Annotated in this window: 48 protein-coding genes (1 of these 48 running past the window's edge); 20 read left to right on the forward strand and 28 right to left on the reverse strand. The window is 73.7% G+C overall.

Annotated features, from left to right (window positions below; genetic code table 11):
- The 15 genes from D7231_RS28475 to D7231_RS28545 form a co-directional block, all read right to left on the reverse strand.
- Positions 1-208: flavodoxin-dependent (E)-4-hydroxy-3-methylbut-2-enyl-diphosphate synthase (locus D7231_RS28475; RefSeq protein ID WP_158673825.1), on the reverse strand; the 208-nt coding region annotated here is incomplete at its 3' end.
- A 26-nt stretch (positions 209-234) separates the two neighbouring features.
- On the reverse strand, positions 235-1,257 hold the full coding sequence (gene hpnH / locus D7231_RS28480) for an adenosyl-hopene transferase HpnH (protein ID WP_030367668.1): 1,023 nt from the start codon (positions 1,255-1,257) through the stop codon (positions 235-237).
- 5 nt (positions 1,258-1,262) lie between these two features.
- The gene (locus tag D7231_RS28485) at positions 1,263-1,913 is read right to left on the reverse strand and encodes a phosphorylase family protein (protein WP_120758437.1); all 651 of its coding nucleotides are present in this window, start codon (positions 1,911-1,913) and stop codon (positions 1,263-1,265) included.
- Positions 1,913-3,949 carry a squalene--hopene cyclase gene (shc, locus tag D7231_RS28490; protein ID WP_120758438.1) on the reverse strand — a complete coding sequence of 679 codons (2,037 nt, stop codon included), beginning with the start codon at positions 3,947-3,949 and terminating at the stop codon, positions 1,913-1,915. The genes D7231_RS28485 and shc overlap by 1 nt, the downstream gene beginning before the upstream one ends.
- Positions 3,950-4,066: 117 nt before the next feature.
- Entirely contained in the window at positions 4,067-5,086 is a 1,020-nt protein-coding gene (locus D7231_RS28495) for a polyprenyl synthetase family protein (protein ID WP_194959550.1), read from the reverse strand.
- A gap of 116 nt (positions 5,087-5,202) precedes the next feature.
- The gene (gene hpnE, locus D7231_RS28500; RefSeq protein ID WP_120758440.1) at positions 5,203-6,672 is read right to left on the reverse strand and encodes a hydroxysqualene dehydroxylase HpnE; all 1,470 of its coding nucleotides are present in this window, start codon (positions 6,670-6,672) and stop codon (positions 5,203-5,205) included.
- Positions 6,673-6,754: 82 nt separating this feature from the next.
- Positions 6,755-7,705 carry a presqualene diphosphate synthase HpnD gene (gene hpnD, locus D7231_RS28505; RefSeq protein ID WP_120758441.1) on the reverse strand — a complete coding sequence of 317 codons (951 nt, stop codon included), beginning with the start codon at positions 7,703-7,705 and terminating at the stop codon, positions 6,755-6,757.
- A complete protein-coding gene (gene hpnC, locus D7231_RS28510; protein ID WP_120758526.1) occupies positions 7,702-8,568 on the reverse strand; it encodes a squalene synthase HpnC in 867 nt (288 codons plus the stop codon). The genes hpnD and hpnC overlap by 4 nt, the downstream gene beginning before the upstream one ends.
- A gap of 484 nt (positions 8,569-9,052) precedes the next feature.
- The gene (locus tag D7231_RS28515; RefSeq protein WP_120758442.1) at positions 9,053-9,847 is read right to left on the reverse strand and encodes an ABC transporter ATP-binding protein; all 795 of its coding nucleotides are present in this window, start codon (positions 9,845-9,847) and stop codon (positions 9,053-9,055) included.
- On the reverse strand, positions 9,840-10,784 hold the full coding sequence (locus tag D7231_RS28520) for an ABC transporter permease (protein WP_120758443.1): 945 nt from the start codon (positions 10,782-10,784) through the stop codon (positions 9,840-9,842). The genes D7231_RS28515 and D7231_RS28520 overlap by 8 nt, the downstream gene beginning before the upstream one ends.
- Positions 10,785-10,862: 78 nt before the next feature.
- On the reverse strand, positions 10,863-11,768 hold the full coding sequence (locus D7231_RS28525) for a glycosyltransferase family 2 protein (protein ID WP_120758444.1): 906 nt from the start codon (positions 11,766-11,768) through the stop codon (positions 10,863-10,865).
- On the reverse strand, positions 11,765-12,550 hold the full coding sequence (locus D7231_RS28530; protein WP_120758445.1) for a CDP-alcohol phosphatidyltransferase family protein: 786 nt from the start codon (positions 12,548-12,550) through the stop codon (positions 11,765-11,767). Before D7231_RS28530 ends, D7231_RS28525 begins: the two co-directional genes overlap by 4 nt.
- Complete coding sequence (locus D7231_RS28535; RefSeq protein ID WP_106674224.1) at positions 12,528-13,589, reverse strand: iron-containing alcohol dehydrogenase family protein; 1,062 nt, start codon at positions 13,587-13,589, stop codon at positions 12,528-12,530. The genes D7231_RS28530 and D7231_RS28535 overlap by 23 nt, the downstream gene beginning before the upstream one ends.
- On the reverse strand, positions 13,577-14,329 hold the full coding sequence (locus tag D7231_RS28540; RefSeq protein WP_120758446.1) for a phosphocholine cytidylyltransferase family protein: 753 nt from the start codon (positions 14,327-14,329) through the stop codon (positions 13,577-13,579). The genes D7231_RS28535 and D7231_RS28540 overlap by 13 nt, the downstream gene beginning before the upstream one ends.
- Positions 14,326-16,110 (reverse strand): DUF5941 domain-containing protein, encoded by a 1,785-nt coding sequence (locus tag D7231_RS28545; RefSeq protein WP_120758447.1) that lies wholly within the window; start codon positions 16,108-16,110, stop codon positions 14,326-14,328. The genes D7231_RS28540 and D7231_RS28545 overlap by 4 nt, the downstream gene beginning before the upstream one ends.
- A gap of 325 nt (positions 16,111-16,435) precedes the next feature.
- On the opposite strand from D7231_RS28545, the gene galE reads away from it, so the two are divergent.
- From galE to idi, 3 genes are all read left to right on the forward strand, one after another.
- Positions 16,436-17,434: a UDP-glucose 4-epimerase GalE gene (galE, locus tag D7231_RS28550; protein WP_120758448.1), complete on the forward strand. Its 999-nt coding sequence runs from the start codon at positions 16,436-16,438 to the stop codon at positions 17,432-17,434.
- A 176-nt stretch (positions 17,435-17,610) separates the two neighbouring features.
- Complete coding sequence (locus D7231_RS28555) at positions 17,611-18,558, forward strand: cation diffusion facilitator family transporter (protein WP_120758449.1); 948 nt, start codon at positions 17,611-17,613, stop codon at positions 18,556-18,558.
- Positions 18,559-18,614: 56 nt separating this feature from the next.
- Positions 18,615-19,226: an isopentenyl-diphosphate Delta-isomerase gene (gene idi, locus D7231_RS28560; RefSeq protein WP_120758450.1), complete on the forward strand. Its 612-nt coding sequence runs from the start codon at positions 18,615-18,617 to the stop codon at positions 19,224-19,226.
- Here the strand turns inward: idi and D7231_RS28565 are convergent.
- Positions 19,201-19,710: an ATP-binding protein gene (locus D7231_RS28565; RefSeq protein ID WP_120758451.1), complete on the reverse strand. Its 510-nt coding sequence runs from the start codon at positions 19,708-19,710 to the stop codon at positions 19,201-19,203. The genes idi and D7231_RS28565 overlap by 26 nt on opposite strands.
- A 230-nt stretch (positions 19,711-19,940) precedes the next feature.
- Here D7231_RS28565 and D7231_RS28570 point away from each other — a divergent pair, with 230 nt between their 5' ends.
- Entirely contained in the window at positions 19,941-20,735 is a 795-nt protein-coding gene (locus tag D7231_RS28570; protein WP_120758452.1) for an enoyl-CoA hydratase/isomerase family protein, read from the forward strand.
- Positions 20,736-20,797: 62 nt separating this feature from the next.
- On the opposite strand, the gene D7231_RS28575 is transcribed toward D7231_RS28570, so the two are convergent.
- Positions 20,798-21,451 carry a DJ-1/PfpI family protein gene (locus tag D7231_RS28575; RefSeq protein ID WP_120758453.1) on the reverse strand — a complete coding sequence of 218 codons (654 nt, stop codon included), beginning with the start codon at positions 21,449-21,451 and terminating at the stop codon, positions 20,798-20,800.
- A 37-nt stretch (positions 21,452-21,488) separates the two neighbouring features.
- Positions 21,489-22,469: a GlxA family transcriptional regulator gene (locus tag D7231_RS28580; protein WP_120758528.1), complete on the reverse strand. Its 981-nt coding sequence runs from the start codon at positions 22,467-22,469 to the stop codon at positions 21,489-21,491.
- A 146-nt stretch (positions 22,470-22,615) separates the two neighbouring features.
- On the opposite strand from D7231_RS28580, the gene D7231_RS28585 reads away from it, so the two are divergent.
- Both D7231_RS28585 and D7231_RS28590 read left to right on the forward strand, forming a co-directional pair.
- On the forward strand, positions 22,616-23,491 hold the full coding sequence (locus D7231_RS28585; protein ID WP_120758454.1) for an SCO6745 family protein: 876 nt from the start codon (positions 22,616-22,618) through the stop codon (positions 23,489-23,491).
- A gap of 120 nt (positions 23,492-23,611) precedes the next feature.
- On the forward strand, positions 23,612-25,999 hold the full coding sequence (locus D7231_RS28590) for a Tex family protein (RefSeq protein WP_241999965.1): 2,388 nt from the start codon (positions 23,612-23,614) through the stop codon (positions 25,997-25,999).
- A 200-nt stretch (positions 26,000-26,199) separates the two neighbouring features.
- Here the strand turns inward: D7231_RS28590 and D7231_RS28595 are convergent, their stop codons facing one another.
- From D7231_RS28595 to D7231_RS28605, 3 genes are all read right to left on the reverse strand, one after another.
- On the reverse strand, positions 26,200-27,600 hold the full coding sequence (locus tag D7231_RS28595) for a M1 family metallopeptidase (protein WP_120758455.1): 1,401 nt from the start codon (positions 27,598-27,600) through the stop codon (positions 26,200-26,202).
- On the reverse strand, positions 27,597-31,529 hold the full coding sequence (locus tag D7231_RS28600; RefSeq protein WP_120758456.1) for a Pls/PosA family non-ribosomal peptide synthetase: 3,933 nt from the start codon (positions 31,527-31,529) through the stop codon (positions 27,597-27,599). Before D7231_RS28600 ends, D7231_RS28595 begins: the two co-directional genes overlap by 4 nt.
- Before the next feature lie 270 nt (positions 31,530-31,799).
- Positions 31,800-33,437 (reverse strand): ABC-F family ATP-binding cassette domain-containing protein, encoded by a 1,638-nt coding sequence (locus tag D7231_RS28605; RefSeq protein WP_120758457.1) that lies wholly within the window; start codon positions 33,435-33,437, stop codon positions 31,800-31,802.
- 136 nt (positions 33,438-33,573) lie between these two features.
- Between D7231_RS28605 and D7231_RS36270 the strand changes: the two genes are divergently transcribed.
- The 8 genes from D7231_RS36270 (at position 33,574) to D7231_RS28645 (ending at position 42,291) form a co-directional block, all read left to right on the forward strand.
- Positions 33,574-33,810: a hypothetical protein gene (locus D7231_RS36270; RefSeq protein WP_147449810.1), complete on the forward strand. Its 237-nt coding sequence runs from the start codon at positions 33,574-33,576 to the stop codon at positions 33,808-33,810.
- Between the two features lie 52 nt (positions 33,811-33,862).
- Positions 33,863-34,672: a class I SAM-dependent methyltransferase gene (locus D7231_RS28615; RefSeq protein WP_120758459.1), complete on the forward strand. Its 810-nt coding sequence runs from the start codon at positions 33,863-33,865 to the stop codon at positions 34,670-34,672.
- A gap of 97 nt (positions 34,673-34,769) precedes the next feature.
- Positions 34,770-35,705, forward strand: a complete 936-nt coding sequence (locus tag D7231_RS28620) for a dihydrodipicolinate synthase family protein (protein WP_120758460.1) — start codon at positions 34,770-34,772, stop codon at positions 35,703-35,705.
- A 117-nt stretch (positions 35,706-35,822) separates the two neighbouring features.
- Positions 35,823-36,200: an MmcQ/YjbR family DNA-binding protein gene (locus D7231_RS28625; protein ID WP_120758461.1), complete on the forward strand. Its 378-nt coding sequence runs from the start codon at positions 35,823-35,825 to the stop codon at positions 36,198-36,200.
- A gap of 204 nt (positions 36,201-36,404) precedes the next feature.
- Positions 36,405-37,547: a CaiB/BaiF CoA transferase family protein gene (locus tag D7231_RS28630; RefSeq protein WP_120758462.1), complete on the forward strand. Its 1,143-nt coding sequence runs from the start codon at positions 36,405-36,407 to the stop codon at positions 37,545-37,547.
- Positions 37,544-38,686, forward strand: a complete 1,143-nt coding sequence (locus D7231_RS28635; RefSeq protein ID WP_120758463.1) for an acyl-CoA dehydrogenase family protein — start codon at positions 37,544-37,546, stop codon at positions 38,684-38,686. The genes D7231_RS28630 and D7231_RS28635 overlap by 4 nt, the downstream gene beginning before the upstream one ends.
- Positions 38,687-38,801: 115 nt before the next feature.
- Positions 38,802-40,016, forward strand: a complete 1,215-nt coding sequence (locus D7231_RS28640) for an acetyl-CoA C-acetyltransferase (RefSeq protein ID WP_120758464.1) — start codon at positions 38,802-38,804, stop codon at positions 40,014-40,016.
- 100 nt (positions 40,017-40,116) lie between these two features.
- A complete protein-coding gene (locus D7231_RS28645; RefSeq protein ID WP_120758531.1) occupies positions 40,117-42,291 on the forward strand; it encodes a 3-hydroxyacyl-CoA dehydrogenase NAD-binding domain-containing protein in 2,175 nt (724 codons plus the stop codon).
- Positions 42,292-42,313: 22 nt separating this feature from the next.
- Here D7231_RS28645 and D7231_RS28650 read toward each other — a convergent pair whose 3' ends face one another.
- Entirely contained in the window at positions 42,314-43,078 is a 765-nt protein-coding gene (locus tag D7231_RS28650; protein ID WP_120758465.1) for a MerR family transcriptional regulator, read from the reverse strand.
- A 123-nt stretch (positions 43,079-43,201) separates the two neighbouring features.
- On the reverse strand, positions 43,202-44,713 hold the full coding sequence (locus D7231_RS28655; RefSeq protein WP_120758466.1) for a M1 family metallopeptidase: 1,512 nt from the start codon (positions 44,711-44,713) through the stop codon (positions 43,202-43,204).
- 187 nt (positions 44,714-44,900) lie between these two features.
- Here D7231_RS28655 and D7231_RS28660 point away from each other — a divergent pair, with 187 nt between their 5' ends.
- A complete protein-coding gene (locus D7231_RS28660; protein ID WP_241999966.1) occupies positions 44,901-46,859 on the forward strand; it encodes a Xaa-Pro dipeptidyl-peptidase in 1,959 nt (652 codons plus the stop codon).
- Positions 46,860-46,935: 76 nt separating this feature from the next.
- Here D7231_RS28660 and D7231_RS28665 read toward each other — a convergent pair whose 3' ends face one another.
- A complete protein-coding gene (locus D7231_RS28665; RefSeq protein ID WP_120758467.1) occupies positions 46,936-47,649 on the reverse strand; it encodes an endonuclease V in 714 nt (237 codons plus the stop codon).
- Between the two features lie 38 nt (positions 47,650-47,687).
- Here D7231_RS28665 and D7231_RS28670 point away from each other — a divergent pair, with 38 nt between their 5' ends.
- Positions 47,688-47,987, forward strand: a complete 300-nt coding sequence (locus tag D7231_RS28670; RefSeq protein WP_120758468.1) for a YciI family protein — start codon at positions 47,688-47,690, stop codon at positions 47,985-47,987.
- A 24-nt stretch (positions 47,988-48,011) separates the two neighbouring features.
- Here the strand turns inward: D7231_RS28670 and D7231_RS28675 are convergent, their stop codons facing one another.
- Complete coding sequence (locus D7231_RS28675; RefSeq protein WP_120758469.1) at positions 48,012-49,094, reverse strand: WD40/YVTN/BNR-like repeat-containing protein; 1,083 nt, start codon at positions 49,092-49,094, stop codon at positions 48,012-48,014.
- A gap of 288 nt (positions 49,095-49,382) precedes the next feature.
- Here D7231_RS28675 and D7231_RS28680 point away from each other — a divergent pair, with 288 nt between their 5' ends.
- Positions 49,383-50,588 carry a sensor histidine kinase gene (locus tag D7231_RS28680; protein ID WP_120758470.1) on the forward strand — a complete coding sequence of 402 codons (1,206 nt, stop codon included), beginning with the start codon at positions 49,383-49,385 and terminating at the stop codon, positions 50,586-50,588.
- Positions 50,589-50,834: 246 nt separating this feature from the next.
- Positions 50,835-51,248 carry a spore wall synthesis regulator SsgD gene (ssgD, locus tag D7231_RS28685; protein WP_120758471.1) on the forward strand — a complete coding sequence of 138 codons (414 nt, stop codon included), beginning with the start codon at positions 50,835-50,837 and terminating at the stop codon, positions 51,246-51,248.
- A gap of 103 nt (positions 51,249-51,351) precedes the next feature.
- Here ssgD and D7231_RS28690 read toward each other — a convergent pair whose 3' ends face one another.
- The 3 genes from D7231_RS28690 to D7231_RS28700 form a co-directional block, all read right to left on the reverse strand.
- Positions 51,352-52,818: a hypothetical protein gene (locus D7231_RS28690; RefSeq protein ID WP_241999967.1), complete on the reverse strand. Its 1,467-nt coding sequence runs from the start codon at positions 52,816-52,818 to the stop codon at positions 51,352-51,354.
- 47 nt (positions 52,819-52,865) lie between these two features.
- A complete protein-coding gene (locus tag D7231_RS28695) occupies positions 52,866-53,357 on the reverse strand; it encodes an inorganic diphosphatase (protein ID WP_194959381.1) in 492 nt (163 codons plus the stop codon).
- A 155-nt stretch (positions 53,358-53,512) separates the two neighbouring features.
- Positions 53,513-54,433 carry a DMT family transporter gene (locus D7231_RS28700; protein ID WP_120758474.1) on the reverse strand — a complete coding sequence of 307 codons (921 nt, stop codon included), beginning with the start codon at positions 54,431-54,433 and terminating at the stop codon, positions 53,513-53,515.
- 303 nt (positions 54,434-54,736) lie between these two features.
- Here D7231_RS28700 and D7231_RS28705 point away from each other — a divergent pair, with 303 nt between their 5' ends.
- A complete protein-coding gene (locus tag D7231_RS28705; RefSeq protein WP_120758475.1) occupies positions 54,737-56,845 on the forward strand; it encodes an MMPL family transporter in 2,109 nt (702 codons plus the stop codon).
- Positions 56,846-56,871: 26 nt separating this feature from the next.
- Positions 56,872-57,164, forward strand: the beginning of a protein-coding gene (locus tag D7231_RS28710; RefSeq protein ID WP_479685689.1) for a sensor histidine kinase. 1,036 nt of this gene lie beyond the right edge of the window; only the first 293 of its 1,329 coding nucleotides appear in the window; the start codon lies at positions 56,872-56,874; its stop codon lies beyond the right edge, outside the window.

Consider the following 57,164-nt stretch of genomic DNA (forward strand, 5'->3'; position numbering starts at 1 on the left):
AGGCCACACGCACGATCTGGCAGCCGGATGCGGTCAGCTCGGCGATCTGCTGGAGCGTCGCGCCGATGTCCGACGTCCTGGTCGTGGTCATCGACTGCACCGAGACGGGCGCGTCGCCGCCCACGGCGACCGGCCCGACCTGGATGCGCCGCGAGGGGCGGCGCACCGCGAGCGGCCGGGCCGGCACGCCGGGGAGCCCGAGGGACACGGGTCCCGCGGAGGTGGCCACGGCCGTCAGCTCCGGTTCCCGGCGACGCTCTCGCGGGCCGCGCGGATCGACTCCTTCAGCGACCCCATGGTGGCGAGGACCGCCGTCGGCTCGTACCCGCAGTGGGCCATGCAGTTGTCACAGCGCGGGTCCTTGCCGCGCCCGTACTTGTCCCAGTCGGTCTCCTCGATGAGCTGGCGGTACGTGGGGACGTAGCCGTCGCTCATCAGATAGCAGGGGCGCTGCCACCCGAAGAGCGAGTAGTTGGGGATCGCCCAGGCGGTGCAGGGGAAGTCGACCTTGCCCTCCAGGAAATCCAGGAAGAGGGGGCTGTGGTTGAGCCGCCAGCGGGCCCGGTTCCCCCCGGAGAACGCCTTCTTGAAGAGCTCCCGGGTCTGCTCGACGCCCAGGAAGTGGTCCTGGTCGGGGGCCTTCTCGTAGGCATAGGCGGGCGAGATCATCATCTCGTCGACCTGGAGGTCGTCATTGAGGAAGTTGAGCACCTCGATGATGGTCTGCGGGGTGTCGGTGTTGAAGAAAGTGGAGTTGGTGGTGACCCGGAAGCCGCGCCGCTTGGCCTCCTTGATCGCCGCCACCGCCTCGTCGAAGACGCCCTCCTTCGCGACGGACTCGTCGTGCCGCTCGCGCAGCCCGTCGATGTGCACCGCGAACGCGAAATAGGGGGACGGCGTGAACTTGTCCATCTTCTTGCGCAGGAGCATCGCGTTGGTGCAGAGGAAGACATACTTCCGCTTGGCTACCAGCTGCCGGACGATCTCATCGATCTGCGGGTGCATCAAGGGCTCGCCGCCCGCGATGGAGACCATCGGCGCCCCGGACTCCAGGACGGCGCCGACGGCCTGGGCCACCGGCATGCGCTGCTTGAGCACTCCTGCCGGATGCTGGATCTTCCCGCAGCCCTCGCACTTGAGATTGCAGGCGAAAAGCGGTTCCAGCTCGACGATCAGCGGGAACTTCTCACGCTTCCTGAGCTTCTGTTCAAAAAGGTACGTTCCCACCCGGATGGACTGGCGGAGTGGCATGGCCATCTGGCTCACCTCCTGGGGAGCAGTAAAGAACGGTGCCATTCGATAAAAGCCGGGAGGACGGTGCGCAGAACCCGGAAAGCCGATATTCCACCGCGCAACGTCCCGATTCGGACGAGTTCATGTTCTGGAGCGTCCACGACCACCCGGACGGCCGCAACGGGGCGCGGCCCCGCGCGCACGGCGCTCCGGAGCGTGGCCGCGGACTCCATGTCGACCGCGAGCGCCCCCGCGGCGTGCAGGGCCGCTCGCTCCGCGCCGCGCACGACGTGGTCCGACCCGACGAGCGGGCCGGTGTGGATGACGCGCCGGGGCACGGCGCGGGCGAGCTCCTTGGCGAGCAGCTCGACGCCCGAGCACTCGGTGCTGCCCACGCGGTCCCGGGTCTCGTCGGCGACGACCAGGTCGCCGGGGTGCATCCCCGGGGCCAGGCCGGCGCAGAAGCCCGTGGCGACGACGGCCGCCTCGCGCATCGCCGGATCGCGCAGGGCCTCGGTGACGGCGTGGTCCGCGGCCTGCGGGCCCATGCCGGTACGCAGAACGGTCACGGGCCCGGCCGCCTCGCCGGGGCCGCCCCCGCGCAGCGCCAGGCGCTCGATGCCGAGCGCGCAGGCGACCAGCAGCGGTGGCGGGCCGGAGCTGCCCGTGCCGTACGACATCACGCCTCCAGGCGGTCGGGGGTGAACAGCTCCCCGTGCACGTAGCGGCCCAGGGCCGTGAGGGGGAAGACCTGGCGGTAGAGGTGGTAGTTGATGGAGAAGTCCCAGGGGAAGCCCGTACCGGTGAAGTGCGGTTCGTCCCAGGAGCCGTCCGCGCGCTGGGTGTCCACCAGCCAGGTCACGCCGCGCTCGACGGCCTTGCCCTCGCGCTCGCCGGCGGCGAGCAGGGCCATCAGCGCCCACGCCGTCTGGGAGGCGGTGGACTCGCCGCGCGCGATCCACTCGGGGTCGCGGTACGAGCGCAGGTCCTCGCCCCAGCCGCCGTCGTCGTTCTGCACGCCCTCCAGCCAGCGCACGGCCCGGCGGACCGCCGGGTGCGAGGCGGGGATGCCTGCCGCGACGAGGGCGGGGACCGCCGAGCCCGTGCCGTAGACGTAGTTGACGCCCCAGCGGCCGAACCAGGCGCCGCTCTCCTCCTGCTCCCCCAGCAGCCACTCGACGCCGCGCTGCGTGCGCGGGTCGTGCCGCTCGCCGAGGAAGGCCAGCATCTCCACGACGTGCGCGGTGACGTCGGCGGACGGCGGGTCGACGACCTCGCCGAAGTCGCAGAACGGCAGCCGGTTGGGCAGCGTGCTGGTGTTGTCGGCGTCGAAGGCGCCCCAGGCGCCGTTCTTCGACTGCATGCCCAGGTTCCACCGGGCGGCCCGCCGGACGGCCGTCTCGACGCGCGCCGGGTCGGGGTGGCGGACCCGCTTGAGGGCCAGCACGACCTCGGCCGTGTCGTCGATGTCGGGGTAGGTGTCGTTGTGGAACTCGAAGGCCCAGCCGCCCGGGGTCAGCCCGGGGCGGCGCACCGCCCAGTCGCCGGTGCGGTCGATCTGCTCGGCCAGCATCCAGTCGGCGGCCTTGACGAGCGCCGGGTGGTCGGGCGCCACGCCGGCGTCCGCGAGGGCGATGGTCGCCAGGCACGTGTCCCACACCGGGGACTGGCACGCCTCGATCATGCGGCTGCCGTCCTCGCGCCACACGGCGAAACGGTCCAGCGACTTCAGGCCCTCGCGCAGCACGGGGTGGTCCAGGTCGTAGCCCAGGAGGTGCAGGGCGATGATCGAGTAGACGGCGGGGGGCTGGATGCCGCCCCAGCAGCCGTCGTTCTCCTGCCGCTCGATGATCCAGCGGGCGGCCGAATCCAGCGCAAGGCGGCGCAGGCGGCGCAGCGGGAACCGGCGGTAGTGGTGCAGGGCCTTGTCGAGGCGCTGGAAGGCGCCGTCCCAGCTGGCGGCCGGGGCGAGCGGGCGCGGCGGGTTCGGCCGGGCCGGGTCGGTGTGCAGCTCGTCGAGGGGGAAGGGCGCGGGGCGCACGGGGCGCTTCGCGGAGACCACGGTGAGCGGCACGATGGTCTGCCGGGCCCACTGGCCGAAGTCGTAGAGGTTCAGGGGGAACCACTTCGGCAGGAACATGATCTCGGGGGGCAGTTCGGGGAGGTCCTCCCACCGCCACCAGCCGAAGAGGGCGAGCCAGATGCGGGTGAAGACCCGGGCGGCGGCGATGCCGCCCTGCTCGCGGATCCACGCCGAGGCGGCGGCCATGTGCGGGGCGTCGGGGGCGTCACCGGCGAGCCGCAGGGCGACGTAGGCCTCGATGGTCGTGGAGAGCTCGCCGGGCCCGCCGAGGAAGGTGGCCCAGGTGCCGTCCGGGCGCTGCTCGGAGCGGATGTACAGGGCGGCGGCGCGGGTGGTCTCCTCGTCCTGCACGCCCAGGAACTGACGGAGCAGCAGGTCCTCGGCGTCCATGGTGACGTTGGTCTCCAGGTCGCCCTTCCACCAGCCCTGCTCGTCCTGGCGGGAGAGAAGGTGTTCGGCCGCGCGGGCCGTGGCGCGCTCGGCGGCGGCGAGGGCGCCGGGCGCCTCGCCCTCCGGGAGCGGGGGCCGTGCCGTGGTGCTCTGTGCGGTGGTGCGCCGTGCTGTGGTGCTGTCGGTGGCCGCGGCAGCGCGGGGCGGCAGGGCCCCGGTGCTTCCGTCGGTCGTCGCTGTCATGGTTTCCCCTTTTTTGCAGTGAGCTTCCTTCTCTGCCTTCCTGGGGGCTCCGTCGGCCGGCGCCGCAACACTGGCGCCGGCCGGCGACCGCGATCCGTTAGATCGGGTGAATGGGAATCATCTCTTTCGTACGACGACGAAGTCGGCGAGCGCCACCAGTTGGGCTCGGACTTCTGCGGGCATGTCAACTCGGTCGAGTGCTTCGATCGCTGTCGCGTGCTGGCGGCGGGCCTCCTGGGAGGTCCACTCCCGGCCGCCCGCCTCTTCGATCAACGCCGCGCGGCTGGCGAATTCTTCCTCGTCGAAGTCGGCGAGCTGGGCGTCGCTGAGCTTCGCGTCGGCCGCGAGGATCGCCGCGAGCCGCTCGGAGGCCTCCCCGCCGGCGGCGAGGGCCGCGACCACCGGCAGCGACTTCTTGCGCTGGCGGAGGTCGCTCCAGGTCTGCTTGCCGGTGGCCTCCGGGTCGCCCCAGATGCCGAGCAGGTCGTCCACCGCCTGGAAGGCGAGGCCGAGGTGGTAGCCGTAGGCCTCCAGGATGTCGGCCGTGCGGTCGTCGGCGCCGCCGAGGACCGCGCCGATGGAGACGGCGCAGGCGAGCAGGGCGCCGGTCTTGTTGCCCTCCATCTCCAGGCACTCCTCGACGGTGACCCGCTCACGGTGCTCGTAGGAGATGTCCTGGGCCTGGCCGTCGATCAGCTTGCGGGTGGCCGTGGTCAGCCGCCGGGTGGCGCGGCCGGCCTCGACGGTGCCGAGCTCCAGCAGGATCTCGTTGGCGAGCGCGAAGAGGGCGTCGCCGACGAGGATGGCCTGCTCCGGCCCGTACACCTTCCACACGGTGTCGCGGTGGCGGCGCTGCTCGTCGCCGTCCATCAGGTCGTCGTGCAGGAGCGAGAAGTTGTGCACGAGCTCGACGGCCACGGCGCCGGGGATCCCCACCTCGGGGGCCCGGCCGGCGGCCTCGGCCGACAGCAGGGCGAGCGCGGGCCGGACGGCCTTGCCGCTGTCGCCGTGCGCCGGCCGCCCCTCGGCGTCGATCCAGCCGAAGTGGTAAGCGGCGACGGTGTCCATGGGCGGCGCGAGCCGTTCCACGGCGGCACGCAGCACCGGCGTGGCAAGCGTCCGTCCCCGCTCCAGCATGGCGTTGACGCCCGCGGTGTCGACAGCTGGGATCGCCGAAGTCACGGTCTCTCCTCTGGTGGTCGTGCTCGTACGCGGCCCGGTCCGGGCACGCGACGCTTCATGGCTCGCCTCGGTCATACCGCCTCCCGCAGGGGGCTCACATGCGGTCGGCCGAGCTCGGAGAGTGCCGCGCCGGCGGCGTGGACACCGCTGCGCACCGCGCCCTCCATGGTCGCGGGCCAGCCGGTGGCGGTCCACGCGCCGGCCAGGTACAGGCCGGGCGTGTTCGTGCGGGCGGTCGGCCGGAGCCGGCCGACGCCCGGGGTGGGGGCGAACGTCGCTGTCCGCTCCCGGGTCACGAAGAAGTCCCGTACGCCGGCGCCGCGGGCGGCGGGCAACAGCCGTTCCAGCTCGGGAAGATAGCGGGCGCGCAGCTCGGCGACGGGCCGCTCGATGTCGTCCTGCGCGGCGGACTGGGAGACGGCCAGGTACTGACAGCCTTCCCAGAGTCCCCCCTTCTCCGCGAGCCCGGACGACTCCGTACGGTCGAAGACCCACTGCACGGGCGAACCCAGCGCGGCGAAGAACGGCTGCCGCAGGACCTTGCGGTCGTAAACGACGTGCAGGTTGAGGATCGGGGCGGTGCCGATCTCCAGCAGCCGGCCCGGCTCGTCGAGGGCGCCGTCGGGCAGCAGGCCGTGGGTCTCGCGCTGCGGCACGGCGAGCACGACCGTCTCGGCCGTGAGCTGCTCGGCGGTGCCGGGGCCGGTCTCGGCGCCGACCTGCCAGGTGCCGTCGGCGGCGCGGGCGATGCCGGTGGCGCGGGTGCGCAGCAGGGTGCGGACGCCGGCCTTGTCGAGGGCGGCGCGGGCGCGCGTGTCGTGCAGCTCGCCGAGGGGGACGTGGGCCCAGCCGATGTCGGCGGCGCCGGGCTCGGTGAGCAGCGCGGTCTTGAAGACCATGGCGGCCAGGCCGAGCGAGGACTCGCCGGCGGTGGCGTTGAGGGTGGCGACGCCGATCAGGTCCCACAGGGCCTCGACCGTGCGGGCGGACTGGCCCTTGCGGCGCAGCCAGCCGCCGAAGTCCGTGCCGTCGAGCGCGGGGTCCTGCGGGTCGAGGCCGCGCAGGGCCAGTGCGGCCCGGCCCACCGCGGCGCGCTCGGCGAGCGAGAGGTGCGGGTACGCGGCGAGGCTCTTGGCCAGGTGCAGCGGGACGGGGAACACAGGGAGGGCAGCGCGGCGCAGCCGGCCCAGGCGGGGCTTGCCCGACGGGTGGCCGACGTCGAGGACGGGCACGTCGAGGCGGTCCTGCAAGGGGGCGAGGTGCAGGGCGTCGATCCGGTCGAGGAAGGAGCTGTAGGCGGTGCAGCAGCGCAGGTAGACGTGCTGGCCGTTGTCGATGGTGAGGTCGCCGCGGCGGAAGGAGAAGGCGAGGCCGCCGAGCCGGGGGCGGCCCTCCAGGAGGGTGACGCGCACGCCGGCGTCGGCGAGCTCCAGCGCGGCCGTGATGCCCGCCAGGCCGCCGCCGACGACGACCGCGCGGGCGGGCGCGGCGCCGTCCCCGTCCGCGGGGCCGCGGCCGGGCCCGGTTGTCGTGGCTGTCATGTGCCCACCCCTTCGGCTGCTGTCAGGGACGTGTCCGCAGGGCGGAGGGTTGCGCGCCGGATGACGGCCCGGAACGGGGAGATCAAGCGCGCCCCCCGGCGGTCCGCCGGTGGACGCTGCGGGCGTCGAGGCCGGACAGGCCGCGCACGGCGACGTAGACCTTCTCCCGGCCGGGCAGGGAGACCCGGCCGCGCAGGACCGCCTCGGGGTCCTCGGCGATCCGGTCGAGCAGCCGACGGTAGATGCCGGCCATGGCGGCGACGCAGGCGCCGCTGCGGCGGTCGAGCATGGGCAGCAGCCGGGTGCCCTCGGCGAACAGGGCGCGGGCGCGCCGGACCTCGAAGTGGACGAGGCCGGTGAAGTCGGCGCCGGCCGGGGGCCGGGCGGAGTGGAAGCCCTCGGCGCAGCCGAACTTCGCGAGGTCGTCGGAGGGCAGGTAGGTGCGGCCGTTGGCGGCGTCCTCGCGGACGTCGCGCAGGATGTTGGTGAGCTGGAGCGCCAGGCCGAGGGTATCGGCGTACTCGGCGGCGCGCGCGGCGTCCCGCGCGCCGGGCACGGTGCCGAACACGCCGAGGGAGAGGCGGCCGATGGCGCCCGCGACGCAGCGGCAGTACATCGCGAGGTCGTCCCACGTCTCGTACGACTGGCCGCGCACGTCCATCTGAACGCCGTCGATGAGTTCGTCCAGCCCGCCGAGCGGGATGGGGAAGCGGCGCGCGGCATGGCTGAGCGCGACGGCCACCGGGTCGGTGTCGTCCTCGGCGATGCGGCCCTCCCTGATGCGGGCGAGCAGCTCGCGCGTCTCCTCCAGGCGGCGGTGCTTGGCGTCGGCCTCCAGCGGCCCGTCGCCGATGTCGTCGACGCGGCGCGAGAAGGCGTAGAGCGCCGACATGGCGCGCCGCTTCGCGGTCGGCAGGAGCCGGATGCCGTAGCTGAAGTTACCGGCCTGCTGGCCGGTGACCGCCTCGCAGTAGCTGTACGCGGCGAGCACCGGTGCGGACGCGTCCGGGGTTCCGTTCACGGTCCTGCTCACCCCTCTCTTCGCAGTGTCGCTCCCACCTCGCGCAGCAGGCTGAGCTTGGTGGGCTTGGGCGGTCCGGGCAGTACGTCGTGTCCTGCGGCGGCGACCGCGCGGAGCGCGGCCCTCCCCCCGCCCACGAACCCCGCGAGCAACAGCTTCAACCTGCCGTGGACGCTACCCACCAGGGGGGTGCCTTCATTCAGCAGTTCCCCGGCGCGTTCCCCTTCGTACGCGACCAGGGCGCGCAACGATGCGCCGCTGACCGGGCGCGCGAGGTCGGACTCGGTGACGCGGAAGCGCTCCATGTCCTCGGCCGGGAGGTAGACGCGGTCGCGGCCGAGGTCCTCGGCGACGTCCTGGAGGTGTTCCACGATCTGCAAGCCGGTGCAGACCGCGTCCGAGCGGCGGATCCGCTCGGGGCTGGTGGTGCCGGTGATGCCCAGGACGAGGCGGCCGACGGGGTTCGCGGACAGCTCGCAGTAGGCGAGCAGATCGTCGTACGTACCGTAGCGGCGGACCCGCTGGTCCTGCCGGTTGGCCTCGATGAGCCCCAGGAAGGGCTCCGGGGTCAGCCCGCAGCGGCGGACGGTGGGGCGCAGGCGGCGCAGCAGCGGGTGGCGCGGGCCGGTGCCGGAGGCGGAGAAGACGCGGTGCAGGTCGGCCTCGAAGGCGTCCAGCATCGTGAGACGGTCGTCACTCTGCGCCGGGTCGAGCCCCAGCAGTTCGGCGTCCCGCCCGCCGGGGGCCAGGTCACCGTCGCCGATGTCGTCGACGAGGCGGGCGTATCCGTAGACGGCCATCAGGTCGTCCCGCCAGGCGCGCGGCACGAAGAAGGGTGCCACGGGGAAGTTCTCGTGCGCGGCCTTGTCGAGCACGGCGCGCTCGTGCGCGTCCGTCCCCGCCGTCACAGCGGGCTGCCCGGACCGGGGACGGCGTGCACGCCTCGGATCCGGAGAGGCCCCGCAGCCAATACAGCCATTGCCGTCACATCTCCCGTTCTACACTGCCGACCCAGAACATCCTATTTCGGACACGCCGCAGGGTAGACACCCCCTTCGGCGCCCCCTGCTCCCCCTTCGGCACCTGCCGCCGGACCACATCCGGCGGCGCCTCCGGGACCTTCCCCGGAGTCGCGGATACACCGGTATCGCACGCTTCGCCGCAATTCAGCACGGTACAGCGTACGCCGCACACCTGTCCGACGCGCGACCGGGTAGGTGCTTGATCCATACAATGCCACGCGGGCAGCGAATCAACCCTGCCAATAAGCCAGTTGATCGTTACGGAACGGTCAAGGCCCCTGCCGGAGCGCACCGGCAGGGGCCCGTGGACGACCGGTCCGCACCGGCCCGCGCGGCGCTAGCGGGCCGTCTCCTTCTCGTACGCCCGGACCACTTCCTCGGTCGGGCCGTCCATCAGCAGCTGCCCGTGCTCCAGCCACAGCACGCGGTCGCAGGTGTCCCGGATCGACCTGTTGTTGTGGCTGACGAGGAAGACCGTGCCCGCCTGCTTGCGCAGCTCGCGGATGCGGGCCTCGGAGCGCTTCTGGAACGAGCGGTCACCGGTGGCCAGCGCCTCGTCGATCATCAGCACGTCGTGGTCCTTGGCCGCGGCGATGGAGAACCGCAGCCGGGCCGCCATGCCGGACGAGTAGGTCCGCATGGGCAGCGTGATGAAGTCGCCCTTCTCGTTGATGCCGGAGAAGTCGACGATGCCCTGGTAGCGCTCGCGGATCTGCTCGCGCGACATACCCATGGCCAGACCGCCGAGCATCACGTTCTTCTCGCCCGTGAGGTCGTTCATCATGGCCGCGTTCACGCCCAGCAGCGAGGGCTGGCCGTCGGTGTAGACCTTGCCGCGCTCGGTGGGCAGCAGCCCGGCGATCGCCTTCAGCAGGGTGGACTTGCCGGAGCCGTTCGAGCCGATCAGGCCGATCGCCTCGCCGCGGTAGGCGGTGAAGCTCACACCCTTGACGGCGTGCACCTCGCGCACGCCGGCTCCCGGCTTGCGCTTGACGATCCGGTTCAGGGCGGCGGTCGCGCTGCCGCGGCCGGTGTTGCCGCCGTAGACGCGGTAGACGATGTGGACGTCCTCCGCGATCACGGTAGGCACGCGGGCGGCGTCCGCCGCGGGGGTCGGGTTCTGTTCAGCCACGGCCGTACTGCTCCTCAGCCTTCCAGAAGTACACGAAACCGCCGACGCCGATCAGCAGCGCCCAGCCGACGGCCAGCGCCCACACGTGCGGCGGCAGGTCGATGTGCTTGTGCGCGGCGTGGCCGCTGATCAGGGAGGAACGCATCAGGTTGATGAAGACGGCCGCCGGGTTCGCGCTCAGCACGTCGATGAGCCACTTCGGGGCGTGCTGCTTCTCCAGCGCCTCGACCAGGTTGTACATCACTCCGGACGCGTACATCCAGGTGCGCAGGATGAACGGCAGCAGCTGGGCCAGGTCAGGCGTCTTGCTGCCCGCGCGGGCCAGGACCATCGCCAGGCCGGTGTTGAAGACGAACTGCAGCGCCAGCGTCGGGACGATCAGCAGCCAGGACAGCTGCGGGGTGTGCCCGAACCCGAGCAGGAAGAGGAAGAGGACCAGCATCGAGAACAGCAGCTGCTGGAGCTGCTGGAGCGCGAAGGAGATGGGCAGCGCCGCCCGGGGGAAGTGCAGGGCCCGCACCAGCCCCAGGTTTCCGGCGATCGACCGGACGCCCGACATGGCCGAGCTCTGGGTGAAGGTGAAGACGAAGATGCCCGTCACCAGGAACGGGATGTACGTCGCGATGCCCATGCCCTTGCTCTGACCCATCAGCACGCCGAAGATCAGGAAGTACACCGTGGCGTTCAGCAGCGGCGTCGCCACCTGCCACACCTGGCCCAGCTTGGCCTGGCTGTACTGAGCGGTCAGCTTGGCGCGGGAGAAGGCGATGATGAAATGCCGCCGCGCCCACAGCTGCCGGGCGTAGTCCGGCAGGCTCGGGCGGGCCCCGCTGACCGCGAGGCCGTACTTCTTGGCCAGCTCGGCGGCGGGCAGGCCGTCGTCGGGTGATGGCGGGGCACTCATGGCGACCGCACTGCCGTGCGTTGTCTCGCTCACAGTTGACACTTTCGTCCTCAAGGTGCGCTGCCGGGGGCTCGCCCCGGCCCGCGCCCGGTGCTCATAGACAAGAGCTTGTCAGATCACGGGAGGCCGACCCAGCCGGGTCAGGCGCCACACGGTACGCCACTTCATGGGGCGCCGTGGACCACAGGGCGTCGTCCAGCCCTCCTTGAAGCCCCCGAACCACGCCCGCAGCGCGGGCAGGGAGGGCCGCCGGGCCAGGGTCAGCAGCAGCCACACCCCGAGGTAGACCGGGACCAGGGGGGCCGGCAGGTTGCGCCGGGCGAGCCAGACCCGGTTGCGGGCGACCATCCGGTGGTAGACCGCGTGCCGGCTCGGGGCCGTCGTCGGGTGGTGCAGCACCATGTCCGCGCGGTAGTCGATCATCCAGCCCGCGTCGAGGGCCCGCCAGGCGAGGTCGGTCTCCTCGTGCGCGTAGAAGAACTCGTCCGGCAGCAGGCCGGCCTCGGCGAAGACCCGGGTGCGGACCGCGTTGGCGCCGCCCAGGAAGGTGGTCACCCGCGAGGAGCGCATCGGGTCGGAGGCGCGCAGCCGCGGCACGTGGCGGCGCTGGGTGACGCCCGTGTCGGGGTCGGCGATCCGGAAGCTGACGATGCCGAGCTTGGGGTCGGCGGCGAACGCCTGCCGGCACAGCTCGGCGGTGTCCTGGCCGGGCAGCAGGCCGTCGTCGTCCAGGAACAGCAGGATGTCGGCCTCGCGCCCGGCGGGCCCGAACGCCTCGATGCCCACGTTGCGCCCGGCGGGGATGCCGACGTTCTCCGACAGCTCGACGGTGCGCACGCTCAGGCCGGGGACGGCGATCGGCGGCAGCGGGGAGCCGTTGCCGACGACCACGACCTCGATCGGGTCGCCGTCCTGCTTGGCGACCGACTCCAGCAGGGCGCGCAGCTCCGCGGGGCGGTTGCCCATGGTGAGGACAACCGCGCCGACCTTGACAGCAGGAGCGGAGGGAGTGTTCATCGGAGCCTGCTCGACGCGAGGATGGACACCAGGTGCAGCACAGTCTGCAACACCGCGACGGCGGCGAGCAGGACCACCGCGACACGAGTGAACAGCAGGTCGCCGTGGACGAAGTCCGCGATGCCGGCCGCCAGGATCACCAGCGACGCCTCGACGCCGCCGACCAGGCGGTGGAACTTCAGCGCGGCCGCGGCCTTGCGGGCCAGGGCCATGCCCGAGGAGCGGGGCGTGGCCGCCGCGTCCTCGGCGGCCGCCATGCCGCTGCGGGCGCGGGCCACGTCGACCAGGTCCGTCTCCGCCTTGATCAGGATCGCGCCGAGCGCCGCCAGCGTGCCGAGGAAGGCCCACTGCCACTGCGTGGCCGCGCCGTCCCGGTGCAGGACGTCCGCCGCCCGGATGCCGAAGCCGACGAGCAGGGCGGCCTCGGAGAGGTAGTGACCCACCCGGTCCAGGTAGACGCCGGTCGTGGAGGTGACCTTGCGCCAGCGCGCGAGCTCGCCGTCCACGCAGTCCAGCAGCAGGTACAGCTGGATGAGGAGCGCGCCCAGGATCGCCCCGGCCAGGCCCGGGATCACCAGGGCCGCGCCCGCGGCGATGCCGGCCAGGATCATCAGGCCCGTGTACTGGTTGGGCGTGAGCCGGGTGTTCAGCAGGACCCGCGTGCAGCGCAGGGAGATCTCGCGCATGTACAGGCGCCCGGCCCAGTGCTCGCCGCTGCGCCGGTCCTTGAGCCCGCCGGGGTGGACGACCGGGCGGAGTTCAGCTAGTGACGGTTTTGGCATAGTCGGCGTAAGCGTCCCTGATCTGGTCGGTGGAGAGGGCGAGGTGCTCCAGGATCGTGTAGCGCCCGGGGCGGGTCTGCGGGGCGTACTCCACCGCCGCGACGAACTCCTCGGCGCTGAAGCCGATCTCCTGCGGCAGCACGGGCAGGCCGTGCCGGCGCAGCACCTCGACCATCAGCGCGGATTCCTCGCGGGCGCCGCGCAGGTACATCGCGAAGGCCGCGCCGAGGCCGCACTGCTCGCCGTGGCTCGCCGCGCGCTTGGGGTAGAGCAGGTCGAAGGCGTGGTTGATCTCGTGGCAGGCGCCGGAGGCGGGGCGGCTGTCGCCGGCCACCGACATGGCGATGCCCGTGAGGACCAGGCCCTCGGCCAGCACCTGGAGGAAGCCGTCGTCGCCGACGCCGCCGGGGTGGCGCAGCACGGCCTCGCCGGCCTGCCGGGCCATGGCGGCGGCCAGGCCGTCGATGGCCTCGCCCGTCTCGCGGTGGGAGAGCTCCCAGTCCGCGACGGAGGAGATGTTGGAGATCGCGTCGCCGATGCCGGAGCGCACGAAGCGGACCGGGGCCTCGCGGATCACGTCGAGGTCGATCACGACGGCGATCGGGTTGGGCACGCCGTACGAGCCGCGGCCCGCGTCGTTGTCGAGCGTCGCGACCGGCGAGCAGAGCCCGTCGTGCGAGAGGTTCGTCGCGACGGCGACGAGCGGCAGGCCGATGCGCGCGGCGGCGAACTTGGCGCAGTCAATGATCTTGCCGCCGCCGAGGCCCACGACCGCGTCGTAGTGCCCCTTCTTCATGGCGTCGGCCAGCTTGATGGCGTCGTCCAGCGTGCCGCCGCCCACCTCGTACCAGGAGGCGCCGGGCAGCGCCGGGGCGAGCCGCTCGCGCAGCACCGCCCCGGAGCCGCCGCTGATGGCGACGGCCAGCTTGCCGGAGCTGGAGATCCGCTGATCGGCGAGGATCTTCGCCAGATCGTCCAGCGCTCCGGCCCGGATGTCGACGACGACCGGCGAGGGGATGAGCCTCGTCAGTACTGGCACGCGATCCCCCGGCCCTTGGCGAGGTCGTCGTGGTTGTCGATCTCGACCCACTGGACATCGCCGATGGGCGCCACGTCGATCTTGAAGCCGCGGTTGACGAGCTCCTGGTAGCCGTCCTCGTAGTAGAGGTCGGGGTCGCGCTCGAAGGTGACCTTCAGCGCGTCCGCCAGGTCGGCGGCGGCCTCGCCCTCGATCAGGGTGACGCCGATGTACTCACCGGTCGCCTCGGCCGGGTCCATGAGCTTGGTGATGCGCTGGACGCCCTTCTCGGGGTCCACGATGACCTTCATCTCCTCGTCGGCGAGCTGCTTCACCGTGTCGAGGGCGAGGATGATCTTCTGGCCGTTGCCGCGGGCGGCGAGCAGGGTCTTCTCGACGGAGACCGGGTGCACGGTGTCGCCGTTGGCGAGGATCACGCCGTCCTTGAGGGCGTCACGGCCGCACCACAGGGAGTAGGCGTTGTTCCACTCCTCGGCCTTGTCGTTGTCGATCAGGGTGAGCTTCAGGCCGTACTTGGCCTCGAGGGCCTCCTTGCGGGCGTACACGGCCTCCTTGCGGTAGCCCACGATGATCGCGACCTCGGTCAGACCGATCTCGGCGAAGTTGGCCAGGGTGAGGTCGAGGATGGTGGTGGCATCCTCCTCGCCCGTGGGGCCTACCGGCACCAGGGCCTTGGGCAGAGTGTCGGTGTAGGGACGCAGACGCCGTCCGGCGCCGGCGGCCAGCACGAGGCCGATCATGCGGGTTCTCCTGTTTCGTCGTGTACTGCGGGTGCCCCGGAGGACACCCAGAAGCGGATGCTCTCGCTGAGCACCACGAGGGCGATGGCGGCCGCGAGGACCGTCAGCGCGATGGTGAAGCCTCGGCCGTGCCACAGGGCGGCCGCGGTGGTGACCGCCAGGACCCGACCCTCGTGTCCGCCGATCGCCCGCACCAGCCAGTGCGGGGGCGCGCCGGTGCCGCCGCGGATGCGGTACACCGTGTCGTAGTGATGGTAGGCGACCGCGGCCACCAGGCCGAAAGCCGCCGGGAGGGCCCCCGGGGCGCCGGACTGCGCCGCCAGCCCCAGGACGATGCCGTACTCCGCGCCGCGGAAGACCGGCGGCACCAGCCAGTCGAGGGGGCCCTTGAGGGGCTGGGCGACGGCGACGCCGGCGAGGATCGCGTAGACGGCCGCCTGGAGGACGGCCCGCCACGTGCCGCCGCTGCCGGCGACCAGCGGTCCGAGGAGCAGGCTGGCGGCGGCGAGGACGGCCCAGAAGGGGGCGCTGTAGGCCCGGCCGGGGACCGTGCTGCCGAGGGTGGCGGCCGCGGCCCGGGCGACCGGCCCGGAGTCGGCGAGGTCCGCCAGCGCCTGCGCGGCGCGGTCCGTCCGCTTCGCCTTACGGGTCAGGGAGCGCAGGACGCGGCCCGCGGTGGTGTAGCAGGCGGCGAAGGCGCAGCCGATCAGCAGCACGTAGAAGACGGTGCGGGGCGTGGTGAGCGCGGTGAGGACCGCGATCAGCGCCCAGCGCTCGCCGATGGGCAGCACGATCATGCGGCGGACCCAGACGGTCCAGCCGACGCTGTCGAGGCGGCCGGAGAGCGCGGCCGTCGGGCTCGTGTTGGCCGTGGCGTCGTGGTTCGCCTCGGTGAAGGCGAAGTCGACGACGTGCCGGCAGGTCATGAGGACCATCGCGCCGAGCGCGAGCGCCCACACGTCGTCGTGGCCGCCGCCGCGGGACGCCCCGAGGGCCAGGCCCGCGTAGAAGGCGTACTCCTTGGCGCGGTCGAAGGTCGCGTCCAGCCAGGCGCCGAGCGTGGAGTACTGGAGCGAGTAGCGGGCGAGCTGGCCGTCGGTGCAGTCGAGCACGAAGGAGAACAGCAGCAGCGCGCCGGCGGCGACGAAGCCGCCCCGGGTGCCGGTCGCCGCCGCGCCCGCCGCGATCAGCGCGGTCAGCAGGGACGCGGTGGTGACCTGGTTGGGGGTGAGGCCCCGGCGGGCGCACCAGCGGGCGAGGTAGCGCGAGTACGGGCTGATGCAGAAGGTGGTGAAGAACCCGTCGCGGGACTTCACGGCGCTGCGCAGCCGTACGGCTTCGTCGTCGACCGCCGCGGTTTCGGCGAGGGTCTTGGCGCGGGCCTCGTCGCCGTCCGGCACGGCCGCGACGAGGACGCCGAGGTCGGGCCGGTGCACGGCCACACCGTCGGCTTCCAGGCGGGCGGCGAGGAGGCCGGGCAGGCTCGCGCCGTCGTCAGCGGCGGCCAGCGCGTGCGTCAGGGACGCGCGCGCCTCCGGCTGGACGGTGAGCGCGCCCTCGGTGGCGCCGGCCGGGAAGCGGGGGTCGGTCAGGGCGAGGCGCAGGGCGTGCACGTGGCCCACGAAGCGGTGGTCCACCACAGCAACCCGCTCCGAGGCCGGGACGGCGGCCAGCGCCCCGGCGGCGTCCGCGCTCACGCGGACGTCGAAGCCGAGGGACCGCAGGTCCTCCTCCAGGGAGGAGCCGGCGGGCGGCGGACCGGTGAGGATGGCGGTCGACAGACGAACTCACTCCTTGCGGCGGGCATGGCCGCCCCTGGGGCCGCGGGACGCGGCGGGCGGCGTTCGCGCCGGAAGCCCCGGGCGGGGGCCGGCACGTCGGCAGAGGCTATCGGATCACCGGAAGACGCCGTTCACCGCCGGTATGCCTCCGGCAGGCCCGCCATGGAGAGGACGCCCGGGCGAAGCGTCCGGTTCCGGGCCGGGGCGGTCCGGCACCGCCGGACCGCGTCATCGTGGCGCCCCGCGGCGAGAGTCCGGCGGAATGCCCGATCACCAGAATCGAACACAGATCGTGACCCGCCGTCCAGGCGCTATCGTGCCGGTCATGACATGGCTGATCACAGGCGGTGCCGGGTACATCGGAGCGCACGTCGCCCGGGCGATGACAGAGGCCGGCGAGCGGGTCGCCGTGCTGGACGACCTGTCCGCGGGCGTGCCCGCGCGGCTGCCCGCGGGCTGCGTGCTGGTGCGGGGCTCGGTGCTGGACCGCGAGCTGCTGGACCGCACGTTCGCGGAGCTGGGCGTGACCGGCGTGGTGCACCTGGCGGCGAAGAAGCAGGTCGGGGAGTCGGTGGAGAAGCCGCTCCTCTACTACCGGGAGAACCTGCACGGGCTGACCGTGCTGCTGGAGGCGGCCGTCGCCGCGGGCGTCCGCAGCTTCGTGTACTCCTCCTCCGCGGCGGTCTACGGCATGCCGGATGTGGACCTCGTCACGGAGGACACCCCGTGCCTGCCGATGAACCCGTACGGCGAGACGAAGCTGGCCGGCGAGTGGCTGGTGCGGGCCACCGGCAAGGCGCACGGCCTGTCGACGGCCTGCCTGCGCTACTTCAACGTGGCGGGCGCGGCGGTGCCGGAGCTCGCGGACACCGGGATCTTCAACATCATCCCGATGATGTTCGACCGGCTCACCCGGGGCGAGGCGCCGCGGATCTTCGGCGACGACTACGCCACCCCGGACGGCACCTGCGTCCGTGACTACATCCACATCGAGGACCTGGCGACCGCGCACCTCGCGGCGGCCCGCCGGCTGGCCGAGCGCACGGAGCCGGGCGACCTCACGCTGAACGTGGGCACGGGGCGGGGCGTCTCCGTACGGGAGATGGCCGACCTGATCGCCGCGGTGACCGGCCGCACGGAGCCCGCACCGCTCGTGGAGCCGCGCCGTCCGGGTGATCCGGCGCGTGTCGTGGCGTCGAACGAGCTGATCGCGAAGGAGCTCGGCTGGAGCCCCGAGCACGACGTGCGCAGCATGGTCACGTCCGCGTGGGAGGGCTGGTGCCTGCACCACCCGGAGGCGCGGCAGGGCCTTCCGCAGGGCTGACGCCACCGCACGCAGGGTGATCGCCGCAGGTCGGGGAGACGCGCATCTTCGCAGGTCAGAGCACATGACAACGGTGTTCAGTGCCGCGTTGCCCGATACCCCCCACCCGTAGTTCACTGGGTCCCGGCCGGCAGCCGCCGGCCGGACGGGCACCCGTTTTCCGAGGGCGGCATCTCATGGGCGCAGGGCACGATCACGGTCACTCTCACGGGGGACCTCCGCCGGGCACGAGCGGCACGGCCGCGGCGGCGTACAAGGGGCGCCTGAGGATCGCGCTGGGCATCACGCTCACCGTGCTCGTGGCCGAGATCGCGGGCAGCGCGCTGACCGGCTCGCTGGCGCTGCTCGCGGACGCCGGGCACATGGCGACGGACGCGGTCGGGGTGGGCATGGCGCTGGTCGCGATCCACTTCGCGAACCGCCCGTCGAGCGGCCGGCGCACCTACGGGTACGCCCGGGCGGAGATCCTGGCGGCGCTGCTGAACTGCCTGCTGCTGCTCGGCGTGGGCGGGTTCATCCTCTACGAGGCCGTGGGGCGCCTGATGGAGCCGGCCGACGTGCCGGGCGGCACGACGGTGATTTTCGGCCTGGTGGGCGTCGTCGCCAATCTGATCTCCCTGGCGCTGCTGATGCGCGGCCAGAAGGAGAGCCTGAACGTGCGCGGGGCGTTCCTGGAGGTCCTCTCGGACGCGCTGGGCTCGTTCGCCGTGGTGGTCTCCGCGGTGGTGATCATGCTGACGGGGTGGACGCAGGCGGACCCGATCGCCTCGCTGCTGATCGGCCTGATGATCGTGCCGCGCACGCTGAAGCTGCTGCGGGAGGCGCTGGACGTCCTCCTGGAGGCCGCGCCGAAGGACGTCGACATGGACGAGATCCGGGCGCACATCACGGCCCTGCCGGGCGTGCAGGACCTGCACGACCTCCATGTGTGGACGATCACATCCGGAATGCCCGTGCTCTCCGCCCACGTGGTGGTCGACCACCTGGCGCTGGACTCGGTCGGGCACGAGAAGATGCTCCACGACCTGCAAGCCTGCCTGGGCGAGCACTTCGACGTGGAGCACTGCACTTTCCAGCTGGAGCCCGGCGGCCATGCGGAGCACGAGGCGAAGCTCTGTCATTGACGCCCCGGCCCGGTACGGCAGACTTGAGGGTCGAAGACCGACAACGAGGATGGTCAATGCCGATCACACCAGCCAATGGCCTCTCCGCCGACACCGCAGCGGTTCCCGCTCCGGACGACTCAGCCGAACCGATCATGCTGGAGCTGGTCGACGAGGACGGCAGAACCATCGGCACGGCGGAGAAGCTCTCCGCCCACATCGCCCCCGGCAGACTGCACCGGGCGTTCTCGGTCTTCCTCTTCGACGACGAGGGCCGGCTGCTGCTCCAGCGGCGCGCGCTGGAGAAGTACCACTCCCCCGGCGTGTGGTCGAACACCTGCTGCGGCCACCCGTATCCGGGTGAGCCCCCGTTCGTGGCCGCGGCGCGCCGCACGGGCGAGGAGCTGGGGATCGCGCCCGCGCTGATGCGCGAGGCCGGGACCGTGCGGTACAACCACCCCGACCCGGACTCGGGCCTGGTGGAGCAGGAGTACAACCACCTCTTCGTGGGAATCGTGCGGGCCGAGCCGCGCCCGGCCCCCGAGGAGATCGCGGAGACCGCGTTCGTGACCCCGGACGAGCTGGACACGCTGCGGGCGCGCTACCCGTTCTCGGCGTGGTTCATGACGGTGCTGGACGCGGCGCGGCCCGCGGTGCGCGAGGTCACCGGGGACGCGGCGGGCTGGTAGGCCCGCCGGCCGGCGCGGGGAGCGGCAGGGCGGCCCAGACCACCTTGCCGCCGCTCGCGGTGTGCTCGACGTCGCACATGCCGCCGGCCTCGGCGGAGATGGCCTGGACGAGCAGCAGCCCGCGGCCGCCGATGCGCTCGTCGTCGGCCTCCAGGGGCTTGGGCCGGTAGGGGTGGTCGTCCTCGACGGCCACCCGCACCCAGTGGCGGCCGATGGAGACCTCCACGGCGACCTCGGGCGAGAGCAGGGCCGCGTGCTGGACGGCGTTGGTGACCAGCTCCGAGACGATCAGCAGGAGCCCCTGGAACAGGTCGTCGCAGAGCGGCACGCGCTGGTGCCGGAGGAGGTCGCGGACGGCGTGCCTGGCCCGGGGGACGGAGGAGTGCAGCGCGGGAGCGGTGAAGCGCCAGGCTCCGTCGAATTCGACCGGGCTCCGGGGTGGGGCCTGCCCGCGGTCGGGCGGGACGCTCCCGAGGATTTCCATGTCCGATACCAACCCCTCACCATGGTCGACCGCACCCATGAGTGTTGGGAAGATGAGGGTCCGTACGGCGGGCTGACCACAAATCATCGGCTATCGACGGAGTTTGACCGGGTGCGTATGCCACGGTCACTCACGCGACTGTTCCTGGCCACCCTGTTCCGCGTTCCCTGAGCGGCATGGAGTCAGGTATTCCGACGGTTCCGCCGGACGGCCCGGATAGCATCCGGCGCATGGAGCCTGCACTTCACCTGGACGTCGCCGGTGGCACCGCCACGGTTCGCATCGCCAACCCCGCCAAGCGGAACGCCATGACCACGGACATGTGGCGGGCCCTGCCCGGGCTGCTGGAGCGGTGCGCCACCGACCCGGCCGTCCGGGTGCTGGTGCTCACCGGCGAAGGCGAAACGTTCTGCGCGGGCGCCGACATCTCCTCGCTGACCGAGGGCGCCGACCGCTCGCGGGACCTCGCGATCGCGGCCGAGGAGGCCCTGGCGGCCTTCCCCAAGCCCACCCTCGCCGCCGTGCGCGGCTTCTGCGTGGGCGGCGGCTGCCAGCTCGCCGCCGCGTGCGACCTGCGGTTCGCCTCCGACGACGCGTCCTTCGGGGTGACCCCGGCGAAGCTCGGCATCGTCTACGGGCCCTCCTCCACCCGCCGGCTGGTCGAGCTGACCGGCCCGGCCACCGCCAAGTACTTGCTCTTCTCCGGCGAGCTGATCGACGCCGGGCGGGCGCTGCGGACGGGGCTCGTGGACGAGGTGTGGCCGCGGGAGGCGCTGGACCGGCGGGTCGCGGAGTTCGCCCGGGTGCTGGCCTCGCGGTCGCAGCTGACGCAGGCCGCGGCGAAGGAGTTCGCCGCGGGGCCCGCCGCCCCCGGGCGGGTCGCGCACTGGGCGGAGCAGGAGCGCGCCGGGGGCGACACCGCGGAGGGCGTCGCCGCGTTCCTGGAGCGGCGGCAGCCGCGGTTCGGGTGGACCGTTGACGGGCGGTCAGCCCCCTGCACCGGCCTTCCTGTCGCCGGCCACTGACCACGGCACCGGTCAGTCGGCTGCGGGCCGTCTGTGGCCGGTCGCGCAGTTCCCCGCGCCCCTTACGGGGCGCGGTGCCCGGCGACCATCTGCGAGAGGTCCGCAGCCCGCCACTCCGCTACGAGGTCGGCCGGGGCCTTCTCCGGGGAGCCCGCGTCGTAGGGCGGCTGCGGGTCGTACTCGATGAGCAGCTGGACGGACTGGGCGGCGCGGTCGCCCGCGATCCGGCCCACGAGCGTGAGGCCCATGTCGATGCCGGAGGAGACACCGGCGGCCGTGACGTACTTGCCGTCGAACACGACGCGTTCGCCGGTGGCCTCGACGCCGTAGGAGGCGAGCTGCTCCAGCATCAGCCAGTGTGACGTGGCGCGACGGCCCGTCAGCAGCCCGGCGGCGGCCAGGATCAGGGAGCCGGAACACACCGACGTCGTCCACGTGGTGGTGCGGTCGACGTGCCGCAGCCATTCGGCGACGGCTCCCGGGCCCAGCTGGCCGCTCGGGTCGGCCCCGCCGGGGACGACGACGATGTCGGGGCTCGTGACCTCGGCGAGGGAGGCGTCGGCGACGAGGCCGAGGTTGCCGGTCTCGTTGCGCACGGGGCCGGGGCGCTCGGCGACGAGGACGACCTCGCTGCCCGGGAGGGGGCTGAGCGTGTCGAACGGGCCGATGGCGTCGAGGGCGGTGAAGCCGGGGTAGAGCAGGACGGCGATCTGCACGGTGGTCCTCGTTTCGTTCGGTGGCGGCCGTGGCCGGTCAGGCCGCGGTCAGCGGGCGGAAGCGGCGCCGGTACTCGGCGGGCGGGGTGCCCAGGGCGCGGATGAAGGCACGGCGCATGGCCTCGGGCGTGCCGTAGCCGCAGGCGCGCGAGACCTCTTCGACGCCGTCGCCGGTGTCCTCCAGCTGCCGGCGCGCGGCCTCCAGACGGACCCGGTCGACGTAGCGGCCCGGCGTCATGCCGGTCTCGCTGTGGAAGGCGCGGGCGAAGTGCCGCGGGGAGAGGTCCGCGCGGGCGGCGAGCGCTTCGACGGACAGGTCGGCCGCGGGGTTCTCGACGATCCAGTGCTGGACGTCGCGCAGCCGCGGGCGGCTCGCCGTCTGGGCCGCGAGCGGGGCGCTGAACTGGGTCTGGTTGCCGGGGCGGCGCAGGAAGACGACGAGGTTGCGGGCGACGGCGAGCGCCGGTTCGCGGCCCAGGTCGTCCTCGACGAGGGCGAGGGCGAGGTCTATGCCCGCGGTGACGCCGGCCGAGGTGACGACGTTCCCGTCGCGTACGTAGATGGGGTCGGGCTCCACGCGGACGGTAGGGAAGCGCGCGGCGAGGGCGGCGCAGAACGCCCAGTGGGTCGTCGCCCGGCGGCCCTCCAGCAGGCCGGCGGCGGCGAGCAGGAACGCCCCCGTGCACACCGACACCACGCGTTCGGCGCGCGGCGCGTGCTCGCGCAGCCAGGCGATGAGGCGCGGGTCGGGGGTGCGCGTGCCTTCGCCGCCCGGCACGAGCAGGGTGTGGGCGGCGGGGGCGTCGTGCAGCGCGGAGTCGGGCGTGACGCGCAGGCCGCTGCCGGTGCGCACGGGGCCGCCGTCGAGAGTGGCGGTGTGCACGCGGTACGTGGCGGGGTCGCCGGTCCACTGGCCCGCTCCCGCGAACACCTCGGCGGGGCCCGTGAAGTCGAGGCTCTGGACCTCGTCGAACAGGACGATCAGCACGGTGCGGCGCTGCGGGCGGTGGCGCGTCATGGTCACCATGCTGGCCACACCGCCATATGTCCGCAATGACGAATACCCCACCTTTCCTGCCACCGCGCGTCTGCCGCGACGACCGCGGGGCGTTCGTGGGGCACCGCCCTTCCCGCCCGTACCGACCAGTCGGTAACGTGCGGGACATGACTTCTCTCACCGGGTCCCTGCCGGAGCACGCCGGACGCCGCTGTTACCAGCCCCTCAACACCCTTCACGCCACTGTGTACTTCTCGCCCGAGATCGTGCGGGAGATGGGCGCCCTGGGGATCGAGGACTTCGCCGCGGTCAACATCGCCGGGCGGACGGCCGCGCTCGGGCGCGTCGGCGCGGGCCCGGTCACGGCCGCGTTCTACAACTACACGCACGAGCGGATCGCCCATCACCTCCCGGGCGTCTGGGACATCGCCGCCCCGCAGGACGTCCTGGCCGCGCGGCTGCGCGCGGCCGACGGCACGCTGCGCCGCCTGCTCGGCGAGGACGCGGTCGCCTCCCCGGAGACGGCCGAGGCGGCGGAGCTCGCCCTGCGCGCCGCCGAGGGCTGCGGCCGCGGCGGCCGCCCCATGTACTCCGCCCACGCCGACCTGCCCGTGCCCGAGGCCCCGCACCTCGCGCTCTGGCACGCCGCCACGCTGCTGCGCGAGCACCGCGGCGACGGTCACGTCATGGCGCTCGTACGGGCGGGCCTCGACCCGGTCGAGGCGCTCCTCAGCCACAGCGCCACCGGCGGCGGCATGAGCGACAAGTGGCTCGTCCGGACGCGCGGCTGGACCGTGGAGGAGCTGGAGGCCGGCCGGGAGCGGCTGCGGGCGCGCGGGCTGCTGGACGGGGCCGGTGAGCTCACGGAGGCGGGCAAGGCGCTGCGCGAGGAGCTGGAGGCGGAGACGGACCGCCTCGACGCCGCGCCGTACGAGCACCTGGGCGCGGCGGGCGTGGCGCGCCTCACCGAGCTGGGCTCGGCGTTCGCCAAGGCCGTGCTGATGGCGGGCGCGTTCCCGGCGGACCTCCTCGGCAACGGCTGAGGCGCGGGCCCGGTCGTCACGGGTGGCGGAACGTGCGGCGCCGCGCGGCTCGGGCGCGGCGCTGTCAGCGGCACCTGCCACAATGCAGTCCGCAGCCCGAAGAGAAAGCGGAGCGTGATCGTGACGGCAATTGGTGCGTCGCCCGGGGCGTCGATCGAAGGCAGGATCGCCGAGGAGCTCGGCGTGCGGGAGCGGCAGGTGAAGGCCGCGGTCGACTTGCTCGACGGCGGTTCGACCGTGCCGTTCATCGCCCGCTACCGCAAGGAAGCCACCGAGATGCTCGACGACGCGCAGCTGCGCACCGTCGAGGAGCGGCTGAGGTACCTGCGCGAGCTGGAGGAGCGCCGCACGGCGGTCCTGGAGTCCGTGCGCTCCCAGGGCAAGCTGGACGAGGCGCTGGAGGCGCGCATCCGCGCCGCCGACTCCAAGGCCCGCCTGGAGGACATCTACCTGCCCTTCAAGCCCAAGCGGCGCACGAAGGCGCAGATCGCGCGGGAGGCCGGCCTGGAGCCGCTGGCGGACGGCCTGCTCGCCGACCCGGGCACCGAGCCGCTCGCCGCGGCCGCCGCGTTCGCCGGTGCGGACAAGGGCGTCGCGGACGCGGCCGCCGCGCTGGAGGGCGCCCGGGCCATCCTCACCGAGCGGTTCGGCGAGGACGCCGACCTCATCGGCGAGCTGCGCGAGCGCATGTGGACGCGCGGGCGCGTCGCCGCGAAGGTCCGCGAGGGCAAGGAGGAGGAGGGCGCGAAGTTCGCCGACTACTTCGACTTCGCGGAGCCCTTCACCGAGCTGCCCTCGCACCGGGTGCTCGCCATGCTGCGCGGCGAGAAGGAAGAGGTCCTCGACCTCACGCTGGACCCGGAGCCGGCGCAGGAGCCGGACCGGGCGGCGGCCGCGGGCCCGAGCGCGTACGAGCAGATGATCGCGCAGCGCTTCGGCATCGCGGACCGGGGCCGGCCCGCCGACAAGTGGCTGGGCGAGACGGTGCGCTGGGCCTGGCGCACGCGCGTCCTCGTCCACCTCGGCATCGACCTGCGGCTGCGGCTGCGGCAGGCCGCCGAGGACGAGGCGGTCCGCGTCTTCGCGGCGAACCTGCGCGACCTGCTGCTCGCCGCCCCGGCCGGCACCCGCGCCACGATGGGCCTCGACCCCGGCTTCCGCACGGGCGTGAAGGTCGCCGTCGTGGACGCGACGGGCAAGGTCGCCGCCACGGAGACGATCTACCCGCACGTTCCGCAGAACAAGTGGGACGCCTCGCTCGCGGCGCTGGCCCGGCTCGCCCGGGAGCACGGCGTCGAGCTCGTCGCCATCGGCAACGGCACGGCCTCCCGCGAGACGGACCGGCTGGCGGCCGACCTGATCTCCCGTCACCCGGAGCTGAAGCTCACGAAGGTGATGGTCTCCGAGGCCGGCGCCTCGGTCTACTCCGCCTCCGCGTTCGCCTCCCAGGAGCTGCCCGGGATGGACGTCTCGCTGCGCGGCGCCGTGTCGATCGCGCGGCGCCTCCAGGACCCGCTCGCCGAGCTCGTCAAGATCGACCCCAAGTCGATCGGCGTCGGCCAGTACCAGCACGACCTGTCCGAGGTGAAGCTGTCCCGCTCGCTCGACGCCGTCGTGGAGGACTGCGTCAACGGCGTCGGCGTCGACGTGAACACCGCGTCCGCGCCGCTCCTCGCGCGCGTCTCCGGCATCAGCTCCGGCCTCGCCGAGAACATCGTCGCCCACCGCGACTCCAACGGCCCCTTCCGCTCCCGGCGGGCGCTGAAGGACGTGGCCCGGCTGGGCCCCAAGGCGTACGAGCAGTGCGCGGGCTTCCTGCGCATCCGCGGCGGGGACGACCCGCTGGACGCCTCCAGCGTCCACCCCGAGGCCTACCCCGTGGTGCGGAAGATGGTGAAGAGCACGGGCGGCGAGGTCGCCTCCCTCATCGGCAACACGTCCGTGCTGCGCTCCCTGCGGCCGGACGCGTTCGTCGACGCGACGTTCGGTCTGCCGACGGTCACCGACATCCTGCGCGAGCTGGAGAAGCCCGGCCGGGACCCGCGGCCCGCGTTCAAGACGGCGAGCTTCAAGGAGGGCGTCGAGAAGATCGGCGACCTGGAGGCCGGGATGGTCCTGGAGGGCGTCGTCACCAACGTCGCCGCGTTCGGGGCGTTCGTGGACGTGGGCGTCCACCAGGACGGGCTGGTGCACGTGTCGGCCATGTCCCGGACGTTCGTGAAGGACCCGCGGGACGTCGTCAAGCCCGGTGACATCGTGCGGGTCAAGGTCATGGACGTCGACATCCCGCGCAAGCGGATCTCGCTGACGCTGCGGCTCGACGACGACGCGGCGTCGCCGTCCGGCGGGGGTGGCGGAAGCCGCCCGCGCCCGGAGCGGGGCGCCGAGCGCGGCGGCGGGCGCCGTGGTGCGGGGGCGCCTCAACAGCGGCGCGGCGGCCCGCGCGAGGCGGCTCCGCCGGTGAACGACGCGATGGCGGAGGCGCTGCGCCGCGCGGGCTTGCGGTAACCGCGTACGTACGGGTCCGGTGGCTTGCCCATTCCGCCGGACCCTCGCCGTCGTGGCACTTCGCCGCTGCGGCGGGCATTCTTGTGCTTGCGGCGCCGATCACTGCGCCCGTTGCGGCGGGGAACTTTCCCCCGCCGCAACGGCGATAAGCCACCACGTGGCAGCCCGGCGGTGCCCAGCCGGGCTGTAGGGCCGTCAGATCACCCCTCTCCGGAGGAGAAGCGCGGGACCGGGGCCTCGTACAGCCACGCGGCCAGCAGGGGACGCAGCGGGCGGTTCGCCGTCGACTCCGCGTGCGTCACGAAGCGTTCCGTGTCCGCCGTCGAGCCCCGGTGCGCCGAGTGCCAGGTCCGGAGGATCCGGAAGAAGCAGTCGTCGCCCACGGCCAGCCGCAAGGCGTGCAACGTGCACGCGCCGCGTACGTAGATCCGGTCGTCGAAGAGCTGCCGCGGGCCGGGGTCGGCGATGCACAGGTCCTGCCCGCCGCAGGCGAGCCCGTGGCGGGCCGCCCGGGCGAGCGTGTCCGCGTCGTCCTCGCCGAGGTGTTCGGACCACAGCCACTCCGCGTACGTGGCGAAGCCCTCGTTGAGCCAGATGTGCCGCCAGTCGGCGACGCCGGCGCTGTTGCCGAACCACTGGTGCGCGAGTTCGTGGGCGACGAGGGTCTCGGAGCCCCGCCGCCCGTCGACGTGGTTGCGGCCGAAGACGGACAGCGTCTGGTTCTCGACGGGCGCGGCGAGCTCCGCGTCGACGATGACGGCGCCGTAGGTCTCGAACGGGTAGGGGCCGAAGAAGCCGCTGAAGGCGCGCAGCATCCGCGGCTGCCGGGCCAGGTCGTGGCGGGCCTGTTCGGCGAGGTGGGCGGGGTAGGCGTTGCGGAGGGTGCCGCGGGTGTCGTGGGTGAAGCGGCCGGTGCAGACGGCCGCGAGGTAGGAGGCCATGGGCCCGGGGTGGTGGTAGGTCCAGGCGGTGGAGTCCTCGGTCTCGCGGCGTTCCCGGAGGGTGCCGTTGGCCAGGACGTGGTGGCCCCGGGGCACGGTGACGGTGAAGGTGTAGGCGGCCTTGTCGTCGGGCCGGTCGTTGCACGGGAACCACGACGGCGCGCCGACGGGCTGGGAGGCGACGAGGGTGCCGCCGTGGTCGTCCCCCGTGCGGTCCCAGCCGATCGGCCCGAACGGCGTGCGGACGGGCCCGGGCCTGCCGCCGTAGTGGACGTCGGCGACGAACGGCTGTCCGGCGGCGAGGGCCCGCGGGGCGGCGAGCACCGCCTTGCCGCCGTGCTGGTGGACGGTGACGGGCTGCCCGTCGAGGTACGCGGCGCGGACCTTCAGCCGGGCGAGGTCGAGGGCGATGCGGCCGGTGCGCTCGTTGGCGACGGCCCGGATGCGGGCGTGGCCGTCGAGCCGGGCCCGGCCGGGGTCGTAGCCGAGCGTCAGGTCGTAGGCGAGGGTGCGGTGGCCGTCGGAGCCGTTGCGGGGGAAGTAGCGCGGGCCGCGGGCGGGGTGCAGGGCGGCGTCGGCGGCGGCCGCGGTCAGCGGGAGGGCCGCCGCGGCCCCGAGCAGGGCGCGGCGGCTGCACCGGAAGCGGTCGCGAAGGCTCATGCGACCGCCCCGGAGGGAGCCGGGGCCGGCGCCGCGCCCGCGATCGGGTTGCCCGCCCAGCGCGTGCCGGCCGGAACCGTCTCGCCGCGCATGACCAGGGAGGCCGGGGCGAGGGAGACGCCCGCGCCGACGGTGCTGCCGGGCAGGACGATGCCGTGCGGGCCCAGGGACGCGCCCGCGCCGAGGCGGACGGCGTCCATGCGCATGATCCGGTCGTGGAAGAGGTGTGTCTGGAGGACGCAGCCGCGGTTGACGGTGGCGCCGTCGCCGAGGGAGACGAGGTCGGTCTCGGGCAGCCAGTGCGTGTCGCACCAGACTCCGCGCCCTATGCGCGCCCCGAGGCTGCGCAGCCACCAGTTGAGGACGGGCGTGCCGGTGAACGGGCCGGCCAGCCACGGCACGGCGAGCGTCTCGACGAAGGTGTCGTAGAGCTCGTTCCGCCAGACGAACGAGGACCACAGGGGGTGCTCGCCCGCGGTGAAGCGGCCCACGAGGAGCCACTTGGCCGCGGTGGTGGTCAGGCCGGCGGCGAGGCCCGCGGCCAGCAGCAGCGGGGCGCCCACCAGGGCGGCGAACAGCAGGCCGCCGGTGTCGAGGGCGTCCTGCTCGGCGAGGAGGACGAGCTCCGCGAGGGCGAAGCCGGCCATCAGCGGGAGCACGCGGCACAGTTCGACGGCGGCGCGGGCGGCCACGAGGCGGCGCGCCGGCTCGAAGGTGCGGTGCGCGTCGGTGACGGCGGCCTTGCGCGGCAGGGGCATCGCGGGGCGGCCGAGCCAGGAGCTGCCGGGTTCGCTGTGCTCGGGCGCGTCGGAGAGGACGCCGATCAGGGCGTGGTCGGGCACGCGGCGGCCGGGGCCGACGATGCCGGAGTTGCCGACGAAGGCGCGCCGGCCGATGTGCGCGGTGCCCAGGCGGAGCCGGCCGCCGCGCAGTTCGTACGGGGCGACGAGCGTGTCGTCGGCGAGGAAGGCCCCGTCGCCGACGGTGAGGAGGGAGGGCAGCGGCAGGACGGTCGAGATTTCGGCGCGCCGGCCGACGCGGGCGCCCAGGAGGCGCAGCCACACGGGCGTGGCGAGGCTCGCGTAGAGCGGGAAGAGGCTCGCCCGGGCGCCGTCCAGGAGCCGGGTGACGAGCCAGGCGCGCCAGGCGACGGCGCCCCACGCCGGGTGGTCGCCGGGCCGGATGCCGCGGCCGAGCAGCCGTACCGCGGCGGCGACGAGGAGGGCCCAGGACAGGCTGCCGACGACGGTGAGCACGGGGACGGCGGCGAGGAGCGTCAGGGAGACGGACAGCAGGGTGGTGCAGTCCTTGACGAGGTAGTAGGTGCCGACGAGCGCGGGCAGGGCGGCGAGGAACGGGAGGAGGGGCAGGGCGGCCAGCGTGAGGGCGTAGGCGGCCTTCGCGCGGAGGGAGGGCAGCGCGGGCGCCCCGGCCGGTACGGGCTCGGCCCGGCCGGTGCTGCGCGCCGGCGATCCTTCCCACCGCTCCCCCGCGCCGGCGTGGCCGTCCAGGCAGGCTCCGGGCGCGAGTTCGGCGCCCGGGGCGAGGGTCGCTCCGGGCATCATCGTGCTGCGGTGGCCCGCCCGGGCTCCCGCGCCGAGGGTGACGCGGCCGACGTGCAGGTCGTCGCCGTCGAGCCACCAGCCGGAGATGTCGGCCTCGGGTTCCACGGAGCAGCCGTCGCCGAGGGTGGCGAGGCCGGTCACGGGCGGCATCGCGTGCAGGGCCGTGCCGCGGCCGGTCGTACAGCCGAGGGCCCGCGCGTACCGGGCGGCCCAGGGGGTGCCCAGGAGCGCGGGGACCCCGAAGGTGGCGACGGTGCGTTCGGCGGCCCACAGCCGGATGTGGGCGCGGCCGCCGCGCCGGTACGTGCCGGGTGCGATGCCGCGGGTCAGCAGGCGTGCGGCCACGGCACCGACGGCGAGCCGGGCGGGGGCGCTGAGGAGGAGCAGCCAGCCGGCGATCACCAGCCACCAGGAGGTGTGCGGGGCCCACTGCCGGGGTGCCAGCAGGCCGAGGACGTCGTCGGCGGCGGCGAGGGCGACGAGCCCGCGCAGCCCGGCGACGCCGAACAGGGCGGTCTGCACGAGGATCTGGGCCGCGCCGGCGCGTCTGCGCACGGGGCGGACCGGGCGGGCGGCGCTCTCGGGGCGGGGGCCGGGGGCGGCGAGGGAGTCGAGGTGGGCGGCCATGTCGCGCAGGACGGGGTGCCGGTAGAGGCCGGCGACGGAGACCCCGGGGTAGTGCTCGCGCAGGGCGGAGGCCATGCGGGCGGCGGTGAGGCTGGTGCCGCCGAGGGCGGTGAAGTCGGAGCCGGCGGCGGGCCGGGTGCCCAGGTGGAGCTCCCACAGGTCGGCCAGGCGGGCAGCGGTGCCGTGCAGTTCACCGCCGTCCGGTTCGCCGCCGTCCGCCGCGCCGCCCGTTCCGGCGGGTCCGGGCGGCGGCCAGGGCAGGGCGTCGCGGTCGACCTTGCCGGAGGTGCGGGTGGGCAGGTCGGCGAGCTCGGTGAGGACGGGCACGAGCGCGGCGGGCAGGCGCTCGGCCAGCAGCGCTCTGGCCTCTTCGCGCCGGTAGGAGGCGTCGGGTACGACGTAGCCGACGAGGATGTGCCCGCCGGCGGGGGTGTTCCGTACGGCCGCGGCCGCCCCGCGCACGCCGGGCAGGGCGCCGAGCGCGGCGTCGATCTCGCCGAGTTCGACGCGCCGCCCGCCGAGCTTGATCTGGTCGTCGGCGCGGCCCGCGAAGACCAGGCCCTCCGGGTCGGCCCGGACGAGGTCGCCGGTGCGGTAGGCGCGGGGGTCGCCGAGGGCGGGCGAGGGGCGGAAGCGGTCGGCGTCCTTGACCGGGTCGAGGTAGCGGGCGTTCCCTGCGCCGGCGACGACGAGTTCGCCCTCGGTGCCGTACGGCACCGCTTCCCCGGCCTCGTCGACCACGGCCAGCCGCCAGCCGGCCAGGGGCAGCCCGATGCGTACGGGCTCGCCGGGCAGCAGGCGCGCGGCGCAGGCGACGACGGTGGTCTCGGTGGGGCCGTAGGTGTTCCACATCTCGCGGCCGGGCACGGCGAAGCGGCTGACGAGGCCCGCGGGGCACGCCTCGCCGCCGACGATCAGCAGGCGCACGCGGTCGAGGGTCTCCGGGGGCCAGAGCGCGGCCAGGGTCGGCACGGTGGAGACGACGGTGATGCCGCGCTCGGCGAGCCAGGGCCCGAGCTCGTGGCCGGCCCGGACGAGGGAGCGGGGGGCGGGGACCAGGCAGGCGCCGTGCCGCCAGGCCAGCCACATCTCCTCGCAGGAGGCGTCGAAGGCCACGGACAGGCCGGCCAGCACCCGGTCGCCGGGGCCTAGGGGCGCGTCCTGGAGGAACAGCCCGGCCTCGGCGTCCACGAAGGCGGCGGCGCTGCGGTGGGTGACGGCGACGCCCTTGGGGGCGCCGGTGGAGCCGGAGGTGAAGATGATCCAGGCGTCGTCGCCGGGGCGGACGGGGCGTGTCTCCCCGGGAGTGGAACCGTGCGTCGGCGAGAGCCGGCCGCCGGGGCCGAGGACCGCGCGGACGCCTGCCTCGCCGAAGACGGTGGCGGCGCGCTCGTCGGGGTCGTCGGCATCGACGGGCACGTAGGCGGCACCGCAGCGCAGGACCGCGAGGATCGCCAGGTAGAGGTCGGCGGTGCCGGAGGGGACGCGGACGCCCACGCGGTCGCCGGGGCCGATGCCGGCGCGGTGCAGGAACGCGGCCCGGCGGGCGACCTCGTCGCACAGCTCCCGGTAGGTGAGGACCTCACCGGCGGCGTCGAGGGCCGGAGCACCGGGATGGCGCGCCGCGGTGGCGTCGAGGATGTCGAGCAGGGTGCGCGGCGGAGCCGGCGGGGCGCCGCCGTAGAGCGCCCGGGCTCTGTGCGGCGTGCCGGGTACGGAGACGGTGGAGTGGGACATCGGGGCGGCCTCACTAGATGCCGTGGTGCGGTGGTGGTACGGGCGTCCTTCGGACGTCCGACACCACAGACGGCGGGTCGCGCGAGACCGGTTCGTATCCCGGTGCCAACATTCCGTAAATCGAACAGAGTCCGTACAACCCCAAGAAACCGCGATGTCCCGCCTGCCGCAGGGTTTTGCGGCCGGCAGGTCAGGCGGTACGGCCGTGCGCCTTGGGGAAGGTTTGGCCTGGACCTGGGGTTGTTTTCGGACACTCCTGGAGCAGCGGCGTCAGAGCTCCGTAAGGCGACCCTGTGAAACCTCTATGCGGCGGGTGGTGCGGACCGCGTCCAGCATCCGGCGGTCGTGCGTGACCAGGAGCAGCGTGCCGCTGTACGAGGCGAGGGCCGACTCCAGCTGCTCGATGGCCGGCAGGTCCAGGTGGTTCGTGGGCTCGTCCAGGACCAGGAGGTTCACGCCACGGGCCTGGAGCAGGGCCAGCGCCGAGCGCGTCCGCTCCCCCGGCGAGAGCGTGGCGGCCGGGCGCAGCACGTGGTCGGCCTTCAGGCCGAACTTCGCCAGCAGCGTGCGCACGTCGGCGGGCGCGAGCTCGGGGACGGCCGCGCCGAAGGCATCCAGCAGCGCCTCCGTGCCGAAGAACAGGGCGCGCGCCTGGTCGACCTCGCCGACGACGACGCCCGGGCCGAGCGCGGCGTGCCCGGCGTCCAGCGGCAGCCGGCCGAGGAGCGCGGCCAGCAGCGTGGACTTGCCGGAGCCGTTGGCGCCGGTGATGGCGATCCGGTCGGCCCAGTCGACCTGGAGGTCGGCGGGGCCGAAGGTGAAGGAGCCGCGGCGCACCTCGGCGCCGCGCAGGGTGGCCACGACGGCGCCGGAGCGCGGGGCCGCGGCGATCTCCATGCGCAGCTCCCACTCCTTGCGGGGCTCCTCGACGACGTCGAGCCGCTCGATGAGCCGCTCGGTCTGCCGGGCCTTGGCGGCCTGCTTCTCGGTGGCCTCGCTGCGGAACTTGCGGCCGATCTTGTCGTTGTCGGTCGCCTTGCGGCGGGCGTTCTTGACGCCCTTCTCCATCCAGTTCCGCTGGGTCCGGGCGCGCGCCTCCAGCCCGGCCCGGGTGTCCGCGTACTCGTCGTAGGCCTCGCGGGCGTGCCGGCGGACGGTCTCGCGCTCTTCCAGATAGGCGGCGTAGCCGCCGCCGTAGAGCCGGATCTCCTGCTGGGCCAGGTCGAGCTCCAGGACCTTCGTGACGGTGCGGGTGAGGAACTCGCGGTCGTGGCTGACGACGACGGTGCCGGCGCGCAGCCCGGTGACGAAGGACTCCAGGCGGGCCAGCCCGTCGAGGTCGAGGTCGTTGGTGGGCTCGTCCAGGAGGAAGACGTCGTAGCGGCTCAGCAGCAGGGAGGCGAGCCCGGCGCGGGCGGCCTGCCCGCCGGAGAGGCTGGTCATGGGCCGGTCGAGCCCCACGGCGAGGCCGAGGGTGGCGGCGACCTCCTCGGCGCGCTCCTCCAGGTCCGCCCCGCCCAGCCCGAGCCAGCGGTCCAGGCTCACGGCGTACGCGTCATCGGCGCCCGGCGCGCCCTCCACGAGCGCCTGGGTGGCGGCGTCGAGCTCGGCCTGGGCCCGCGCGACCCCGGTCCGGCGGGCCAGGAAGGCCCGCACGCTCTCCCCGGGCCGCCGGTCCGGCTCCTGCGGCAGGTGCCCGACGGTGGCCGTCGGCGGGCTGAGCGAGATCCCGCCCTCCTCGGCCCCGTCCAGCCCCGCGAGCAGCCGCAGCAAGGTCGACTTCCCGGCGCCGTTGGCCCCGACCAGTCCGATGACGTCACCGGGCGCGACGACGAGGTCGAGCCCGGAGAAGAGGGTACGGTCGCCGTGTCCGGCGGCCAGGTTCTTGGCGACGAGGGTGGCACTCATATCCCGACGACTCTAACCGGCGCGGCGGATGATCCCGTACCGGTTTTCGGGGAGGCGGCGGGAGCGCCTGCCCGAACGAGCGAACAATTTCCAGGACCGGCCCCGGGCCCGCTCCGGCTGCGCCAGCATGCCGCCTATGAACGCTGGTCGGAACAGCCCCCCTCTGGTCAGGTGCTCGCACTGCCGCAACGCGATGTGGTGGGACGTGACGTACCCGTACAAGCCGACGTGGTACTGCTCCATGTGCACTTTCCCGCGCGACCGGCAGCGCAGCGCCCACGCCGCGCCGCCGCAGTGCCCCGAGGGGTGTGCGAGCGCCGTGATCCAGACCGGGGACGACGGAAGCAGGACGTTCGTCTGCCACCGCAAATAGGAAGGCGCCGCACCGTCTGCGGGGCCCTGTCGGCCGGTCCTACAGTGGCCGCATGGCGACCGCAGAGCACGACCGGGAACGGCGGCAGGTGTTCGGGGACGATGCCGAGCAGTACGACACCGCGCGGCCGGACTATCCGGGCCGGCTGATCGACGACGTACTGGACTTCGCCGCCCTTACCGCGGGCGTTCCCGCCGTCGAGGTCGGTGCCGGGACCGGCAAGGCGACGCTCGCCTTCGCGGCGCGCGGCACCCCGGTGACGTGCGTCGAGCCGGACGCGCGGATGGCGCGGGTGCTGCGGCGCCGCTGCACGGGGATGCCGCACGTCGCCGTCGAGGTCGCCGACTTCGAGACCTGGCGCCCGGAGCGGCCCTACGGGCTGCTGTACTGCGCCCAGGCCTGGCACTGGGTCGACCCGGCGGTGCGGTGGGCCCGGGCGCGGACGGCCCTGCGCCCGGGCGGGGCGGTGGCCCTCTTCTGGAACCACTGGCACTTGGAGGACCCCGGCCTGGCCGAGCGGCTGACGGCCCTCCACGCCCGGCAGGGGATGGAGGTGCCGCCCTACACCATCCTCGACCCGCGCCCCCGCCCGGCCCGCCGCGGCCCGCAGGCGCGCCAGTGGCACGAGATGGAGGCCGACGGCGGCTTCACCGACGTGGCGCACCGGCTGTACGAGACCACGCACGAGCGCACCCCGTCCGGTCTGATCGAGCTGCTCGCCTCCTTCTCCGGCTACCGGGTGCTCCCGCCGGCGGCACGTGAACGGCTCTTCCGGGACGTGTCCCGGATCGTGGAGCAGGAGGGCGGGGGCGCCGGGGTACGGGTGACGAGCAGCCTGTTTCTGGCGCGGAGCCGGGCCTGAGCCGGAATGCCCGGCCCGTGGCCCGCCGCGCCGACATACTGAGCTCGCCCCCTCCGATGGTTCGGCGCGCCCCCGTCGCGCCGGAAAGGCGGTCGCCATGGGTCTGCCCGTTCCCCTGTCCGGTGTCGTCCCGCCGCTCTGCACGCCGCTGACCCCGTCGGGCGAGGTCGACACCCGCTCGCTGGGGTCCCTCGTGGAGCACGTGCTCGCGGCCGGCGCGCACGGCGTGTTCGTGCTCGGGTCCAGCGGGGAGACCGCCTGCCTGAGCGACGCCCAGCGCCGCACCGCGCTGCGGGCCGCCGTCGACGCGGTCGCCGGCCGGGTGCCCGTGCTCGCCGGGGTCATCGACATGACGACCGCCCGCGTCCTGGACCACGCGCGCGCGGCCGCCGCCCTGGGCGCGGACGCGCTCGTCGCCACCGCGCCCTTCTACGTGACGACCCATCCGGCCGAGGTCCGGGACCACTTCCGCCGCATCCGCGAGGGCGCCGGGCTGCCGCTCTTCGCGTACGACATCCCGCAGTTCGTCCACACCAAGCTGGATGCCGGGACCCTTCTCGCCCTGGCCGAGGACGGGACCGCCGCCGGGCTCAAGGACAGCAGCGGTGACCTCGGCGCGCTGCGCCGGCTCCTCGTCGAGCTGCGCCGGCGCGGCCTGGACGGCACGTTCGCCGTCCTGACCGGGTCCGAACTGGCGGTCGACGCGGCCCTGCTGGCGGGTGCCCACGGCGTCGTCCCGGGGCTGGGCAACGTGGACCCGGCCGGCTACGTACGGCTGTACGAGCACGCCCGGGCCGGCCGCTGGCCCGAGGCGGCCGCCGAACAGGACCGGCTCGCGGCCCTGTTCGCGCTGGTCGAGGCGGGCGACCTCACCGGCATGAGCCCGACCGCGTCCGCCCTGGGCGGCTTCAAGGCCGCCCTGCACCTGCTCGGCGTCATCGGCTGCCCGGCGACGGCTGCGCCGCTGCGCCCCCTGTCCGGCGAGGCCGTGGACGCCGTGCGGCAGCACTTGGCGCGGGCCGGGCTGCTGTGACCCCGGACGGGGTCACGGTCGCCGGGATCCCGGGCGATGTCAGACCCTCGGGCTAGCGTGTACGGACAACGCGGCAACACAGCGACGCGGCGCATGCGCACACTCCGGAGGCACCTCATGGCCCAGTCCGCTCCCCTCAAGGCCCGCGCGCGGGTCAGGGAATTCGCGCTCTCGCTGCCGGGCACCGCCGAGGAGTTCCCCTGGGAGGAGGACGCCGTCGTCAAGGTCAACAAGAAGATCTTCGTCTTCCTCGGCTCCGAGGGGAACGCCGAGTCGCCCGGCATCTCGGTCAAGCTCAAGGACGAGGAGGTGCACGGCCACGCCCTGGCCGTCCCCGGCGCGGCGCCCACGGGCTACGGCCTCGGGAGGCACGGCTGGGTGTCCGTTCCGCTCACCGGGGAGAGCGCCCCGGCGGAGGTGCTGTGCGACTGGGTGGAAGAGAGCTACCGGACCATTGCCCCGAAGCGGCTCGTCGCGGAGCTCGACGCCCGCTGAGGCCGGCGGATGCCCGTTGAGGCCGGCCGAGGCGAGCCGGAGCCGCCTGAGGCGAGGTCTTGTGAAAACTGGAACCTGTTCTTAGCATCGCGAGTGTTACAGCAGTTGTGTCACAGAGGGTGTGCCGCAAGAGGTTGTACCCACAAGGGACATGTCGCAGGGGACATGCCCCATGGTCGTGTCACCGACGCACAGGGGGTCCGGATGACCGGGACGGCGGCCGGCGGTCCGCTCAGCGGCGTGCGCGTGGTCGAGCTCGCGGGCATCGGGCCGGGCCCGTTCGCCGCCATGCTGCTGGCCGACCTCGGGGCGGACGTCGTCCGCGTCGACCGGCCGGACGGGCCGGGCCTGCACATCGCCCCGTCCCGCGACGTCACCAACCGGAACAAGCGCTCGGTGACGGCCGACCTCAAGACCGAGGACGGCCGGCGCGCGGTCCTCGACCTCGCCGCCCGGGCCGACGTCCTCATCGAGGGCTACCGGCCGGGCGTCGCCGAGCGGCTCGGCGTCGGCCCCGACGCGTGCCTCGCCCGCAACCCCCGCCTCGTGTACGGGCGGATGACCGGCTGGGGCCAGCACGGCCCCCTCGCCGACACCGCCGGCCACGACATCGCGTACATCGCCGTCACCGGCGCCCTCGGCCTGTCCGGCCCGGCCGACGGCCCGCCCGCCTTCCCCGCCAACCTCCTCGGCGACTTCGGCGGCGGCGCCCTCTACCTCGTCGTCGGCGTCCTCGCCGCCCTCCACCACGCCCGCGCGGGCGGCGCCGGGCAGGTCGTCGACGCCGCCATCGTCGACGGCACCGCGCATCTGACCGCGCTCATCCACGGCATGATGGCGGCCGGCGCCTGGCAGGACCGGCGCGAGGCCAACTTCTTCGACGGCGGCTCCCCCTTCTACGGCACGTACGAGACGGCCGACGGCGGGCACATGGCGGTCGGCGCGCTGGAACAGCGGTTCTACGTGCAGTTCATGGAGCTCCTCGGCCTGCCGGAGACGGCCCCCGCCCGCGAGGACCCCGCCCGCTGGGGCGAGCTGCGCGCCGCCATCGCCGCCCGCTTCCGGGAGCGCACCCGCGCCGAGTGGACGGCCGTCTTCGACGGCTCGGACGCCTGCGTCGCCCCCGTGCTGTCGCTGCGCGAGGCCCCCGCCCACCCCCACCTCGCGGCCCGCGGCACGTTCGTCGAGCACGAGGGTCTCACCCAGCCCGCCCCCGCCCCGCGCTTCTCGGCCACCCCCGGCTCCGTACGCCGCCCGCCCGCCCGGCCCGGCACGGACACCGCCGAGGTGGCGCGGGACTGGGACGTCCCCAGCCTCGACTCGCTCCCGAAGGGCCCGCACAGATGAAGCGCCAGATCTTCACCGCCGACCACGAGGCCTTCCGCGGCACCGTCCGCGCCTTCCTCGCCAAGGAGGTCGCCCCGCACTACGAGCAGTGGGAGCGCGACGGCATCGTCTCGCGCGAGGCGTGGCGGGCGGCGGGCCGCCAGGGCCTGCTCGGGCTCGCCGTGCCCGAGGAGTACGGCGGCGGTGGCTCCGCCGACTTCCGCTACAGCGCCGTGCTCACCGAGGAGTTCACCCGCGCCGGCGCCGCCGGCCTCGCCGTCGGGCTGCACAACGACATCGTCGGGCCGTATCTGACGGGGCTCGCCACCGAGGAGCAGAAGCGCCGCTGGCTGCCCGGCTTCTGCACGGGCGAGATCATCACCGCCGTCGCGATGACCGAGCCGGGCGCCGGCTCCGACCTCCAGGGCATCCGCACCTCCGCCGAGGACCGCGGCGACCACTGGCTCCTCAACGGCTCCAAGACCTTCATCTCCAACGGCATCCTCGCCGACCTCGTGGTCGTCGTGGCGCGCACGACGCCCGAGGGCGGGGCCAAGGGCCTGAGCCTGCTCGTCGTCGAGCGCGGCATGGCGGGCTTCGAGCGCGGCCGCAACCTCGACAAGATCGGGCAGAAGGCGCAGGACACCGCCGAGCTGTTCTTCCACGACGTCCGCGTGCCCAAGGAGAACCTCCTGGGCGAGCTCCACGGCGGCTTCGTCCACCTGATGACCAACCTCGCCCAGGAGCGGATGAACATCGCCGTGGCCGGGATCGCCGCCGCCGAGCACCTGCTGGAGATCACCACCGCGTACGTCAAGGAGCGCGAGGCGTTCGGCCGCCCGCTCGCCAAGTTGCAGCACGTCCGCTTCGAGATCGCCGAGATGGCCACCGAGTGCGCCGTGACCCGCGCGTTCCTGGACCGCTGCATCGCCGAGCACACGGCCGGCACGCTCGACGCCGTGCACGCCTCCATGGCCAAGTGGTGGGCGACGGAGCTGCAAAAGCGCGTCGCCGACCGCTGTCTGCAACTGCACGGCGGGTACGGGTACATGAGCGAGTACCCGGTCGCGAAGGCGTACACCGACGGCCGGATCCAGACGATCTACGGCGGCACCACCGAGATCATGAAGGAGATCATCGGCCGTTCCCTGCTCTCCTGATCCGCCCGCTCCGCTGTTCCGCCCGCCCTCCTGTTCCGCCGCCCTCCTGATCCGCCCGCCGGCAACCCACCGGCAGCCCGCCACAGCCCGCCCCCGCCCCGAAAGGCCCACGACCTTGAGCACCGAAGCGTACGTATACGAGGCGATCCGCACCCCGCGCGGCCGTGGCAAGGCCAACGGCGCCCTGCACGGCACCAAGCCCGTCGACCTCGTCGTCGGCCTCATCCACGAGCTGCGGCGCCGCCTGCCCGGCCTCGACCCGGCCGCGATCGACGACGTCGTGCTCGGCGTCGTGAGCCCCCTGGGCGACCAGGGCTCGGACATCGCCCGGATCGCGGCCATCGCCGCCGGGCTGCCCGACACCGTGGCCGGCGTCCAGGAGAACCGCTTCTGTGCCTCGGGCCTGGAGGCCGTCAACATGGCCGCCGCCAAGGTCCGCTCCGGCTGGGAGGACCTCGTCCTCGCCGGCGGCGTGGAGTCGATGTCGCGGGTGCCGATGGGCTCCGACGGCGGCGCCTGGTTCAACGACCCCATGACCAACATCGACGTCAACTTCGTGCCCCAGGGCATCGGCGCCGACCTCATCGCGACCCTCGGCGGCTTCACCCGCACCGACGTGGACGCCTTCGCCGCCCGCTCGCAGGAGAACGCGGCCGCCGCCTGGAAGGCCGGCCGCTTCGACCGCTCCGTCGTCCCCGTGCGCGACCGCAACGGCCTCGTCGTCCTCGACCGGGACGAGCACCCCCGCCCCGGCACCACCGTCGAGACCCTCGCCGGGCTCAAGCCCTCCTTCGCCGCGATCGGCGAAGCGGGCGGCTTCGACGCCGTGGCCCTCCAGCAGTACCACTGGGTCGAGAAGATCGACCACGTGCACCACGCCGGCAACTCCTCCGGCATCGTCGACGGCGCCTCCCTCGTCGCCATCGGCAACCGCGAGACGGGCGAGCGCTACGGCCTGACCCCGCGCGCCCGCATCGTCTCCGCGGCCGTCTCCGGCTCCGACCCCACCATCATGCTCACCGGCCCGGCCCCCGCCACCCGCAAGGCGCTCGCCAAGGCGGGCCTGACCATCGACGACATCGACCTCATCGAGGTCAACGAGGCCTTCTCGGCCGTGGTGCTGCACTTCGCCCGCGAGATGGGCATCGGCCTCGACCGGATCAACGTCAACGGCGGCGCCATCGCGCTCGGCCACCCGCTCGGGGCCACCGGCGCCATCCTGCTCGGCACCGTCATCGACGAGCTCGAACGCCAGGACAAGCAGTACGGCCTGGTCACCCTCTGCGTGGGCGGCGGCATGGGCATCGCGACCGTAGTCGAACGGGTCTAGCCCCCCCCCGAGGCCGGTCACAAGACGTGCCGGCCCCCGGCCCGGCCCCCCATCCCACCAGTCCGGCGACTGACGACACACCCCCATGGAGAGCATCCACATGAGCGAGCGCAGCACCATCCGCTGGGAGCGGAGCGACGACGGCGTCGTCACCCTCGTCCTGGACGACCCCGAGCAGTCCGCCAACACCATGAGCGAGGCATTCAAGGCCTCCCTCACGGCGGTCGCCGACCGCCTGGAGGCGGAGCTCCGGGCGGACCCGGCGTCCGTGCGCGGCGTCATCTTCACCTCGGCGAAGAAGAGCTTCTTCGCCGGCGGCGACCTGCGCGAGCTGATCGCCGCGACCCCCGCCGACGCGCAGCGCGTCTTCGAGGGCAGCATGGTCATCAAGCGCGACCTGCGCCGCATCGAGACCCTCGGCGTGCCCGTCGTCGCCGCCGTCAACGGCGCGGCCCTCGGCGGCGGCTACGAGATCGCGCTCGCCTGCCACCACCGCATCGCCCTGGACACCCCCGGCACGAAGATCGGCCTCCCCGAGGTCACCCTCGGCCTGCTGCCCGGAGGCGGCGGCGTCACCCGTACGGTACGGCTCCTCGGCATCACCGACGCCCTGCTCAAGGTGCTGCTCCAGGGCACGCAGTACGACGCGCGGCGCGCCCTGGAGGCGGGTCTCGTCCACGAGGTGGCCGCCGACCGGGACGAACTCCTGGCCAAGGCCGGGGCCTTCATCGACGCGCACCCGGCGTCGCAGCAGCCCTGGAACGTCAAGGGCTACAAGATCCCCGGTGGTACGCCGGCGAGCCCCCGCTTCGCCGCGAACCTGCCGGCCTTCCCGGCGAGCCTGCGCAAGCAGCTCGGCGGCGCCCCCTACCCGGCGCCGCGCAACATCCTGGCCGCCGCGGTCGAGGGCTCCCAGGTCGACTTCGAGACCGCGCAGGTCATCGAGGCCCGCTACTTCACCGAGCTCGTCACCGGCCGCACCTCGAAGAACATGATCCAGGCGTTCTTCTTCGACCTCCAGGCCGTCAACTCCGGTGCGAGCCGCCCGGACGGCGTCGCCCCCCGCCAGGTGCGGAAGGTCGCCGTCCTCGGCGCCGGCATGATGGGCGCGGGCATCGCCTACGCCTGCGCCAAGGCCGGCATCGAGGTCGTCCTCAAGGACGTGTCGGAGGAGGCCGCGCGCAAGGGCAAGGCCTACTCCGAGGGCCTGCTGGCCAAGGCGCTCGCCAGGGGCCGCACCACGGAGGAGAAGCGGGACGCCCTGCTCGCCCGCATCACCCCCACCGCGGACGTGGCCGCCCTCGCCGGCTGCGACGCCGTCATCGAGGCGGTCTTCGAGGACACCGCGCTCAAGCAGAAGGTCTTCCAGGAGGTCCAGCAGGTCGTCGCGCCCGACGCGCTGCTGTGCTCCAACACCTCCACGCTGCCCATCACCGTCCTCGCGGAGGGCGTCGAGCGGCCCGCGGACTTCGTGGGCCTGCACTTCTTCTCGCCCGTCGACAAGATGCCGCTCGTCGAGATCATCAAGGGCGAGCGGACCGGCGACGAGGCGCTCGCCCGCGCCTTCGACCTCGTGCGGCAGATCCGTAAGACGCCCATCGTCGTCAACGACTCGCGCGGCTTCTTCACCTCGCGCGTCATCGGCCGGTTCATCAACGAGGGCGTGGCCATGGTCGGCGAGGGCGCCGACCCGGCCTCGGTCGAGCAGGCCGCCGCGCAGGCCGGGTACCCGGCGAAGGTGCTCTCCCTCATGGACGAGCTGACCTTCACCCTGCCGCGGAAGATCCGCGAGGAGACGCGGCGCGCCGTGGAGGCCGACGGCGGGACGTGGACGCCGCACCCCGCGGACGCGGTCATCGACCGCATGGTCGAGGAGTTCGGCCGCACGGGCCGCAGCGGCGGCGCCGGCTTCTACGACTACGCGGACGGCAAGCGGGCCGGGCTGTGGCCGGGGCTGCGCGAGCACTTCACGCGCGAGGACGCGGCCGTCCCCTTCGAGGACATGAAGGAGCGGATGCTGTTCTCGGAGGCGCTGGACACGGTCCGCTGCCTGGAGGAGGGCGTCCTGACGTCCGTCGCGGACGCCAACATCGGCTCGATCCTCGGCATCGGCTTCCCCGGCTGGACGGGCGGCGCCTTGCAGTACATCAACGGTTACGAGGGCGGTCCGGCGGGCTTCGTGACCCGCGCGCGGGAGCTCGCGGCGACGTACGGCGAGCGGTTCGAGCCTTCGGCTCTGCTGCTGGAGAAGGCGGAGCGGGGGGAGCGGTTCTAGCCGTCCCGGCAGCCGCCGTTCGTCAGCCCCGCTCCGCGTCCTCGTAGGCCGTGCGCAGCTCGTCGTTCAGGGAGCGCTGGAAGGCGGTGACCAGCGCCTGGACGACGAGCGGCTGCATGTGGGCCGACAGCGACTTCATCGCCGCGACGTCCGGCGTGCGCGTCTCCACCTCGTCGCGGAAGAGCCGCGACAGCTCCCGCGCGGTGGCGCGGGCGTGCTCCAGCAGCACCGTCCGCGCGGCGAGGATCGCCTCCGGGGCGATCGGCACGTCCAGCAGCCGGACGCCCAGGTGGAGGAGGCCGGGGTCGACCCGGAAGCCGCCGCCGGAGCCGTCCCGTTCCAGGACGTTCATCGCGGCGAGCCGGTCGACGTCCTCCTCGGTCAGGGCGCGGCCCGCCCGCCGCTCCAGCTCCTCCCGGCTCGTGTCCTCGGCCTCGTCCGGCATCCAGGAGGTCACGAGGGCGCGGTGGATGGCCAGGTCCTGGGCGCTGAGGCCCTCGGGCAGCCGGTTCAGGTAGCGCTCGATGGCGGCGAGGGTGAGGCCCTGGCGCTGGAGTTCCTCGATGAGGGCGAGCCGGGAGAGGTGGCCGGGCCCGTAGCGCCCGACCCGGCGGGGGCCGAGCTCGGGCGGGGGCAGCAGCCCGCGGGTGCTGTAGAAGCGCACGGTCCGGACGGTCACCCCGGCCCGGGCGGCCAGCTCGTCCACCGTCAGGGCCGGTTCACCGGTCTCCGTCCCGGTCCCGGTCTCCGCACCCGTCCCGGTCCCCGTCTCCGCTTCCGTGGCCATGGGCGGCACCTCGCTCTCTGTTCCGCACCCGTCGGTGTCGAACAGTATTGCTGTGCCACCGCCGCTGTGAAACCGGCGGCGGCCCGCCCCGCGCCTCGTGCACGGGGCGGGCCGCCGGAGCGGTCAGTGCCGGTGGGCGCGCTCCGCGTCCTGGATCTGCTTCCAGGACTTGGGCGGAATGAGACCGGAGGTCACGGACTTCTTCGCCTTCGCGGCCTTGCCGTCCGCGGCCGGAGCCGGCAGCGTGGCCGGCTTCGACGGCTGGAACAGCCAGGTGTCGAAGAGCGGGGCGAGCTGCTTGCCGGTGGCCTTCTCGGCGAACTTCACGAAGTCCTGCACGGAGGCGTTGCCGTAGCGCTTCTCCGCCGGCCACTGCTTGAGGATCGAGAAGAACGCCTTGTCCCCGACGGTGTTGCGCAGCGCCTGGAGGGCGACGGCCCCGCGGTTGTAGACGGCGCGGTCGAACTGCCGGTCCGCGCCCGGGTCACCGGGCTTGACCTTCCAGAAGTCGTTCTCGGCGGGGACGCTGTTGTAGATGTACTCGGCGAGCTCCTGGGCCGTGCCCTCGCCCTCCTTCTCCGACCACAGCCACTGGGCGTACGTGGCGAAGCCCTCGTTCACCCAGATGTCGCGCCAGTCCTTGACGGAGACGCTGTCGCCGAACCACTGGTGGGCGAGCTCGTGCACGACGACCGACTGGTTGGCGCCGTTCGCGAACGACGAGGGGCTGTAGAAGGGCCGGGTCTGGGTCTCCAGGGCGTAGGAGGACGTCACGTTCGGCACGTACCCGCCGACGGCGGTGAAGGGGTACGGCCCGAAGACCGTGCTCTCCCAGTCGGTGATCTCCGCGGTGCGCTCGATGCTGGCCTTGGCGGAGGAGAGGTTGTCGCCGAGGTCCTTGCTGTAGGCGTTGACGACGGGCAGGCCGCTCGCGGTCGTGTCCGTGGTGATGTCGAACTTGCCGACGGCGAGGGTCGTCAGATAGCTGGCCTGGGGCTTGGTGGAGCGCCAGTTGTAGCGCGTCCAGCCGAGCTTGGAGGTCTGGGAGGCGAGCACGCCGTTGCTGATGGCCTGGACGTCGTCCGGTACGGACACGGAGATGTCGTAAGTGGCCTTGTCGGTGGGGTGATCGTTGCTGGGGAACCACCAGGCCGCCGACTCCGGTTCCTGGGCGATGACACCGCCGTCGGGGGTGCGCTTCCACGCCGAGTAGCCATTGACCTTCACGGCGGAGGGGACGCCGCTGTAGCGGACCACGACGCTGACGGGCTTGCCCTTCTCCAGCGGCCCGGCAGGGGTGATCTCCAGCTCGTGGGCGCCCGACTGCTTGTGGGCGGCCTTCTTGCCGTTGACGAGCACCTCGCTCACGTCGAGCGTGAAGTCGAGGTTGAACCGGGACAGCGCCTGGGTGGGGGTCGCGAGCAGGGTCGCCGTGCCCTCCAGCCGGTCCGTCTTCGGCTGGTACTTCAGCCGCAGGTCGTAGTGGGAGACGTCGTAGCCGCCGTTGCCGGAGTCGGGGTAGTACGAGTCCCCGACACCCGGGGCGCCGGGCGTGGCGTCCGCCGCCGAGGCCGGGACCGCGAGCAGCAGGAAGGCGGCAGCGGCCGTGCTCGGAACGATGAGTCTCTGACGCACGAGTCACTCCAACTCGTAGAGGAGAACGATCACTCGAAGCCTATGTACTCACCAACCACGGGGGAATGTCCATGGCGCCTTCCGACATGTGATCGACATACCTGCGTCACGAGGCGGGACGGCCGTCAACTCCTGAAGTCGTCGTCACCCCTTCTGTTTCCGGCCCCGGCGGCGCTACGGTCCGGCCGTGATCAGACACCGGCGGGCTGCCCGCATACCCTGGACATCACTCGTACTGGCGGCCGTGGCCGCCCTGTTGACGGTTCTCGTGTCGCCGCCGGACGGCGCACAGGCCGCCCCGGCGCGCCGCGGGGAGAGCGCACCGGTCTACTCCTACGACCGCGCCGTCCGCGAATCCGTCTGGGTCGACACCCGCGTCGACTCCGACGGCGACGGCCGGACCGACCGGGTCGCCGTGGACATCATCCGGCCGCGGGAGGCGGCGGAGCAGGGCAAGCGCGTCCCCGTCATCATGGACGCGAGCCCGTACTACTCGTGCTGCGGCCGCGGCAACGAGAGCCAGAAGAAGACGTACGACGCGCAAGGACGACCGGTCCAGTTCCCGCTGTACTACGACAACTACTTCGTACCGCGCGGCTATGCCGTGGTCCTCGTCGACCTCGCGGGGACCAACCGCTCCGACGGGTGCGTCGACATCGGCGGCCGGTCCGACATCGAGTCCGCCAAGGCCGTCGTCGACTGGCTGAACGGCCGGGCACGCGGCTATTCCACACGCGGCGGGCCCGACGCGGTCACGGCCGGCTGGACCACCGGGGCCGTGGGAATGATCGGCAAGAGCTACGACGGCACCATCGCCAACGGCGTCGCCGCGACGGGCGTCGAAGGCCTGAAGACCATCGTCCCCATCGGCGCCATCAGCTCCTGGTACGACTACTACTTCGCCCAGGGCGCGGCCCTCTACGACGGCGGCCCCGACCGCCTGTCCGACGGCATCGAAAGCCCCGCGGCGCGCGGCCGCTGCCAGGCCGTACAGCGCGCGCTCGTCGAGGGCGCCCCGCGCAACGGCGACCGGACACCGCTCTGGCAGGACCGTGACTACGTCAAGGACGCCGGGAACGTGCGCGCCAGCGTCTTCGCCGTCCACGGCATGCAGGACCTCAATGTACGGACCAAGCACTTCGGCCAGTGGTGGGACGCCCTCGCGGAGAACGGCGTCGAGCGCAAGGTCTGGCTCTCCCAGACCGGCCACGTCGACCCCTTCGACTTCCGCCGCGAGGCCTGGGTGCCCACCCTCCACCGCTGGTTCGACCACTACCTCCTCGGCTACGACAACGGCATCGAGCGCGAGCCCATGGCCGACGTCGAGCGCGCCCCCGACCAGTGGTCCACCGACCGCGCCTGGCCGCCGGCCGGCACCCGTACGACCACGCTGCGCCCGGGCGCCGGGACCGTCGCGGGCGTCGGCACGCTCGGCCTGACGCCCGCGCCGCAGGGCGCCACCGCCGCGTTCACCGACGACCCGAAGCTGAGCGAGAGCGACTGGGCCGCGGACATCGACAAGCCCACGCCCGGCAAGGCCGGCTTCATCACCCCGCCGCTCAGCCGCGACCTGCGGCTCTCCGGCTCGTCCGCGGTGAGCCTGACGGTCACTCCGTCCACCACCTCGGCCCGGTTGTCCGCCGTTCTCGTGGACCTGGGGCCGGCCGGCATCCGCGACTACGCGGCCGCCGGCGAGGGCATCCGCACCCTGGCCGACCGCACCTGCTGGGGCAGCGGCAACACCGGTGACAGCGCTTGCTACAAGCGCACCGAGGCGGCCACGGCCCAGGTCGGCCACACGGTCTTCAGCCGCGGCTGGGCCGACCTCGGCCACTGGGACGGGTCGGGCAAGGGCGGCCCCCTGACCCCCGGCGAGCCCTACACGATGACGCTCGGCCTCGCCGCCACCGACCACGTCGTCCCGGCGGGCCACCGCCTGGCCCTGATCGTCGCCGGCACGGACGCGGGCCTCATCGAACCCGCCTCCACCACCCCGCACGTCACGGTGGACCTCAGTGACACCTCGGCGAACCTGCCGCTCGTCGGCGGCTACCGGGCCTTCGCCCGCGCCACGTCGGGCGGCTCCCGCACGCAGTCCGCGACGCCGCGGGGGCTGGAGGTGCCGTCGCCGGCGCATGTGCCGTAGGCGCTGAAGGAACGTCCGGGCGGGCCGGAGAACCGGCCCGCCCGGTAACCCTCCGCGAGACGGCCGGCAGGCTCTTTCAGCCCGCCACCAGCCCCTTCAAGGCGCGGCGGCACAGGGCGTCCGCGGCTCGTGTCGTCTCCGGGAGGCGGTAGGCGGGGGCCAGGGCGAGGGTGTGGGCGACGGCGTTGTCGAGGGTCGTGCGGTGGCCGACCGAGACGAACACCGGTTTGACGCCGGGCCGGGTGCGCAGGGCGCGGCCCACTTCCTCGTCGCCGTCGAGGAGGGGCGAGGTGTCGCCGCGGTGAGGTCCGGGGGCGTCGTAGCGGAAGGTGAAGGGGGTCTTGGCGACGCCGATCGTGGGCAGGCCCGTGACGACGCCGAGGTGGCTGGCGAGGCCGAAGCGGCGGGGGTGGGCGAGCCCGTAGCCGTCGCAGACGACCAGGCCGGGGGTGACGCCGAGGCGGTCCAGAGCCGCGAGCACGGTGGGGATCTCGCGGAAGGCGAGCAGCCCGGGGACGTACGGGAAGGCCACCCGGCCGACCACGGTCGCCTCCTCCACGACGCGCAGGGTGGCCGTGTCCAGGGCGACGGCGGCGGCCACGACGACGTCCCGCTCGTCGTCGTAGGCGACGTCGACGCCGACGGCCACGAGGGGCTCGCCGGGCGGCGGCCCGGGTTCGCCGAGGACGACGCGGCCGCGCAACTCGTCCTGGAGGGCGGCCGCTTCCGCCTCGGTCGTGGGCCAGCCGGGCGGTACGGACGCCGGTTCTGCCGGTTCTTCAGCGCTCATTGTGCGGCCCACCGTACCCGGCCCGTAGGCTGGCGATCATGTTCGTACTGGAGCTGACCTACATCGCGCCGATCGAGCGCATCGACGCCGCCCTTCCCGAGCACGTGGCCTGGCTGGACGCGCACTACGCGTCGGGGGTCTTCATCGCCTCCGGGCGCAAGGTGCCGCGCGACGGCGGCATCATCCTCGCCCTCGGGGACGACCGGGAGAAGATCGAGGAGATCACGAAGAGCGACCCGTTCACCGTGGCGGGCGTGTGCGAGTACACGATCACCGAGTTCATCCCGACGAAGACGGCCCCCGCGCTGGAGGAGTACCGGCAGGAACTGCCGTCCTGACCCCGGCTGCCGCCGGGGCGGTGGCTACCGTTCCGGGCGTGCGGCGAGCCGGGCGGTCCGCCCCTTCTCCCCCGCGGCCCAGCAGCCGCCGTCCGGTGCGCAGTCCACGGTGTCGTACGAGCCGGCGTCGAAGCCGCGCCAGGTGCGGCCGCCGTCCGTGGTGACGTCGCTGCCCGTCGGGCCGACGGCGAGCGCCGTGGTGCGGCTGCGGGGCAGCCAGGCGACGCCGGAGCGGTAGCCGCCCGGCGGGCGGGCGGCCGTCGTCCAGGTCGCGCCGCCGTCGCCGCTGGCGGCCGCGGCGCGCTCCGAGGGCTGCCCGGCGCGGTAGTCGCCGCCGACGGCCAGCCCGTGCGCCCGGTCGCGGAAGGCCAGGCCGAAGACGCCGCGCGCGGGGTCGCCGGCCGGTACGGGGGCGTCGACGGCGGTCCAGGTGCGGCCGCGGTCGGCGGAGTGCAGGACGCGGGACGACGCGGCGCCGCCCGTGGCGATCCAGGCGTCGCGGCCTCCGGCCCGGCCTTCGGTCACCACGCACTGGCCGCTCGCCGCGAACGCCGCCTCGCCGGGGAGCGCCGCCGGCATGCCGGCGGCGGGCAGGACGCGCCAGCTGCGGCCGCCGTCGCCGGTCGCGAGGATGCGGAACCTGCCGTCCACGGGGTCGCCGAGCGCGATGCCGTGGCGGGCGTCGAAGAAGGTCAGGCAGTCGTAGAACGCCTTCGGGTCGGCGTTACGGAACGTCTCCGTCCAGGTGGTGCCGCCGTCGTCCGTGCGGAAGACCCGGGAGGCTTCGCCCTCGCCGATGGCCAGGACGACGGCGCGGCGGGCGTCGAACGCCTCCACGTCGCGGAATTCGAGGGCGGCGGCGCCGGGTGGGGAGACGTTTCGCCAGGTGCGTCCGCCGTTGCGGGTGAGCAGGACGGTGCCCTTCGTGCCTGCGGCCCAGGCGGTAGACCGGCTGACGGCCGCGAGCCCCCGGAAGCGGGCGTCAGTGCCGCTGTCCCGGCTCTCCCAGGCGGGGGCCTTGCCGGCGGCTCGGGCGGGGGTGGTGGCGGTGCCCGCGAGGGCGAGTGCGGTGCCGCACAGGGCGGCGGCGAGGGTGCGTAACGTCATCAACGTCCGTCTCATGACCGGGCAAGCTAGCACGGGGTGGGCTGCGCCCGGCTCCGGGGAAGTCCGGCACCGCCGGCCGGCGCCGGGGGCACGTCCGGCCGCGGCGCGGCTCTCACTCGGCCACGGCTCGCGTCGTCTCGGCGCGAACGCCGCTGACCTGCGGTGCCGGACTTCCCGCAGCCGTGAGATCCACACCGCCCCAGTCGTCCAACGTTCATCCTTTCGGCCGGGCCGGAGTGGCTGTACGGGCGATCCGCCGGTCCCCCTGCCGCGCCTAGCGTGAAGCGCATGACGCCGACATCCGTGCTGCTCGCCCCCGACCACGCCGCCCGGGCCGACCGTGCCGTTCCCCCGGGCCGGCGGCGCCGGGCCCGGGGATGGCTGCTGGCCGGGCTGTGCGGGCTGTGGTTGCTGGAGGGGCGGCTGCTGTCCCGGGGGGCGGTTTACCCGGGACAGACCGGTGGCCATCACGCCCACCTCGTGGTGTGGATCGCCGGGCTGCTGGTCGCCCTGTGCGTGCTGCCCTGGGCGCCCCTCGCCCTGCGGGCCGCGGCGGCCGTGGGCGTGTCCTGGTCGGCGACCGGGTATCTGATGGCGGCCGGTCTGCACCTGCCCGTCTGGGGGCTGACGGAGAGCGCCGCCCTGCTCGTCCTGCTCGCCGTCGTGGCGTGGCGGGCGCCCGTGCCGGCCGCCGTGCCGGCTGGCGTCGCCCTGGCGGCCGGGGTCCTGGTGGCCCCGGTGCGCGACACGAACGTGCCGGGCACGGCCGTCGTCGTCTACGCCCTCATCGTCGCCGGGGTGACGTCGGCGGGCCTGTGCCTGCGCTACCGGGACGCCGAGCGCGCCCTGGCCGTGGCCGCCGCGCGCGACGCGGAGCGCCTGGAGCTGGCCGGCGAGCTGCACGACTTCGTCGCCCACCACGTCGCCGCGATGACCCTGCTCGCCAAGGCCACCGGCTCCGTCGCCGAGGACGAGCGGGTCGCCGCGTCCCTGCGGGACATCCAGACGGCGGGCGACGAGGCGCTGACCTCGGCCCGGCGGCTGCTGCGCGTCCTGCACCAGGACGCGCCCCACCGCGCGCCGCTGCCCGGCCTGGACGGGGTGCGCGAGCTGGTCGACGACTTCCGCAGCACGGGTCAGGGGCCCGTACGGGTCGACCTGCACGTCGACCCCGGCTTCGGCGCCGGGCTGCCCCCGGAGCTGGCCGCGTCCGTGCACCGGATCGTCGCCGAGGGGCTGGCCAACGTGGCGAAGCACAGCCCGGGCGCGTCGGCGGTGCGCGTGACGCTGCGCGAGGCCGAGCGGAGCCTGTTCGTGTCGGTGCGCGACGACGGGCCCGCGGGGCAGCCGGCGCAGTGCGCGCCGGAGGACACCGGCGGGCTGGGTCTGGTCGGGCTGACGGAGCGGGCGGACGCGATCGGCGGGTCCCTGACGGCGGGGCCCGTCCCGGGCGGTGGCTGGGAAGTGCTGGCGGTTCTGCCGGTGCAACAGTGAACAAAGCGGCTGTCGAGCAGAGATTTGATGGCTGATACGGCAGTTGTCTTGCCCAATCCAAGGGACGTGACGCAGGTCACGCTCAAATCATGTGCACTGCAGCGATCGAACCGCCGTCTCTCCTGACGGCGTCTCTCCGGTGGGCGGCCCCTCCGGGACCGGCCGGCAGGAGAACCGCACCACCGCAAGGCCCCGCACCACCGCAACGAACCGCATCACGTCACAGCGATCGCGAGGGAGCACGCGTTGTCCACTGTCATCGACCAGGCTGTCCAGGCACGGCTCATTGCGTCGGCCCCGCAGGACCGCGCCGTCCCCGCGCAGTTGCGCTACGAACCCTCCGATCCCTTCGCCGTGCACATCGGCTTCCCCGCCGCGGCCTCCCTCGACGGGGCCGACGTGGCGTGGGTCTTCGCCCGCGAGACGCTCGCCTGCGGCCTGATCGCGCCGACCGGGGGCGGTGACGTGCACGTGTGGCCGTGCGGGCCGGACCGCACGGTGCTGGAGTTCCACGCCGTCGAGGGCGTGGCCATGGTGCAGATCGACACGTCCGAGCTGCGGCGCTTCCTCGCCCGCTCCTACGCGCTGGTGCCGGCCGGCAGCGAGGGCGGGCACTTGGACGTGGAGGGAGACCTGGCGGCGCTGCTGCGGGACGCGTGACGCCTGACGCCGGCGGAGGGGCGTCAGGGAACGTACGCGTCAGGGGTACGTACAACTCAGGGGTGCGTACAACATCAGCGGTACGAGCACGTGGACGTACGCATCACGGTACGTACGCGATCCAGCCTGTCCCGCGGAGCTCGTGGGGGTGCCAGGTGCGGGCGTACGGCGGGAGGTAGGCGTCTGCCGGGTCGTAGAGGACGGCCATGGGCATGCGGCGTGCGGTGCGGGCCAGGGCGGCTTCCGTCGTCGAGCGGTTGTTGCCCATGGTCTGGGCGGAGGCGCAGCCCGCCGCGTAGGCGATGGGCTGCGCCCGGGGGCCCGTGACCGTGCACGGTGCGGACAGGCCGAGGCGCCGCAGGCCCTCGGCGGCGCGCTGGTAGCGGACGGCGGTGTCCCGGGCGTCGGCGGTGTTGACGCGCAGCTCCTTGAGCTGCACCGAGAGGTGGGCGGCGAGGACGGCGCACAGCGCCGCGGCCACCGCCCACCGCCGCGGCCCGGCGCGGAAGGCGGCCGGTGCGCGGGCCGCGAGGTCCGCCACGGGCAGGGCGAGCAGGGCGTAGGCGGGGAGCAGGAAGCGGGGCGCGGAGTAGTCGAGGAGGAGCAGGTACGGGGCGGCGAGGGAGAGCGCGCAGGCGACGGGGAGCAGGACGGCGGCCCGCGTGTCCTTCCGCTCGCCGCCTCCCGCCCGCCCCTTCCGCAGGGCCAGGGCGCAGGCCGCCGCCACCAGGACGGGGAGCAGCAGCCACCACAGCGAGTGCGTGACGGACGGGTTCGCGATGCGGCAAGGGCGGCACAGCTGGGGGCCGTTGAGGCTGCGGCGGGCGGCGGTCAGGCCCGCGCCGAGGTGCGCGCCCATGCCGCCCTCCGTGTCGCTGGAGTCGGCGAGGCGCCGCGCGATGCCGCCGAAGCGGACGTACGCCTCCACGGCCCACTGCGCGCCGCCCGCCGCGAGTCCGCCGAGGACGGCCGCGACGACGCGGAGGCGGCGCCAGGCCCGTACGGTCGCGCAGGTCAGGAGCAGGGGCAGGGCGAGCCAGACGGCGTCCGGGGCGCGGAGGAGCGCGGCAGCGGCGAGGGTGGCGGCGAGGCCGGCGAGGGTACGGCCCTCGGTGCTCCGGCTGCCGGCGCCGCCGCGGGCGCGGGCGCGCAGGAAGAAGCCGGTCGCGGCGACGGCGGCGAGGGCGATCCAGAGGTTCGGCATCACCTCGGGCCCGCTGAGGACGGTGATCCACAGCCCGGCGAACAGGGCCGCCGCGAGCGCCGTGCGGCCCCTGCCGAGCAGGGGCCGCCAGACCGCGAACGCCCCGTACAGGGCTGCCGATGACAGCAGCACCAGCGTCACGCGCAGGGCGGTGGTGGACGCGGTGAGTGCCACGACCGGTGCGGCGAGGAAGCTGATGCCGCGCGAACGCGGGGCGCTGAAGTACGCCGCCGGGGTGCGCGGGTCGACCTGGGAGAGGTAGACGCTCTCGTCCCAGCCGAGGTCCATGTGCGCGACGGCGTAGCACAGTTGCAGCACGGCGTAGGCGGCGGCCACGGCGGCGAGGGGCCAAACGGTGCGGCGCATGGCCCTCTTCTACCGCATCATGCTGTGAGCGCCTCTCCCGCGTCCGGCTACGGGCGGGCCGCGGACGCCCTCTCGTACGACGCGGCGATCTCCTTCTCCGCGGCGGCGCGGTCGGCCCAGCGGGCTCCGTCGTCCACGGACTTGCCGGGTTCGAGCTCTTTGTACACCTCGAAGAAGTGCTGGATCTCCAGCCGGTCGAACTGCGGAACGTGCCGCAGGTCCCTGACGTGCTCGTGTCGGGGGTCGCCCGCGGGCACGCACAGCACCTTGTCGTCCTCGCCCTGCTCGTCGCGCATGCGGAACATCCCGATGGCCCGGCAGCGGATGACGACGCCCGGGAACGTGGGCTCGCCCGCGAGGACGAGGGCGTCGAGGGGCTCGCCGTCCGCGCCGAGGGTCCGCTCGATGTAGCCGTAGTCGGCGGGGTAGCGGGTCGAGGTGAACAGCAGCCGGTCCAGCCGGATGCGGCCGCGGTCGTGGTCCATCTCGTATTTGTTGCGGCTGCCTTGCGGGATCTCCACGACGACGTCGAACTCCACGGGGCACCTCCGGAGGGGGTCGGCCGGGCGACGGGCCCCATCGTGTCGCGCTTCCGGCGGGGTGGCCATACCTCCTCACCGAGGGCGCTCACAGACTGCGGCGCGGCGCCGCGGCGTCCGGCAGACGCCCGCCCGGGCCCTTGAGTCCCCCGTGGCTACTCCGGCTCCGCCGCCCCCGCGTGCGTCAGGCAGCGCCGCGGCCCCGGCACCCTCGTGCGGCCTCGCACCGCGATCGTGGTTTCCCGTTCGGCGCGGTCCGGGGTGAGGCGGCTCAAGGTCACCACGCCCGCCGTGGCGAGCCCGCCGGCCAGGGCCGCGAGGAGGCCGCCCGGCACCCCGTAGCGAAAGGTTTCGCCGAGCACCGTCATTCCGGCGACCGCGGCGACCACGGGGTTCACGATCGTCACCGTGGCGAGCGGCGCGGCCAGGCCCGCCCCGCGGTAGGACGCCTGGGACAGCAGCATGCCCGCCGAGGCGAGGACGGCGATGGCGAGAAGCGTGAAGACGAGGGAGCCCGTCCTGTGCGAGGTCCAGTCCTGCGCGGCGGCCTTGGTGAAGACGGAACCCATGCCGAACGCGGCGCCGGCGGCCGCGGCCAGCGCCACTCCCCGGACGACGGCCCGCCGCGCCCAGCGCGCGCCGAGCGCCAGGACCGCGGCGGCGGCCAGCACCGCGGCCGCGAGGAGGGGGCGTTGCGCGGCGTCGAGGGTTTCGGCGTGCGGCGGCCGGGTGAGGGTCAGGAGCCCGGCGAGGCCGGCGGTCGCGAGGAGGGCGCCGCGCCATCCGGCCGGGCCGACGGATCTGCGGGCGAACGCCGCCGCCATGGGCAGCGCGAAGACGATCGTGAGCGCGCCCAGCGGCTGGACGAGGCTCAGCGGTCCGTACGCGAGCGCCACGACGTGCAGCCCGGCGCCGAGCCCGGTCAGGGCGACCGCGCCCCACCAGCCGGGCCGCCGCAGCGGGCCGCAGGAGCCGTCCGCCGTCGTGGCGGCGACGCGCTCCTGCACGATGGCCGCGCCCGCGTACGCCACTGCCGACACCAGGCAGAGCAGGACGGGCAGCAGGAGCGCATTCATACTCTCCACGATGCCTCGCCGCGGCGGATCCGTCGTCGTACCGGGGGACGGATCCGCGCCTCCTACCAGCGGAGTACGGGATACCTGAGATGTACGGGCGGAGCAGGTCACCGGCGGTCGGCGCCCGTCGCCACGAGCAGCCGGCGCGCTGCCGCCCGTGGTTACTCCCGCGGGAGTAGCAACCGCCCCGTTGCACCCGGCGGATTAACTTCCGCTTCGGTCTGCGGGCCGACGCCCCGGGCACTTCGTGCCGGAATCCTGGAAGGGTCAGCGAATTCCGGCTTCGAGGAGGCGGCGAGCACCATGGCCCCGGCGGCGGACACGCAGCAGAAGGAAGACCGGTCGCGACCGGCCGGCGAAGGACGGTCGGGGCGCCGCGCCCTGCCGTGGGTGGTGATCGCCTTCTGGATCGTGGTCCTGGCGGTCACGGCGCCCTTCGCGGAAAAGCTCAGCGGCGCCGCACGGGACCGCCCCGTGGACTACCTGCCGGCCAGCGCCGAGTCCACCCGGGTCGAGCACCTGCTGCAAAAACTGCCGGGCGGCAACACCTCCGACGCGCTGCTGGTCTACCACCGCGACGGCGGGCTGCGGCCCGCCGACACCAAGGCGGCGCAGGAGCACCTGAAGAAGATCGCGGGACGCTACGAGGTGCGCGGCGGCGACAAGGCGCCCACCGTCGTGTCCAAGGACGGCGCCACGTCGATGACGGCGCTGTCGGTGAGCGGCCTGGAGGACACCGCCGCGCAGGGCAAGGCGGTCGACGGGATCCGGGACATCGTCAAGGAGGACAAGCCCGAGGGGCTGAAGGCCGAGGTCGGCGGGCAGGTCGCCCTGATGTCCGATCAGAACGAGGTCTTCCAGTCCATCGACGGCGTCCTGCTGCTGGGCACCGCGGGCGTCGTGGCGGTCCTGCTGATCCTCATCTACCGCAGCCCGTTCCTGTGGCTGGTGCCGCTGGGAGTGGTCGGTGTGGCGGCCTCGGCCGCGATGGCCGGCGTCTACGGGCTGATCAAGGCGTTCGACCTGACGGTGACCACGATGAGCACGTCCGTGATGACGGTGCTCATCTTCGGCGCGGGCACCGACTACGCCCTGCTGCTGGTGGCCCGCTACCGCGAGGAGCTGCGCCACATCGAGCGGCCCTACGACGCGATGCGGTCCGCGATCCGCGGCTGCGGCGCGGCCGTCCTCGCCTCGTCCGGCACGGTCGTGGCGGGCCTCATGTGCCTGATGGCGGCGGACCTCAACAGCAGCAGCGGCCTGGGCCCGGTCGGCGCGGTGGGCGTCTTCTGCGCGCTGACGGCCATGATGACGCTGCTGCCCGCGGTGCTGGTGCTGCTGGGCCGGCGCGTGTTCTGGCCGATCGTGCCGGTGTACGGGACCGAGGCCGTGCAGCGGCGTTCGCTGTTCGCGGCGATGGGTAACTCCGCGGCCCGCCGCCCGGCCCTGGTGCTGCTGTGCGGCGTCGCGGCGCTCGTCGCCCTGTCGGTCGGCGCGGTGAAGCTGCCGGGCGCGCTGAAGCAGGAGGACGCGTTCCTCAACAAGCCCGACTCGGTCACCGCGATGACCACGGTCGGGAAGGCGTTCCCCGACGCCAGCAGCCTGCCGATCACGGTGGTGACGCGTACCCCGCAGGCGGCCGAGGTGGAGAAGGCCGTCAAGGGCACGAAGGGCGTGGCCACGGTGCAGCCGGGCCGCAGCGGCGAGGAGCGCACCGAACTCCAGGTGTTCGCCGTGGCGAAGCCCGAGTCGGCCGGCGAGAAGAAGACGATCAGCGCGCTGCGCGGTGCGGTGCACGACATCAAGGGCGCCCAGGCGATCGTCGGCGGCCCCACGGCACAGCAGATGGACCTCGACACCACCAACGCCGACGACCGCCGCAAGGTGATCCCGCTGGTGCTGGTCGCGGTGATGGTCGTGCTGATCGCGCTGCTGCGCAGCCTGGTGGCGGCGGCGGTGCTCGTGCTCGCGGTGATCGCCTCGTGGGGCGCGGCGATGGGGCTCAGCGGCCTGGTGTTCGGGCCGGTGCTCGGCTACGACGGGCTCGATCCGAGCCTGCCGCTGCTGACGTTCGTCTTCCTCATCGCGCTCGGCGTGGACTACGGCATCTTCCTGATGCACCGGGCGCGTGAGGAGCGGCTGAAGGGGGCGGGGCCGGAGGAGGCGGCGCTCACGGCGCTGCGCACGACGGGCGGGGTCATCACGTCCGCGGGCGTGGTGCTGGCGGCCACGTTCGCCGTGCTGGCGACGCTGCCGCTGGTGGCGCTGGTCGAGATGGGCTTCATCATCGCGGTCGGCGTGCTGCTGGACACCTTCCTGGTCCGTACCTATCTGGTCACCTCTGCAAGCCTGTTGCTGAAGAGGTGGATGTGGTGGCCCGGGAAGCTCTCCCGGGGTTCCATGGAATCGTGATGCCGTCCCGGGACCCGGTTACCCCCTTGATCGCACGACTGCTGCTGCCGCGGCACGCGATCGGCCGCCGCAGCGTTCTGCTCCAGGACTTCGGCATAGCGCTGACCGTGCTCGCCGTGCAGAGCGTGCTGTTCGTCGTCACCTCACGGCGGTCGCTGGATCTCCCGGGCTGGGCCCTCCTCACCGGCGCCGCGCTGTCACTGACGGCGCGGCGCCGGGCGCCGTGGCTCACGGTGCTCGCGGTGGCCTGCATGAACGGCCCGTTCTACCTGTCCGGTTACCCGCGGGCGGCGGTGCTGCCGGCGGGTCTGGTGGCGCT

The sequence above is a fragment of the Streptomyces klenkii genome (assembly GCF_003626645.1).
In the GTDB taxonomy this organism is placed as follows: domain Bacteria; phylum Actinomycetota; class Actinomycetes; order Streptomycetales; family Streptomycetaceae; genus Streptomyces; species Streptomyces klenkii.

Excerpts from the sequence above, each read along its gene's own strand:
- D7231_RS28665 (WP_120758467.1), bottom strand. The coding sequence starts at position 47,649 with ATGAGCGCTGAAGAACCGGCAGAACCGGCGTCCGTACCGCCCGGCTGG.
- D7231_RS28495 (WP_194959550.1), bottom strand. The coding sequence starts at position 5,086 with ATGCTGGAGCGGGGACGGACGCTTGCCACGCCGGTGCTGCGTGCCGCC.
- D7231_RS28700 (WP_120758474.1), bottom strand. The coding sequence starts at position 54,433 with ATGAATGCGCTCCTGCTGCCCGTCCTGCTCTGCCTGGTGTCGGCAGTG.
- D7231_RS28570 (WP_120758452.1), top strand. The coding sequence starts at position 19,941 with ATGGAGCCTGCACTTCACCTGGACGTCGCCGGTGGCACCGCCACGGTT.
- D7231_RS28525 (WP_120758444.1), bottom strand. The coding sequence starts at position 11,768 with ATGAACACTCCCTCCGCTCCTGCTGTCAAGGTCGGCGCGGTTGTCCTC.
- D7231_RS28605 (WP_120758457.1), bottom strand. The coding sequence starts at position 33,437 with ATGAGTGCCACCCTCGTCGCCAAGAACCTGGCCGCCGGACACGGCGAC.
- idi (WP_120758450.1), top strand. The coding sequence starts at position 18,615 with ATGCCGATCACACCAGCCAATGGCCTCTCCGCCGACACCGCAGCGGTT.
- D7231_RS28670 (WP_120758468.1), top strand. The coding sequence starts at position 47,688 with ATGTTCGTACTGGAGCTGACCTACATCGCGCCGATCGAGCGCATCGAC.
- D7231_RS36270 (WP_147449810.1), top strand. The coding sequence starts at position 33,574 with ATGAACGCTGGTCGGAACAGCCCCCCTCTGGTCAGGTGCTCGCACTGC.
- D7231_RS28625 (WP_120758461.1), top strand. The coding sequence starts at position 35,823 with ATGGCCCAGTCCGCTCCCCTCAAGGCCCGCGCGCGGGTCAGGGAATTC.
- D7231_RS28530 (WP_120758445.1), bottom strand. The coding sequence starts at position 12,550 with ATGCCAAAACCGTCACTAGCTGAACTCCGCCCGGTCGTCCACCCCGGC.
- D7231_RS28630 (WP_120758462.1), top strand. The coding sequence starts at position 36,405 with ATGACCGGGACGGCGGCCGGCGGTCCGCTCAGCGGCGTGCGCGTGGTC.
- D7231_RS28585 (WP_120758454.1), top strand. The coding sequence starts at position 22,616 with ATGACTTCTCTCACCGGGTCCCTGCCGGAGCACGCCGGACGCCGCTGT.
- D7231_RS28540 (WP_120758446.1), bottom strand. The coding sequence starts at position 14,329 with ATGATCGGCCTCGTGCTGGCCGCCGGCGCCGGACGGCGTCTGCGTCCC.
- D7231_RS28650 (WP_120758465.1), bottom strand. The coding sequence starts at position 43,078 with ATGGCCACGGAAGCGGAGACGGGGACCGGGACGGGTGCGGAGACCGGG.
- D7231_RS28565 (WP_120758451.1), bottom strand. The coding sequence starts at position 19,710 with ATGGAAATCCTCGGGAGCGTCCCGCCCGACCGCGGGCAGGCCCCACCC.
- D7231_RS28600 (WP_120758456.1), bottom strand. The coding sequence starts at position 31,529 with ATGTCCCACTCCACCGTCTCCGTACCCGGCACGCCGCACAGAGCCCGG.
- hpnE (WP_120758440.1), bottom strand. The coding sequence starts at position 6,672 with ATGACAGCCACGACAACCGGGCCCGGCCGCGGCCCCGCGGACGGGGAC.
- D7231_RS28690 (WP_241999967.1), bottom strand. The coding sequence starts at position 52,818 with ATGCGCCGCACCGTTTGGCCCCTCGCCGCCGTGGCCGCCGCCTACGCC.
- galE (WP_120758448.1), top strand. The coding sequence starts at position 16,436 with ATGACATGGCTGATCACAGGCGGTGCCGGGTACATCGGAGCGCACGTC.
- D7231_RS28580 (WP_120758528.1), bottom strand. The coding sequence starts at position 22,469 with ATGACGCGCCACCGCCCGCAGCGCCGCACCGTGCTGATCGTCCTGTTC.
- D7231_RS28645 (WP_120758531.1), top strand. The coding sequence starts at position 40,117 with ATGAGCGAGCGCAGCACCATCCGCTGGGAGCGGAGCGACGACGGCGTC.
- D7231_RS28675 (WP_120758469.1), bottom strand. The coding sequence starts at position 49,094 with ATGACGTTACGCACCCTCGCCGCCGCCCTGTGCGGCACCGCACTCGCC.
- shc (WP_120758438.1), bottom strand. The coding sequence starts at position 3,949 with ATGACAGCGACGACCGACGGAAGCACCGGGGCCCTGCCGCCCCGCGCT.
- D7231_RS28555 (WP_120758449.1), top strand. The coding sequence starts at position 17,611 with ATGGGCGCAGGGCACGATCACGGTCACTCTCACGGGGGACCTCCGCCG.
- D7231_RS28680 (WP_120758470.1), top strand. The coding sequence starts at position 49,383 with ATGACGCCGACATCCGTGCTGCTCGCCCCCGACCACGCCGCCCGGGCC.
- D7231_RS28705 (WP_120758475.1), top strand. The coding sequence starts at position 54,737 with ATGGCCCCGGCGGCGGACACGCAGCAGAAGGAAGACCGGTCGCGACCG.
- D7231_RS28620 (WP_120758460.1), top strand. The coding sequence starts at position 34,770 with ATGGGTCTGCCCGTTCCCCTGTCCGGTGTCGTCCCGCCGCTCTGCACG.
- D7231_RS28635 (WP_120758463.1), top strand. The coding sequence starts at position 37,544 with ATGAAGCGCCAGATCTTCACCGCCGACCACGAGGCCTTCCGCGGCACC.
- D7231_RS28595 (WP_120758455.1), bottom strand. The coding sequence starts at position 27,600 with ATGAGCCTTCGCGACCGCTTCCGGTGCAGCCGCCGCGCCCTGCTCGGG.
- D7231_RS28615 (WP_120758459.1), top strand. The coding sequence starts at position 33,863 with ATGGCGACCGCAGAGCACGACCGGGAACGGCGGCAGGTGTTCGGGGAC.
- hpnH (WP_030367668.1), bottom strand. The coding sequence starts at position 1,257 with ATGGCCATGCCACTCCGCCAGTCCATCCGGGTGGGAACGTACCTTTTT.
- D7231_RS28485 (WP_120758437.1), bottom strand. The coding sequence starts at position 1,913 with ATGTCGTACGGCACGGGCAGCTCCGGCCCGCCACCGCTGCTGGTCGCC.